The organism is Pseudomonas sp. lyk4-R2A-8, assembly GCF_030209095.1.
GTDB lineage: Bacteria > Pseudomonadota > Gammaproteobacteria > Pseudomonadales > Pseudomonadaceae > Aquipseudomonas > Aquipseudomonas quebecensis.
Genome location: NZ_JARVSS010000017.1, coordinates 1 through 57671, shown reverse-complemented (window position 1 = coordinate 57671; position 57671 = coordinate 1). Strand labels below are relative to the sequence as shown.

Below are 57671 nucleotides of genomic sequence, written 5' to 3'. Positions count from 1 at the left end.
CCGGCGGTTCCAACGTTCAGTTCGGTATCTGCCCGAACACCGGCCGTATGGTCGTGATCGAAATGAACCCGCGTGTATCCCGTTCCTCGGCACTGGCGTCGAAGGCCACCGGCTTCCCTATCGCCAAGGTCGCGGCCAAGCTGGCGGTGGGCTACACCCTGGATGAACTGTCGAACGACATCACCGGCGGCAAAACCCCGGCGTCCTTCGAGCCTTCCATCGACTACGTCGTGACCAAGCTGCCGCGCTTTGCCTTTGAGAAGTTCGCCAAGGCGGATGCGCGCCTGACCACCCAGATGAAGTCGGTGGGTGAAGTGATGGCCATCGGCCGGACGTTCCAGGAATCTCTGCAGAAAGCCTTGCGAGGCCTGGAAGTCGGCGTTTGCGGTCTGGACGAGAAACTCGACCTGAGCAATCCGGAAAGCATGAGCGTGCTCAAGCGCGAACTGACCGTGCCGGGTGCCGAGCGTATCTGGTACGTGGCGGACGCGTTCCGTGCCGGCATGACTGTCGAAGACATCTTTGGCATGAACATGATCGATCCGTGGTTCCTGGTACAGATCGAAGATTTGATCAAGGAAGAAGAGAAGGTCAAGACCCTGGGCCTGGCCAGCATCGACCGCGACATGATGTTCCGCCTCAAGCGCAAGGGCTTCTCCGACCAGCGTCTGGCCAAGTTGCTGGGTGTGACCGAGAAGAACCTGCGTACTCATCGCCACAAGTTGGAAATCTTTCCGGTCTACAAGCGCGTCGACACCTGCGCGGCGGAGTTTTCCACCGACACCGCGTACCTGTACTCCACCTATGAGGAAGAGTGCGAAGCGGCGCCGTCGGGTCGCGACAAGATCATGATCCTGGGCGGCGGGCCAAACCGTATCGGCCAGGGTATCGAGTTTGACTACTGCTGCGTACACGCCGCCCTCGCTCTGCGCGAGGACGGGTACGAAACCATCATGGTCAACTGCAACCCGGAAACCGTTTCCACCGACTACGACACCTCCGATCGCCTGTATTTCGAGCCGGTGACCCTGGAAGACGTGCTGGAAATCGTGCGCGTCGAGAAGCCTAAAGGTGTGATCGTTCAGTACGGCGGCCAAACCCCGCTGAAACTGGCGCGCGCCCTCGAAGCGGCGGGTGTACCGATTATCGGCACCAGCCCGGACGCTATCGACCGTGCCGAAGACCGTGAGCGCTTCCAGCAAATGGTTGAGCGCCTGAACCTGCGTCAGCCGCCGAACGCCACTGTGCGCAGCGAAGATGAAGCGATTCGCGCAGCCAGCAAGATCGGCTACCCGCTGGTGGTGCGTCCGTCTTATGTGCTGGGCGGCCGTGCGATGGAAATCGTCTACGAAGAAGAAGAACTCAAGCGTTACCTGCGCGACGCGGTGAAAGTCTCCAATGACAGCCCGGTGCTGCTGGACCACTTCCTTAACTGCGCCATCGAGATGGACGTGGATGCGGTCTGCGACGGCACCGACGTGGTAATCGGCGCAATCATGCAGCATATCGAGCAGGCCGGCGTTCACTCCGGTGACTCCGCATGCTCGCTGCCGCCTTACTCGCTGCCGGCCCACATCCAGGACGAGATGCGCGAGCAGGTCAAGAAAATGGCCCTCGAACTGGGTGTGGTCGGCCTGATGAACGTGCAGTTGGCTTTGCAGGGCGAAGACATCTACGTCATCGAAGTCAACCCGCGCGCGTCGCGTACCGTGCCATTCGTTTCCAAGTGCATCGGCGTGTCGCTGGCCATGATCGCTGCGCGTGTGATGGCTGGTAAGACCCTGAAGGAAATCGGCTTCACCAAGGAAATCATCCCGAACTTCTACAGTGTGAAAGAGGCGGTGTTCCCGTTCGCCAAATTCCCTGGCGTGGACCCGATCCTGGGCCCGGAAATGAAGTCCACTGGTGAAGTGATGGGCGTGGGCGATACCTTCGGTGAGGCTTTTGCCAAGGCGCAGATGGGCGCCAGCGAAGTGCTGCCGACCGGCGGTACGGCGTTCATCAGCGTGCGCGATGACGACAAGCCACTGGTTGCAGGTGTGGCCCGTGATCTGATCAACTTGGGTTTCGAAGTCGTGGCCACCGCCGGGACCGCCAAGCTGATCGAGGCTGCCGGCCTGAAAGTGCGTCGCGTGAACAAGGTAACGGAAGGTCGTCCGCACGTGGTCGACATGATCAAGAATGACGAAGTCACTTTGATCATCAACACCACCGAAGGTCGTCAATCGATCGCGGATTCCTACTCCATTCGTCGTAACGCCTTGCAGCACAAGATTTACTGCACCACCACCATTGCTGCTGGCGAAGCTATCTGCGAAGCGCTCAAGTTCGGTCCGGAAAAGACCGTGCGTCGCTTGCAGGATCTACACGCAGGATTGAAGGCATGAGCATTACCAAATACCCAATGACCGTCCAGGGTGCCAAGGCCCTGGAAGAGGAGCACGCCCACCTGACCAAGGTCGTACGTCCAAAGCTGAGCCAGGACATCGGTACGGCCCGCGAGCTGGGTGACTTGAAGGAAAACGCCGAATACCATGCTGCTCGCGAGCAGCAAGGTATGGTCGAGGCGCGGATCCGCGATATCGAAGGCCGCATGCAGAATGCTGTGATCATCGATGTGACCACTATTGCGCACACCGGCAAGGTGATTTTCGGTACGACCGTTGAAATTGCCAACGTCGAGACTGATGAGAGCGTGACTTACCACATCGTGGGTGAGGATGAAGCTGACATCAAGCAAGGCAAGATCTCTGTCGGCTCGCCGATCGCACGCGCCTTGATCGCCAAGGAAGAAGGCGACGTGGTCGCCGTGAAAACACCAAGCGGTGTGATCGAGTACGAGATTGTTGAAGTTCGTCACGTCTGAAAGACGGCGCCCGCTCCAGGCGGGCGCAATGCTCTGGCAGCTCACCCAGATGCTCTGGGTGGGTGGCTTGTGGCTGTTGCACCTTGGCGTTTTGCCGGCGTTGGGCCTGATTGGGCTGGCGCCGTTGCTGATCGATGAGCTCGATGGATTACTGAGTGCGTTGCTGGTGGGTTTTGCGGCGGCGTGCGTGATACTTCAAGTGTTGGTGCTGGTAAGGACCGAGGGCTTGGAGAGTCTGTGGCGGGATATTCGTGGGCAATTACTGTTGATGGCGCTGTATGGCTGTTCGATGTATTTCGTCGTGCATGTCTGGCTGCCGCAAGCGTTGCGCTGGCAACTATTCAGCTATCTTGTGCTAGGGTTCTCAGGCCTCGTGCTGGTGATACAGCCGGCACCGGGTTGGAGTGGCAGGGCGCGCGAAGCACGCCCTTGACCCTTGCTATCATTTGAAGCGGTGAACATTCGACAGTTGCTTGTTGACGCTGAAGTTCTTGCGATACAGCAGCGCCATCTTGCCGATAACCTGAACCAGGTCCGCTTTGCCCACCTTGCACAGTTCTGCAATGGCGGCCAGGCGTGCTTCGCGGTCAAGGATATTAACCTTGATCTTAATCAGCTCGTGATCGTTGAGTGCGCGTTCGAATTCGGCTAACACACCCTCAGTCAAACCGTTGTCTGCCACAATCAGAACTGGTTTCAGATGGTGGCCAATGGATTTGTATTGTTTCTTCTGCTCTTGAGTGAGCGGCATAATCTGACCCCTGCGTCTGATCTTGTAAAAAGCGGCGGCCAGTTTACCCGAGCGAGTCCGGGACCGCCCAGTTAATCACGACCCGTTTTATTTTCGAGGTGCCCAGTGGCCCGTTCCAAAACCAGCCTTAAGTGGCTACAAGAGCATTTCAACGACCCTTACGTCAAAAAGGCGCAGAAGGACGGCTACCGCTCCCGGGCCAGCTACAAGCTGCTGGAGTTGCAGGACAAGGACAAACTATTCCGCCCCGGCATGAGTGTGATCGACCTCGGAGCGGCGCCTGGCGGCTGGTCACAGGTTGCCAGTCGTCTGATTGGTGGGCAGGGGCGGTTGATCGCTTCCGACATTCTGGAGATGGACAGCATTCCGGATGTAACCTTTGTACATGGGGATTTCACTCAGGATGCGGTACTGGCCGAGATTCTTGAAGCCGTGGGAAATTCGCAGGTAGACCTTGTGATTTCCGACATGGCCCCCAATATGAGTGGATTACCGGCTGTTGATATGCCGCGCGCCATGTTCCTGTGCGAATTGGCGCTGGATCTGGCGGGCCGGGTATTGCGTCCGGGGGGGGATTTCCTGGTCAAGGTCTTCCAGGGGGAAGGTTTCGACGAGTATCACAAGAACATCCGTAAGCTATTCGACAAGGTTCAGATGCGCAAACCGGACTCTTCCCGGGATCGGTCCCGCGAGCAATACCTGTTGGCGCGTGGGTTCCGTGGCATTGAAGGCGCTGCCAGCGATGAGCGTCTTTAAAGGTTTGAAGGGAGTCGATAGGTTTTTTTATATCGCTTTCGTCATGAAGCTTTACGAATATTGTGTAGTCAAAGTTTCACAAAGGGTTACAGACGGCGCCTGCCAGAGTTGTAGGTAATGTAGTAAGTTAGGCCGGTGAATATCATGCGAAGCGCGCGCCAGCAGCGGAGCTTGCTTCAGAGGGTAGTTAATTGAACGATATGGCAAAGAATCTGATCCTGTGGTTGATCATCGCGGCTGTCCTTGTGACGGTGATGAACAACTTCTCCAGCCCTAACGAGCCGCAGACCCTCAACTATTCCGACTTCATCCAGCAAGTCAAGGATGGCAAGGTCGAGCGCGTAGCGGTAGATGGCTATGTGATCACCGGCAAGCGTAACGATGGCGACAGCTTCAAGACCATTCGTCCGGCAATTCAGGATAACGGTCTGATCGGCGATCTGGTCGATAACCACGTGGTGGTTGAAGGCAAGCAGCCTGAACAGCAGAGCATCTGGACCCAGCTTCTGGTGGCCAGTTTCCCTATTCTTGTGATCATTGCAGTCTTCATGTTCTTCATGCGCCAGATGCAGGGCGGCGCGGGGGGCAAGGGCGGACCGATGAGTTTCGGTAAGAGCAAGGCACGCCTGCTGTCCGAGGATCAGGTGAAAACCACGCTGGCTGATGTTGCCGGCTGCGATGAGGCCAAAGAAGAAGTCGGTGAGCTGGTCGAATTCCTGCGCGATCCGGGCAAATTCCAGCGTCTTGGCGGTCGTATTCCGCGCGGCGTGCTGATGGTCGGCCCTCCGGGTACGGGTAAAACCTTGCTGGCCAAGGCAATTGCCGGTGAAGCCAAGGTGCCGTTTTTTACAATTTCCGGTTCTGACTTCGTCGAGATGTTCGTTGGTGTCGGTGCCAGCCGTGTTCGCGATATGTTCGAGCAGGCCAAGAAACATGCGCCGTGCATTATCTTCATCGATGAAATCGACGCTGTTGGTCGTCATCGTGGTGCTGGCATGGGCGGTGGTCATGATGAACGCGAACAGACGCTCAACCAGCTGCTGGTAGAGATGGACGGCTTCGAGATGAATGACGGCATCATCGTCATCGCCGCGACCAACCGTCCTGACGTGCTTGACCCGGCCTTGCTGCGTCCAGGCCGTTTTGACCGCCAGGTGGTGGTTGGCTTGCCTGATATTCGCGGGCGCGAACAGATTCTGAAAGTGCACATGCGTAAAGTGCCGATGGGTGACGATGTGGCTCCGGCCGTGATTGCCCGTGGTACTCCTGGTTTCTCCGGTGCTGACCTTGCCAACCTGGTGAACGAGGCATCGCTGTTTGCCGCGCGTACCGGCAAGCGCATTGTAGAAATGAAAGAGTTCGAGCTGGCTAAAGACAAGATCATGATGGGCGCCGAGCGCAAGTCCATGGTCATGTCCGAAAAAGAGAAGCAGAACACTGCCTATCACGAAGCCGGTCACGCGATCGTGGGGCGCGTCGTGCCTGAGCACGACCCGGTGTACAAGGTTTCGATCATTCCGCGAGGTCGCGCACTTGGCGTGACCATGTTCCTGCCAGAAGAGGATCGCTACAGCCTCTCCAAGCGTGCGCTGATCAGCCAGATCTGCTCGCTTTATGGTGGACGGATTGCCGAAGAGATGACCTTGGGCTTTGACGGTGTGACCACCGGCGCTTCCAACGACATTATGCGAGCCAGTCAGATAGCGCGAAACATGGTGACCAAGTGGGGCTTGTCTGAAAAACTCGGTCCTTTGATGTATGCCGAGGAAGATGGCGAGGTGTTCCTGGGTCGTGGTGGTGGCGGTCAAAGTGCCAGTTTTTCGGGTGAGACTGCCAAGCTGATCGATTCCGAGGTTCGCAGCATCATTGACCAGTGCTACGGTACGGCCAAGCAGATCCTGACCGATAACCGCGACAAGCTGGATGCCATGGCCGATGCGCTGATGAAATACGAAACCATTGATGCCGATCAGATCGACGACATCATGGCAGGTCGTCCGCCGCGCGAACCTCGCGACTGGGAAGGCGGTTCAGGCACCTCGGGCACTCCGCCCGTGGTTCAGAATGAACGCCCTGAAACCCCGATCGGCGGTCCTGCAGCCGAACACTAAGGTTTGAAATGACTTCTGTGTTGCCCTCCACCCGGTTGCCTTGCGGCAGCCGGGTTCTTGATTTGGCCCATACACACGTCATGGGTATCCTCAATGTAACCCCCGATTCCTTTTCTGATGGCGGCCGATTCAGTCAGCAGGACGCTGCGTTGCGTCATGCCGAGGCGATGGTGGCGGCTGGCGCGACGTTGATCGATGTCGGTGGTGAGTCGACTCGGCCTGGTGCCCGTGTGGTTTCTCCTCTTGAGGAGTTGGAGCGGGTCGCTCCGGTTGTCGAGCGTATTGCCCGGGAGTTGGACGTCATCATCTCCGTTGATACTTCGACCCCCGCAGTGATGCGCGAAACTGCTCGTTTGGGGGCTGGCTTGATCAATGATGTGCGGTCACTGCGGCGCGATGGCGCGTTGGACGCAGCTGCCGCTACCGGGTTGCCGGTGTGCCTCATGCACATGTTGGGCGAGCCCGGCACTATGCAGGACAACCCGCATTACGACGATTTGGTGGGAGAGGTAACAGGCTTTCTCGCTGAGCGGATTGCCCAATGTGCTGCCGTGGGTATTGCGCCGGAGCAGATCATCCTTGATCCGGGTTTTGGATTCGCCAAAACCCTGCAACATAATTTAAGCCTGTTCAAGCACCTGGAGTCCTTGCATGCCCTTGGTCGGCCCCTGTTGGTAGGGGTGTCGCGCAAGAGCATGATAGGGCTGGCGTTGAATCGTCCGGTGGGTGAGCGTCTGTATGGCGGACTTGCACTGGCGGCACTCGCCTTGACCAAAGGCGCGCGAATTCTGCGCGTGCACGATGTCGCCGAGACAGTGGACGTGGTGCGTATGATTGCCGCTGTAGAATCAGCCGAATAAGAATGATGGAGCACTTATGACTAAAAAATATTTTGGCACCGACGGAATCCGTGGTCGGGTCGGCGAGTTCCCGATTACCCCTGACTTTATGCTCAAGTTGGGATGGGCGGCGGGCATGGCGTTCCGCAGCATGGGCGCGTGTCGCATCCTGGTGGGCAAGGACACTCGAATTTCGGGGTATATGTTCGAGTCTGCGCTGGAGGCCGGGTTGTCTGCGGCTGGGGCCGATGTGATGCTGTTGGGGCCAATGCCCACGCCCGCCATCGCCTACCTGACGCGTACCTTCCATGCCGAGGCGGGCATTGTTATCAGTGCTTCGCACAACCCTCATGATGACAACGGTATCAAGTTTTTCTCGGGTCAAGGTACCAAGCTGCCCGATGAGATTGAGCTGATGATCGAGGAGTTGCTGGATGCGCCGATGACAGTGGTCGAATCCAGCAAGTTGGGCAAGGTCTCGCGTATTAATGACGCGTCCGGCCGTTACATTGAATTCTGCAAGAGCAGCGTGCCAAGCAGCACCAATTTCGCCGGGTTGAAGATCGTTGTCGATTGCGCCCACGGTGCAACCTACAAGGTGGCGCCGAGCGTGTTCAAGGAGTTGGGTGCACAGGTTACTGTGTTGTCGGCCCAGCCTAACGGCTTGAACATCAACGACAACTGCGGCTCTACCCATATGGAGCAGTTGCAGGCCGCAGTATTGGCCGAGCATGCAGACCTGGGTATCGCTTTCGATGGCGACGGCGACCGTGTTTTGATGGTGGATCACACAGGTACCATCGTGGATGGCGATGACTTGTTGTTCATTATTGCTCGCGACCTGCATGAGCGTAACAAGTTGCAAGGGGGTGTGGTCGGCACCTTGATGAGCAATCTCGGGCTCGAGCTCGCCCTGGCAGATCTGGGCATTCCCTTTATTCGCGCCAATGTCGGTGATCGTTATGTCATCGCAGAGCTGCTCGAGCGTAATTGGCAGATAGGTGGTGAGAACTCGGGCCATATCGTGTGCTTCCAGCACACCACGACCGGTGATGCGATTATCGCCGCGCTGCAGGTGCTGCTGGCCTTGCGTCGTCGCGAGGAAAGCCTGGCTCAGGCGCGGCAGGCGTTGCGTAAGTGTCCGCAAGTGCTGCTGAACGTGCGGTTCGGTGGAGGCGAAAACCCGATTGAGCACCCTGCGGTCAAGGACGCTTGTGAGCGCGTAACCCTGGCGATGGAAGGGCGTGGGCGGGTATTGCTGCGCAAGTCGGGCACGGAGCCTCTGGTGCGTGTCATGGTCGAGGGTGAAGATGAAACACAGGTTCGCGGCCACGCTGAAGACCTGGCAAAACTGGTAACTGAAGTTTGCGCCTGAATTCGGCTTGCCAGTGATGAAAGGGTTGGGTAACATCTGCGCCCACTTTGACCGACGAGGTACAGCATGCGTCGCACTATGGTAGCTGGTAACTGGAAGATGCACGGTACCCGCGCCAGTGTCGCTGAGCTGATCAATGGCCTTCGTCACTTGGCATTGCCTGGCGGTGTCGATGTTGCGGTTTTCCCGCCTTGCCTGCATATCGCCCAAGTGGTTGATGGCTTGAAGGGTAAGTCGATCCAGGTCGGCGCGCAGAATTCTGCGGTGGAAGCCATGCAAGGTGCGTTGACCGGCGAAATTGCGCCGAGTCAGCTGGTCGATGCGGGATGTTCCTTTGTGCTTGTCGGGCACTCCGAGCGCCGTCAGATGATGGGTGAGCGCGATGGGATGCTCAATCGCAAGTTCGCAGCGGCACAGGCATGCGGTCTGATCCCAGTGTTGTGCATAGGGGAAACCCTGGAGCAGCGCGAATCGGGCAAGACTCTTGAGGTTGTCTCGCGTCAGCTGGGCAGCATCATCGAAGAGTTGGGTGTTGGTGCGTTTGCAAAAGCGGTCATCGCATACGAGCCGGTCTGGGCCATTGGCACCGGGCTGACTGCTACACCGCAACAGGCGCAGGATGTGCACGCAGCCATCCGCGCGCAGTTGGCGGCAGAGAATTCTGAAGTCGCACAAGGTGTGCGTCTTCTATACGGCGGCAGCGTGAAGGCGGCCAATGCGGTCGAACTGTTCGGCATGCCGGATATCGATGGGGGGCTCATTGGTGGAGCTTCCCTGAATGCAGATGAGTTCGGTGCGATCTGTCGCGCCGCGGGAAACTGAAAAAATGCTGGAAACAGTCGTGGTCGTTTTTCATCTGTTGGCTGCACTGGGCGTAGTTGCCCTGGTTTTGCTGCAACAGGGTAAAGGTGCGGATGCTGGTGCGTCTTTCGGTGCAGGTGCTTCAAATACTGTATTCGGAAGCCAAGGTTCCTCTACCTTTCTTAGTAAGTTTACTGCTATACTTGCCGCCGGTTTCTTCATAACCAGCTTGGGGTTAGGTTACTTTGCTAAAGAGAAAGCTCATGTGCTGACTCAAGTAGGTTTGCCAGATCCAGCAGTGTTGGAAGTACCAAAAGCAAAACCGGCTTCTGATGATGTTCCGGTGCTTCAAGAGCAAAAGTCGGCTACTCCAGCGACTGACGTACCTCCAGCTCAAGAGCAGAAGTAAGAAGAGTTGTAAACGTTGTATTGCCGAGGTGGTGGAATTGGGTAGACACGCAACCTTGAGGTGGTTGTGCCCATAGGGTGTAGGGGTTCGAGTCCCCTTCTCGGTACCAATTATCAGGAGAGCCCGCTGTTGCGGGCTTTCTTGTAGGTGGAAGGTTACATTGACCCTGCAAGGGATCGGTCGTATACTTCCGCCCCAGCTTTGTCGCGGGGTGGAGCAGTCTGGTAGCTCGTCGGGCTCATAACCCGAAGGTCGTCGGTTCAAATCCGGCCCCCGCAACCAGTTTTAGCGGAGCCCCTTTTAAGGGGCTTTTTGTTAGCTGGACACTTTCAACGCCGCTGTTCGACGGCGTTTCAAGGATGGGCGTTTCGCCCATTTTTTTATTTTGCACAGCATGCACATACATGCACGAGGGGGTTCAGGTGTCGAGCAAGCTAGAAGAGTTGCAGGCCTTGCTGGCCCCGGTGGTCGTGGCCCTAGGCTATGAATGCTGGGGTATTGAGTTTTCGGCTCAAGGTCGCCACTCAATGTTGCGCGTTTATATCGATAAAGAGGGCGGTGTGCTGGTGGACGATTGTGCCATTGTCAGCCGTCAGATCAGTGGTGTGTTGGATGTTGAAGATCCGATCTCCGTTGAATACACCCTCGAAGTTTCCTCGCCAGGCATGGAACGCCCACTGTTCACTCTTGAGCAGTTTGCTAAATATGCCGGTGAACAAGTGAAGATCAAGCTGCGATCTCCCTTTGAAGGGCGACGCAACTTTCAGGGCCTTCTGCGCGGTGTAGAAGAACAGGATGTCGTGGTGCAGGTAGAAGACCATGAATTCCTGTTGCCGATCGATATGGTCGACAAGGCCAACATTATTCCCAGTTTTGACTGAGACGCGGATCCCGCGGATCCAATGGCTTGCGAAAGGCGAGGCGTACGATGAGCAAAGAAGTACTGCTGGTTGTTGAGTCGGTATCCAATGAAAAGGGCGTACCGGCAAGCGTGATTTTTGAAGCGTTGGAGCTGGCCCTGGCCACTGCTACCAAAAAACGTTTTGAGGACGAAGTTGATCTGCGTGTGGAAATCAATCGCCACACCGGTGCCTATGAGACTTTCCGTCGCTGGACAGTCGTCGAAGAGGCCGATCTTGACGATCCGGCTATCGAAACCTGGCCGAGCAAGGTTGCTGAAACGCATCCTGGTGCCAAGGTTGGCGATGTGGTCGAAGAAAAAATCGAATCGATCGAATTCGGCCGTATTGCTGCACAGACCGCCAAGCAGGTCATCGTGCAGAAGGTCCGCGAAGCTGAGCGCGCTCAAGTCGTCGACGCCTATCGCGAACGCCTGGGTGAAATCATCTCCGGCACCGTTAAGAAAGTCACCCGCGACAATGTGATCGTCGATCTGGGCAATAACGCCGAAGCGTTGCTGGCTCGTGAAGACATCATCTCTCGCGAAACCTTCCGTGTGGGCGTGCGCTTGCGTGCGCTGCTCAAGGAAATCCGCACCGAGAACCGCGGCCCTCAGTTGATCCTGTCGCGTACCGCTCCGGAAATGCTGATTGAGCTGTTCCGTATCGAAGTGCCGGAAATTGCCGAAGGCCTGATCGAAGTCATGGCGGCGTCCCGCGACCCGGGTTCGCGCGCCAAGATTGCGGTCCGCTCCAAAGACAAACGCATCGACCCGCAAGGTGCCTGCATTGGTATGCGCGGTTCGCGCGTCCAGGCGGTGTCTGGCGAATTGGGCGGTGAGCGCGTGGACATTGTCCTGTGGGACGATAACCCGGCGCAGTTCGTGATCAACGCCATGTCGCCGGCTGAAGTGGCGGCAATTATCGTTGACGAAGATGCCCATGCGATGGACATCGCCGTTGGCGCAGACAATCTGGCTCAGGCCATTGGTCGTGGTGGTCAGAACGTGCGTCTGGCCAGCCAACTGACCGGTTGGACCCTGAACGTGATGACCGAATCGGACATCCAGGCTAAGCAGCAAGCTGAAACCGGTGACATCCTGCGCAACTTCATCGAAGAGTTGGAAGTCGATGAAGAGCTGGCACAGGTGCTGGTAGATGAAGGCTTCACCAGCCTGGAAGAGATTGCCTACGTACCGTTGGAAGAAATGCTCAACATCGACGGCTTTGACGAAGATATCGTCAACGAGCTTCGCGCTCGGGCCAAGGATCGCTTGTTGACTAAAGCCATCGCTACTGAGGAAAAGCTGGCAGACGCCCATCCGGCCGAAGACCTGCTCTCGCTTGAGGGTATGGACAAGGATTTGGCGATGGAACTGGCGGTGCGCGGCGTAATTACCCGCGAAGACCTGGCCGAGCAGTCTATTGACGATCTGCTCGACATCGACGGCATTGACGAAGATCGTGCCGGCAAGTTGATCATGGCCGCCCGAGCCCATTGGTTCGAGTAACTAGGCGCGGCCTGAGGAGAGAAGTGCATGACGCAAGTCACGGTGAAACAACTGGCCGATGAGGTCAAAACACCGGTAGAGCGCCTGTTGCAGCAGATGCGTGAGGCAGGTCTGCCGCACACCGCCGCCGATGAAGGTGTGAGCGATAGTGAGAAGCAGTCTTTGCTGACTCACTTGAAGAGCAGCCACAAGGCGAAAGTGGAAGAACCGCGCAAGATTACATTGCAGCGCAAAACCACCAGCACCCTGCGTGTTGCGGGTAGCAAGAGCATCAGCGTTGAAGTACGCAAGAAGAAAGTCTTCGTACAGCGCAGCCCGGAAGAAATCGAAGCCGAGCGTAAACGCGAACTGGAAGAACGTCGCGCAGTAGAAAATGCTGCTCGTCAGAAGGCTGAAGAAGAAGCCAAGCGTCGCGCCGAAGAAGAAGCGCGTCGCCAGCCTGCTGCTGCGCAACCTGCTAACACTGAAGCGGTTGCCGCTCCTGTTGAAGCTGTGCGTGAGGCCGCTCCGGTGGCTGCAGCACCTGCTCCGGCAGCAGATGCCCGCAAGCGCGACGAGCCTCGTCGTCCGGACAAACCACGTGCCGACGATAACAATCGTCGCGGTGGTGGCGGTGATGGCGAGCGCAAAAACGCTCCGCATCGTGCTTCGGTCAAAGAGAAAGCGCCTGCTCCACGCGTTGCCCCACGTACAACCGACGAAGAAAGCGATGGCTTCCGTCGCGGTGGTCGCGGCAAGGCCAAGCTGAAGAAACGCAACGCCCACGGTTTCCAGAGCCCAACCGGCCCTGTCGTGCGTGAAGTGAAGATCGGCGAGACCATCACTGTGGGCGATCTGGCCCAGCAGATGTCGGTCAAGGCTGCTGAAATCATCAAGTTCATGTTCAAGCTGGGCACTCCGGCTACCATCAACCAGGTACTGGACCAGGAAACTGCTCAACTGGTTGCTGAAGAGCTGGGCCACAAAGTGACCCTGGTCAGCGACACCGCCCTGGAAGATTCCCTGGCCGAGTCCCTGAAGTTTGAAGGTGAAGCGGTTTCCCGTGCACCGGTTGTGACCGTAATGGGCCACGTTGACCACGGTAAAACCTCCCTGCTCGACTACATCCGTCGTGCCAAGGTGGCTGCTGGCGAAGCCGGTGGTATTACCCAGCACATCGGCGCTTACCACGTTGAAACCGACCGTGGCATGGTGACGTTCCTCGACACCCCTGGTCACGCCGCGTTTACCGCGATGCGTGCCCGTGGTGCCAAGGCGACCGACATCGTGATCCTGGTGGTTGCAGCGGACGACGGCGTAATGCCACAAACCATCGAAGCCGTTCAGCATGCCAAGGCAGCTGGCGTTCCGCTGGTAGTCGCCGTGAACAAAATCGACAAGCCGGGCGCCGATCTCGACCGCATCCGTAGCGAACTGTCGGTTCACGGCGTGACGTCGGAAGAGTGGGGTGGCGACACTCCATTCGTACCGGTGTCCGCAAAAATGGGTACTGGCGTTGACGAACTGCTTGAAGCCGTTCTGCTGCAAGCCGAAGTCCTGGAACTGACCGCTACCCCATCGGCTCCTGGCCGTGGTGTTGTGGTTGAATCCCGCCTCGACAAAGGCCGTGGCCCGGTTGCGACCGTGCTGGTTCAAGACGGTACCCTGCGCCAAGGCGACATGGTACTGGTCGGTTCGAACTACGGCCGTGTACGTGCCATGCTCGACGAGAACGGTAAGCCAATCAAGGAAGCCGGTCCGGCCATCCCCGTCGAGATTCTCGGCCTGGACGGTACCCCGGACGCTGGCGACGAGATGAGCGTGGTTGCCGACGAGAAGAAAGCCCGTGAAGTGGCTCTGTTCCGTCAAGGCAAGTTCCGTGAGGTCAAGTTGGCCCGTGCTCACGCCGGCAAGCTTGAAAACATCTTCGAGAACATGGGCCAGGAAGAGAAGAAGACGCTTAACATCGTCCTCAAATCTGACGTACGTGGTTCCCTCGAAGCGTTGAACGGCGCCTTGAACGGCCTGGGTAACGACGAAGTGCAAGTGCGTGTTGTCGGTGGCGGTGTCGGTGGTATCACCGAATCCGACGCCAACCTGGCACTGGCTTCCAACGCTGTACTGTTTGGCTTCAACGTGCGTGCCGATGCCGGCGCTCGCAAGATTGTCGAGCAGGAAGGCCTGGACATGCGTTACTACAACGTCATCTACGACATCATCGAAGACGTCAAGAAAGCCCTTACCGGCATGCTTGGCAGTGACGTTCGGGAGAATATCCTGGGTATCGCCGAGGTGCGTGACGTGTTCCGCTCGCCGAAATTCGGTGCGGTTGCCGGCTGCATGGTTGTCGAAGGCACTGTGTACCGTAACCGTCCTATCCGTGTACTGCGTGAAGACATCGTTATCTTCGAAGGCGAGCTGGAATCCCTGCGCCGCTTCAAGGATGACGCGTCTGAAGTACGTGCCGGCATGGAGTGCGGTATCGCGGTCAAGAGCTACAACGACGTCAAGGTTGGCGACAAGATCGAAGTCTTCGAGAAGGTTCAGGTTGCTCGCAGCCTCTGACTCGCGCACTTCCGGAGCCACGCGGCGCGCGGGCATGCAAATGCCCCGCGCAGCGTACGGACTCTAAACGCAACGCCCGGTCTGGCTTTTGTCAGGCCGGGCGTTTGCCGCTTTCAGACCCCACGGGTTTCACCGTGTGGCAGTAACAGGTAACAAGACATGGCAAAAGAATACAGCCGTACCCAGCGTATCGGCGATCAGATGCAGCGCGAGCTGGCTCAACTGATCCGTCGCGAAGTCAAAGATCCGCGCGTTGGCCTGGTCACCATCACCGCTGTGGAAGTGAGTCGCGACGTGGGTCACGCGAAGATCTTCATCACCGTGATGGGGCAGGACAACAGCGAAGAAATCGCGCAAAGCATCAAGGTGCTTAACGCTGCAGCAGGCTTCCTGCGCATGCAGTTGGCCCGTGAAATGAAGCTGCGCAGCGTTCCTCAGTTGCACTTCCACTACGACGAAAGCGTCGTACGCGGCGCGCACCTGTCGGCACTGATCGAGCGTGCCGTGGCTGAAGACAGCCAGCACCCGTCCACACCTGAAGACGCCAAGGAGTAAGCGGTGGCTCAGGTCAAACGTATCCGTCGCAATGTCAGCGGCATTATTCTGCTCGACAAGCCCATTGGCTTTACCTCCAATGCCGCGCTGCAGAAGGTCCGCTGGCTGCTCAACGCCGAAAAGGCCGGGCACACCGGGAGTCTCGATCCGCTGGCCACCGGTGTATTGCCGTTGTGCTTCGGCGAGGCCACCAAGTTTTCGCAGTACCTGCTCGATTCCGACAAGGGTTACGAAACCCTGATGCAGCTGGGCAAGACCACCACCACGGCCGATGCCGAAGGTGATGTTCTGCAGGTTCGCGATGTGACCGTTGGTCGTGCTGATATTGAGGCTGCTTTACCCGCTTTTCGCGGGGAAATCAGTCAGATACCGCCAATGTACTCGGCCCTCAAGCGTGATGGGCAGCCGCTTTACAAGTTGGCGCGTGCGGGTGAAGTAGTGGAGCGCGAACCGCGTTCTGTTACTATTGCGCGCTTGGAATTGCTCGCCTGTGAAGGCGACACCGCGCGCCTGGCGGTGGACTGCAGCAAAGGCACCTATATCCGTACCCTGGTGGAAGATATCGGTGAAAAGCTCGGTTGCGGCGCGTACGTTGCAGAGCTGCGGCGCACACAGGCCGGCCCTTTCAGCCTGGCACAGACCGTGACCCTGGAAGAGCTGGAAGCGGTGCATGCCGAAGGCGGCAATGAAGCGGTTGATCGCTTTTTGATGCCATCGGACAGTGGGCTGCTGGATTGGCCATTGCTGCACTTCTCGGAGCACAGCGCGTTCTACTGGCTCAACGGCCAGCCGGTACGCGCGCCGGATGCCCCGAAGTTCGGCATGGTGCGGGTACAGGATCATAACGGTCGCTTTATCGGTATCGGTGAAGTGAGCGAAGACGGGCGCATCGCGCCGCGTCGACTGATTCGGTCAGAATGACCGAACGAGTGTGGCTGTTAACAGGCATGGTCAACACTCATTTTTAGATACAGGGATTTGTCCCTGGCCTGTTGAAACCATCCTTTGGGTGGTTTCCTGAAAGAAGGATTGCCTCATGGCTCTCGACGTTCAAGAAAAAGCACAAATCGTAGCTGACTATCAGCAAGCTGTTGGTGACACTGGTTCGCCAGAAGTGCAAGTTGCACTGCTGACCCACAACATCAACAAGCTGCAAGGTCACTTCAAGGCCAACGGTAAAGACCACCACTCCCGTCGTGGTCTGATCCGCATGGTAAACCAGCGCCGTAAGCTGCTGGACTACCTGAAAGGCAAGGATCTGGGTCGTTATCAGGCTCTGATCGGTCGCCTGGGTCTGCGTCGCTAATAAGCGATTGCGCTAGAGGTTGGTTGTCTGCCGTGTGTCAGTGCGATTGCGCTGGCCCATGGCAGGCTCCCAGCCTCAAGTTTTATCTGGATACACGTTTTACCCTGGACGAGCGTCGGGCCGATTCCCGGCATTGCCCAAGAATTTCGCAAGAAGACAAGTTCCCCAAGAGCCACAAAGAAGGTAGGACACCGTGAACCCGGTTATCAAAAAATTTCAGTTCGGTCAGTCGACCGTTACCCTCGAGACAGGCCGTATCGCCCGTCAAGCCTCCGGCGCAGTGCTGGTTACCGTTGATGACGACGTCACCGTATTGGTGACCGTTGTGGGTGCCAAGACCGCTGACCCAAGCAAAGGCTTCTTTCCTCTTTCCGTTCACTACCAGGAAAAGACTTACGCTGCCGGTAAGATCCCTGGCGGTTTCTTCAAGCGTGAAGGCCGTCCTTCCGAGAAAGAAACCCTGACGTCCCGACTGATCGATCGCCCGATCCGTCCACTGTTCCCAGAAGGCTTCATGAACGAAGTGCAGGTTGTCTGCACCGTCGTTTCCACCAGCAAAAAGACCGATCCGGACATCGCTGCGATGATCGGTACCTCGGCTGCCCTGGCCATCTCCGGCATTCCTTTCGATGGCCCGATCGGTGCTGCCCGTGTTGCGTTCCACGAAAGCACCGGCTACCTGCTGAACCCGACTTACGAGCAACTGAAAGCATCGAGCCTGGACATGGTCGTTGCCGGTACCTCGGAAGCCGTACTGATGGTTGAATCGGAAGCCAAAGAGCTGACCGAAGACCAAATGCTGGGCGCTGTATTGTTTGCCCACGACGAGTTCCAGGCCGTTATCAAAGCGGTCACCGAGCTGGCTGCCGAAGCCGCCAAGCCAACCTGGACCTGGGCGCCACAGGCTGAAGCGACCGAGCTGCTGGCCGCGATCCGTTCCGAGTTCGGTGCTGCCATCTCCGACGCCTACACCATCACCGTCAAGGCCGACCGCTACGCTCGCCTGGGCGAGCTGAAGGATCAGGTTGTGGCCAAGCTGTCCGGCGAAGAAGGCCAGCCTTCCGCCAGCGACGTCAAGGCAGCTTTCGGCGAAATCGAATACCGCACCGTTCGCGAAAACATCGTTAACGGCAAGCCACGTATCGACGGTCGCGACACCCGCACCGTGCGTCCGCTGAACATTGAAGTCGGCGTCCTGCCGAAGACTCACGGTTCGGCTCTGTTCACCCGTGGTGAAACTCAGGCGCTGGTTGTTGCAACGCTGGGCACCGCCCGTGACGCGCAACTGCTGGACACGTTGGAAGGCGAGAAAAAAGACCCCTTCATGCTGCACTACAACTTCCCTCCTTTCTCGGTGGGCGAGTGTGGTCGCATGGGCGGTGCCGGTCGTCGCGAAATCGGTCACGGCCGTCTGGCTCGTCGTTCGGTTCAGGCCATGCTGCCGGCTGCTGACGTGTTCCCTTACACCATCCGCGTGGTATCGGAAATCACCGAATCCAACGGTTCCAGCTCCATGGCTTCCGTGTGCGGTGCTTCCCTGGCGCTGATGGACGCTGGCGTACCGATGAAGGCACCGGTTGCCGGTATCGCCATGGGCCTGGTTAAAGAAGGCGAGAAGTTCGCCGTCCTGACCGACATCCTGGGCGACGAAGACCACCTGGGCGACATGGACTTCAAAGTAGCCGGTACCGCCAAAGGTGTGACCGCGCTGCAGATGGACATCAAGATCAAGGGCATCACCGAAGAGATCATGGAAATCGCCCTGGGCCAAGCCCTGGAAGCGCGCCTGAACATCCTCGGCCAGATGAACCAGATCATTGGTCAGTCGCGTACCGAGCTGTCGGAAAATGCCCCGACCATGATCGCGATGAAGATCGACACCGACAAAATCCGTGACGTTATCGGTAAAGGCGGCGCGACCATTCGTGCAATCTGCGAAGAAACCAAGGCCTCGATCGATATCGAAGACGACGGTTCGATCAAGATCTTCGGTGAAACCAAGGAAGCTGCGGAAGCCGCGCGTCAGCGCGTGCTGGGTATCACTGCGGAAGCCGAGATCGGCAAGATCTACGTCGGTAAGGTTGAGCGCATCGTCGACTTCGGCGCATTCGTCAACATCCTGCCAGGCAAGGACGGTCTGGTTCACATCTCCATGCTGAGCGATGCTCGCGTTGAAAAAGTGACCGACATCCTCAAGGAAGGCCAGGAAGTGGAAGTGCTGGTACTGGACGTGGACAACCGCGGCCGTATCAAACTGTCCATCAAAGACGTGGCAGCAGCCAAAGCTTCGGGTGTTTAACCACCCTGGTTTTTAAGCTGAGAAAAGGACTCTACGGAGTCCTTTTTTATGCGCGATGGAAAATGCCTGAAAATCAGACGGTTAATGCGTATTCAAAAGCCGCAACTTGCATGCAGGAGCAGGGGGCTTCATGCAATATGCACGATTCCGAAATTAGCCATGTTTTATAACTCATTGTTTTTTAAGGATTTAATCGTCCGAACAGAATTGGCACAGTGTCTGCAATATCCCTGTTAACGCTGCAGCATCAAGGTTTACACGCTGCAGACTTTTGATAAAACAGGAGTTACTCGTATGAAGAAGTTCGCTCTCGCTACCGCAACAGCTACCGCTCTGACCCTGGCCATGGCTAACGCCGCCTTCGCCCAACCTACCCAGGCGCCAATGACCCTGGCTGCTGGCGAGATGACCAAGGCTAAAGAGTCCACTTCGGATACCTGGATCACCACCAAAGTCAAAGCTGACTTGCTGACTGAAAAAGGCATTCCAGGTTCGGACATCAAGGTTGAAACCAACAAAGGCGTGGTTTCCCTGTCTTCCGACGTAGCTATCTCGGACTCGCAGAAAGCGACTGCCGTAGCCATCACCAAGAAAATCAAAGGCGTAACCGCTGTTTCCGCTGACGGCCTGCTGGCTGGCGGCGCTGTCAAAGCCGATAACATCGACAAATCCAAAGATGCCACTTCGGACACCTGGATCACTACCAAAGTGAAGGCTGATCTGGTTACCGAAAAAGGTATTCCTGGTACCGACATCAAGGTTGAAACCAACAAAGGCGTGGTTTCCCTGTCCTCCGCTACCCCAGTGACCGAATCGCAGAAAGCCACTGCTGTTGCGATCACCAAGAAAATCAAAGGCGTTAAAGCTGTATCGGCCGACGGCCTGAAAGCTGAGTAACGCTCGACAGTTCGTCTGAACTTAGCGGCGGCGGCGCGTGAGTTAGATATCCACTCAATGCACCTCTGAGGTTCATGCGACCGACCACACGGAAGTGGTCATTACAGGCCCCGGCACTTTGTGTCGGGGCCTGTTCTATTTCAGGCAGCAATTAAACGTGGCGATCCAGCGTGCTGTAGTTAGAGAGCTTGCCCCAACCGGAGCCGGCTTCCCCCGCCGACCCTCACCGCACTCAAACCTGTCATAAAGAGGCTGAATGACGCCGTCCATCACTCAGCATCCAGATGCATCGGTGTCACCACCCGACCATCCTTCTCAGCCTGCCCCAGCTGCGCGTCAATGAAGTAAACCCGGTCGTCCTCCAATTGCCCCTTATCCACAAGGTAATCCTTGATGGTGCTGGCACGGTCTTGTCCCAACTGGCGCAGTAACACATCACTGCCACTCCAGAACTTGATCACGCCGTCCTTGAGTTTGGCCGAGCGTTCGTCTCGGCTCAGGTCTTTCCACTCCGCAGGCGGCTGCTGTTTCAAGCGGGTGCGGTAGATGCCTTCGAGCAACGGGGCTTTTTCGTTTTCCGGGACCTGCAGTAACGACGCCTGGGCCGGAACCTTGTCGCCCCGACGTTGCAGCATCTTGTAGTAGTTGTATTGGTATTCGCGCTCCAGGCGCTGTTCAGCCAGGAATGGCCCGTCGCTGCTGGCTGCGGCGGTGCCTTCGATTTCCAGGCGCAGGGCAGGGCGTTCTTTAAGCGCTGTGGCCAGTTTATTCAGCGCGCCCTCGGCGTCTTTGCTCAATTCACTGGAGCCGGGCGCGAACGATACGTTGCCCAAATCTTCTGAACCGCCGCCGGTGACCAGCCCACCAATGAATTTGAAAGGCGCCGTGGCGGCGCGAACCACCAGGTTACGCAAAGTCTGCCAAACGATCGGCATGACACTGAATTGGGGGTTATTGAGGTCGCCACTGACGGGCAGCTCGATGGAGATCTTGCCATCACTGTCCTTGAGCAGCGCGACCGCGAGACGGATCGGCAGATCCACGGCATCGGCGCTGTCGACTTTTTCGCCCAGTTGCAGCTGCTCTACCACGACTTTGTTTTCGGCCTTCAATTGTCCCTTGATGATTACGTAATGCAGGTCGAGGTTCAGGCGGCCCTTACGAATGCGGAAGCCCGCGAATTTGCCCGAATAAGGCGTGAGGGTAGTCAGCTCTACCCGTTTAAAGCTGGTGGCGATGTCCAGCGCCGCCATCGGGTCGAACGGGTTGACACTGCCTTTGATGGTTACTGGCGCATAGCGGTCCACCTTACCCTTGATATCGACGCTGGCAGGCTTGGCCTGGCGACTGTCGATGGTACCGATCTGGCCGTTGAGCTGTTGAATCGCCGTGGCGAAGTTGGGCGTGAGACTGAAGTCGGCGAAATTGGCCGAACCATCGTTGATCGCAATCTGCCCAATGCGAATGCCCAGCGGTTTGTCTTTACTCGCGGCCGGTTTGGCCGCCGACTTGGCGCCAGTGTCCGCCGGCTGCGGGATCAGCAGGTCATCGACATTGGTGGTGCGGTCATCGTTGATCATGAAACGGGCATACGGTTGCAGCAGGTTGACCTTGTCGATCGACAGGCTTTCGCCATGTTGGTAATTCACGCCTTCGAGCACCAGACGCTGCCATTTGAGAAAGTCGCGGGTCTTGAGGGTGTCGAGGGTATGCAGTTGATCGACCTGCGCTCGGCCGGTCACCTGCAGCGCCAGCGGATCGGTGCTTTTCAGATTGACGGCGAGATTACTGCCCAGCATGCCGCTGCGCAGTTCCAGACGAATGAAGGGGCTGATATAGGACTGGGCGACGCGCAGGTCGATGTCCTGGGTATTCACGTTGAGCCTGGCGCTGACCGGGTTGAGGTTAACCTCGCCACTCGCCTGGAGCTTGCCTTGTTTACCCACGCCGCTATCGATCTTCAGGTTGAAGGGGCTGCCGTTGAGGCTGTCGAAGTTCTGCATGTCGACGTTCAGCGGGCCCAGCTCCAGTGCGACCGCAGGCTTGGCCTGACGATCGGCCAGATGCACTTGGTAGTTGCGCAGTTGCACATCCTTGAGCAGCACTTGCCAGGGTTTGCTTGGCGCGGCGGGCTCAGCCTTGGGCGAGTCAGCGGTGGCAGGGGCGCTGGCCGGCTCCGCCGCCTTGGCCGGTTTGCTCGGTTGGCCGGCGAACAGTTTCTGCCAGTCGAGTTGCCCGTCGGCCTCACGCGCGGCCCAGGTTTCGAGTTTATTGCTGCGAATCTTGCCGACGACCACTTGTTGTTTGGCCAGGTCCACCGTGGTGTCGCTGACGTCCAGGCGCTCCAGGCGTACCAGTGGCCGCCCGTCCGGCGCCTTGATGGCAAACGGCGCGATACTGGCGGCGGTGTTGGTCAGGTTCAGTTCGGTTTCTTTGGCAAGACTGAATTTATAGTCGGTGCTCAGGTTGAGCACGCCATCCTCAAGCACCAGTGGCAAGGCGTCACGCACATAGGGCCACCAGGCTTTCATCTTGCCGTCGGTGACTTTCAGGGTGCCCTGAGACGTAATCGGCACCAGGCTGAAATTACCTTTCCAGTCGATATGCCCACCCTCGGGGCCGGCGGCGACCAGGGTCATGTCGGCGTTGTCTTCGGGCAGGGTACTGAGGTTCTTCAGTTCGAAGTCGAGCTTGTCGTAGAGGAATTCGATGGGCTCGCTGGGGCGCAAGTCCTCAAAGTGCACATAGCCACCGGCCAGCTTGATGCTGTCGATACGCAGCGGAAAGGGCTTGGCGTCAGGATCAGTCGGCGTTGGCTCACTGGGTGGCAGTTTGAACAACTGCGCCAGGTTCAGTTGGCCGGATTTGTCGAACAGCAATTCGGTTTTAGGCTTGTCCAGTTGCACATCGGCCAGGTGCAGGGCGCGGGACCATAAGCTGTCGAGTTGAAGATTGGCGTACAGGCGCTCGAAACCCACATGCTCCTTGCCCGGTTCTCCGATTTTCAGGCCCCAGACCGTCAGCTCAAGGCTGAACGGGTTGAGTTCGATCCGCTCGATGCGTGCCGGCACCGTGGCGTACTCGGCCAATTGTTGGTTGGCAATGCGAAGGCCAATGCCGGGGAGGATCAAAAAGCCCAGTAAGCTGTACAAGGCCAGGGCAGTCAACAAGGCGCCGGCGGCGCGGATCAATCCTTTGGGCATGGGTGACGCCATCTATGTCGAACAAGGAGTGCCTTGGAGTATGGCACGGGTTTTCGGTTCCGAAGAACCGGGCGTTTGAGACAAGTCTTACAGCTGCAAGATCAGCGTTTTCAGGGGTGGCTGGTGATCCTGGGAAGGGAAATCCGCGCCCGGAGCCATCACTTTCCAATCACGTACCGGGCGTCCGGCTTTTTCCGCGCAGCGCAGCACCTGTTCACGCCAGTCGTCCATGCTGACCTTTGCCAGGTTATTGCAGCAGATCAGCACGCCGTTGTCGGCCGTCGCAAGCAGAGCGGGCTTGAGTAGGCTCTGATAGTCGCGAAGCAGGTCGACGGTGCCGAAGGCGCTCTTGGCCCACGCGGGTGGGTCGAGCACGACCAGGTCGTACTGGCGCTGTTCCAGGCGTGGATAGCTCGGCAGTTTATGCCCGCGCCGCTGGGTGATCGGCAGGCCGGCCAATTGGCGGATCGCCGGGAAGTAATCCGACTGCACGAAATGCATGGGCGGTAGTTGAGGGTTGAGCTGGCCGTTTTCGCGTCCGACCGCCAGGTTGCCCTCGGCGAAGTCTAGGTTGCACACTTCGCTCGCGCCACCGGCGGCGGCGCTCAGGCCCACGCCGCAGGTATAGGCGAACAGGTTCAGCACGCGCTTGCCGGCAGCCTGTTCCTTGACCCAGCCGCGAGTGTTGCGCAGATCGAGAAACAGCAGTGGGTCCTGGCCGGCATGCCGACCACGCACGCGGTACTTGAGACCCCATTCATGGCCCACCAGATCTTCCAGCGCGGCGGGTTCGGCGCGGTATACCGTGTCTTCGCGATCGATCCGCGAGTTGCCGCGAGAGCGGTCGTTGTACACCAGCAGCAATTCCAGGCCCATGTGCTGATTGATCTGTCGATGCAGGTCCAGCAGGTCGGTGGTTGGCAGCGATTGATGAAAACTCTGCACCAGCAATTGCGGGCCGTAGCGATCGATGGTCAAGCCGCCCACGCCTTCCTGGCTACCGTGAAACAGTCGATAGCAGTCGGTGCCTTGAGCATGCAGTTCGTTGATCAGCGCCTGGCGGTGATCGAGGGCGGCGCGCAGCGCCTGATTCAATGAAGACATGGAGCGCGCCTTGCGTAGGGGATGTGGGCAGAAGGGCGCGCAGTTTAGCAGCTATGGCAGGCCGGCTACAGCAACCCCATCCGGCGATGGGCACGTTGCACCGAGCCGTTGCGCATCGCCCAGCGCAGCAACGGTGCACTGCGCTTGACCCCGGCGCGGATCATCCGCCGTTGCAGCGGGCTCTGATACTGGTCGAGCAAGGCGCTGGCCCAGTCCGGCAGCAGGTCGATGCCGGCCTGCATCATCAAGGCGCCCAGCGGTCTGGCCAGTGGGCTTGGCGCAGGCGCATTGAGCAGAAGGTGCAGCACCTCCCGGCTGCGCTCGTCGCACAGCAGCTGTGGGCGGATTCGCTGCAGATACTCGGACATTTGCTGCCTGGAACGCGGTACGTCCTGCGCGCCCAGGCGTTCGGCAACCAGTGCGATTTCGCTGTAGTAACGGTCCTGATCGGCGCCCGAAAGATGCGGGTTGCGGTAGCGCAGATGGGCGGCGAGAAAGTTGCTCACTTCCGCCACATGCACCCAGGTCAGCAGTGCCGGATCGCTCGCCGCGTAAGGGCGCCCGTCCGGCGCATGGCCGACCACTTGCAGGTGGATGGTGCGCACTTTTTCGATCAGCCACTCGGCATCCTTGCGTGAGCCGAAGGTAGTGCCGGAAATGAACTGCGAAGTACGGCGCAGACGTCCGAGCATGTCCTGACGGAAGTTCGAATGGTCCCACACCCCGGCGAGAGCCAGTGGGTGCAAGGCTTGCAGCATCAACGCGCTGATCCCGCCGATCAGCATGCTGCTGAAGTCGCCATGCACTTGCCAGCTGACGGAGTCTGGCCCGAACAGGCCCGGATCGCCCTTGGGGTTTTCCAGGTCCAATTGGCCTAGAGACAGGCCCGTCAGACTCATCAACTGGGTTTCGATACGGCTGCGGATAAATTCCATGACGACTTGAGGCTTCCTATCGGTTCAGGCGTTTGTCGATCAGGCCATCCACTACGCTCGGATCGGCCAGGGTTGAGGTGTCGCCGAGGCTGTCCAGTTCGTTACAGGCGATTTTGCGCAGAATTCTGCGCATGATCTTGCCGGACCGGGTTTTCGGCAGGGCCGGTGCCCATTGAATCAGCTCCGGTTTGGCGAAACTGCCGATTTCCCGGCTGACCAATTCCAACAGGTGTTGTTTCAGCGCCTCGCTGGGCTCCACACCGTTCATGGGCGTGACAAACGCATAGATACCCTGGCCCTTCACATCATGGGGGTAGCCCACCACGGCGGCTTCGGCCACTTGATCGTGCAGGACCAGTGCGCTTTCCACCTCGGCAGTGCCGATACGGTGCCCGGAGACGTTGATCACATCATCGATGCGCCCGGTGATCCAGTAATCGCCGTCCTCATCGCGTCGTGCCCCGTCACCGGTGAAGTAGTAGCCGGGATAGGGTTTGAAATAGGTGTCGACCATGCGCTGCGGATCGCCGTATACGCTGCGGATCTGCCCCGGCCAGCTGGCTTTGATTGCCAGCACACCGCTGCCTGGGCCGGTAATGACGTTGCCTTGTTCGTCCAGCAGCACCGGCTGCACGCCAAACATCGGCTGGGTAGCGCAGCCGGGTTTGATGCGCTGGGCGCTGACCAACGGGCTGAGCATGATGCCGCCGGTTTCGGTCTGCCACCAGGTATCGACAATCGGGCAGCGTTGTTCGCCCACGGCGTTGAAGTACCAGTCCCAGGCTTCCGGGTTGATCGGCTCGCCTACGCTGCCCAGCAGCCGCAGGCTGGCGCGCGAGGTGCTTTCCAAGGGGCCGTGGCCTTCACGCATCAAGGCGCGCAACGCGGTGGGCGCGGTGTAGAAGATATTGACCTGATGCTTATCGATCACTTGCCAGAAGCGTGAGCTGTCGGGGTAACTGGGCACGCCTTCGAACATCAGCGAGGTGGCACCGTTGGCCAGCGGCCCATACACGATGTAACTGTGGCCGGTGACCCAGCCGACATCGGCGGTGCACCAGAAGACTTCGCCGTCGCGGTAGTCGAGCACGTACTTGAAGGTCATTGCCGCCTGCAGCAGGTAGCCACCAGTGGTGTGCAGCACGCCTTTGGGTTTGCCGGTGCTGCCGGAGGTATACAGGATGAACAGCGGGTCTTCGGCATCCATCGGCTCGGGTGGGCAATCATCGTTGGCGGCGGCCAGGGTTTGTTGATATTTCAGGTCGCGACCATCGCTCCAGTTCACGGCCGCCCCGGTGCGTTCCACCACCAGCACGGTGCTGACATCCGGGCAACTGGCCAGGGCTTTGTCGACATTGTTTTTCAGTGCCACTGGCTTGCCGCCGCGCACGCCCTCGTCGGCGGTGATCACGGTGCGGCAATCGGCATCCAGGATGCGGTCACGCAGGGCGTCCGGCGAGAATCCACCGAACACGACCGAGTGCACCGCACCGATGCGCGTGCAGGCGAGCATGGCGTAGGCGGCCTCGGGAATCATGGGCATGTAGATGCACACCCGGTCACCTTTTTTCACGCCACGGCTTTTCAGTACGTTGGCCAGGCGGCAAACGTTCTGGTGCAGTTGGCGGTAGGTGATTGTGCTGGAGTTTGTCGGATCGTCGCCCTCCCAGATGAAGGCCGGCTGATCGGCGCGTTTTGCCAGATGGCGATCGATGCAGTTATAGCTAACGTTCAACTGGCCGCCGGCAAACCATTGGGCGGCGCCGGTGGTGATGTCTGACTGTTGGACGGTATGCCATGGGGTTATCCAGTCGAGAAAAGCGCTGGCCTGTTCGGCCCAAAAGCTATCGGGTTGCTCGATGGATTGGCGGTACAGGCGCTGATAGTCCTTTTGACTGAGTTGCGCAGCCCGGCGGACGTCATCGGCGGCGGGAAACGTGCTGATATCGAACATGAGCGGTCCTTATTCTTGTTGTCGGGACAAGGCATAAAGATGCACCCAGTGCGGGGAGGGGGCAAGGCCAACGTCCAAACGACGTTGGCCCGGCAGGCACTGCTATCAGCCGCGGTGACGGCCGCGGAAGTAGTTGATCAAGCCCTGCGTCGAAGCATCCTCGGCCGAGGTTTCTTCGGCGCCGGTCAGGCGGTTGTACACGCCTTTGCCCAGTTCTTTGCCCAGTTCCACACCCCATTGGTCGAAGGCGTTGATCCCCCAGATCACACTTTGTACGAACACCTTGTGTTCATACATGGCGACCAGAGCACCCAGGCGCCGCGGGCTGATACGCTCGACCACCAGGGTGTTGCTCGGACGGTTGCCGGGGATCACTTTGTGCGGCGCCAGCTTCTGCACGTCGTCTTCGGCGATGCCTTTGTCCCGCAACTCGGCTTCGGCTTCACTGCGGGTTTTACCCAACATCAGCGCCTGGCTCTGGGACAGGCAGTTGGCGTACAGCCACTGATGGTGGTCGGATACAGGATTGAAGCTGACGATCGGCACGATAAAGTCGGCCGGGATCAGTTGGGTCCCTTGATGCAGCAACTGGTGGTACGCATGCTGACCGTTGCAGCCCACGCCGCCCCAGATGACCGGGCCGGTGTCGGTAGCCACTGGCGTACCGTCCTGGCGCACGCTCTTGCCGTTGGATTCCATGTCCAACTGCTGCAAGTGCTTGGTGATGTTACGCAGGTAGTGGTCGTACGGCAGGATCGCATGGCTCTGCGCGCCCCAGAAGTTGCCATACCACACGCCCAGCAGGCCCAGCAGCACCGGCATGTTGGCCTCGAACGGCGCATTCTGGAAGTGCTGGTCCATGGTGTAGGCACCGGACAGTAGTTCCTTGAAGTTGGACATGCCGATGGCCAGGGCGATTGGCAAGCCAATGGCCGACCACAGCGAGTAACGACCGCCGACCCAGTCCCACATCGGGAAGATGTTTTCTTCGCGGATGCCGAAGGCCACGGCCGCCGCGTTGTTGCTCGATACGGCAATGAAGTGGCGGTACAGCTCAGCTTCCGAACCACCCTGGGCCAGGTACCAGGCGCGGGCGGCCTGGGCGTTTTTCAAGGTTTCCAGGGTGTTGAAGGATTTCGACGAGACGATAAACAGCGTGGTCTCGGCGCGCAGCTTCATGGTCAGTTCGTGGAACTCACTGCCGTCGATGTTTGCCAGGTAGTGGCAACGTACGCCTTTGTGGGCGTAGGACAGCAGGGCTTCGGAGACCAGCTCCGGGCCTAGGAACGAGCCACCGATGCCGATGTTCACCACGTCGGTGATCGGCTTTTCGGTGTAGCCACGCCACAGGCCGTCGTGGATGCGGCCGACCAGGTCGGTGATCTGGTTCAGCACCTTGTGCACGTCCGGCATGATGTTCACGCCATTGACCGACAACTTGTCGCCTACCGGGCGGCGCAGCGCGGTGTGCAGGGCAGGGCGGCCTTCGGAGGAGTTGACCGGTTCGCCGGCGTACAGCGCGTCGATGGCGTCCTTGAGGTTGACTTCCTTGGCCAGGGCTACCAGCAGGTCGCGGGTTTCGCTGGTGATCAGGTTTTTCGAGTAATCGAGGAAAAGCCCGCAGCTGCTCAAGGTGAATTGGGAAAAACGCTGGGGATCGGCATTGAATGCTTCGCGCATGCTGAAATCCTGCATGGCTTGGCGGTGTTGAGTGAGCGCTTGCCAGGCGGGCAGAGCGGTAACGTCATGAGGGGTGCGGTAGTACGCCATCGCTGCGGGTTTCCTTTTATTACGGGGACTGCCTTTAGGACACTTCAAAGCCCGGAACGTCCAGTCTTTTATCAAGGGCTGGGTGCCAGACAGCGCTAACCATAGCGCAGGGCGATTACATTAAACCTCGCGTGTGCATATGTCTTGGCTTTGTCTGCGCTGTAGCCGGTACTTTTTTATACCGGCACAGCGGATGGGGCAATGGCGGGGCGTCGGGAGGGGTCAGTCGAGGGTCAGGTGCAGGTTATCGATCAGGCGCGTCGTGCCCAGGTAGGCCGCGACCAGAATTACCACGTCACGGTCTTCGGCCGTGGCCGGGCGCAGGTGTACGCCCTGGCGCACTTCCAGGTAATCCAGGCGCAGGCCGGCAGCTTCGATGTGCTGGATCTGCTCGGCGCGCAGCCTGGCGAAATCGCGGTCTCCGGTTTTGATCGCCGCGGCCATCTGGCTGAGGCTGCGGTACAGCACTGGTGCGATGGCACGTTGTTCGTCACTCAGGTAGCCGTTGCGCGACGACAGCGCCAAACCATCGTCGGCGCGGACCGTCGGTTCACCGATGATCTGGATCGGCATATTCAGGTCGCGCACCATCGCGCGGATCACGGCCAATTGCTGGTAGTCCTTCTGACCGAACACGGCCATGTCCGGCTGGACCATGTTGAACAGCTTGCTGACCACCGTGGCTACGCCCTCGAAGTGCCCGGGGCGACTGGCGCCGCACAGGCCTTCGGACACTTGCGGGACGCTGACGCGGGTCTGGCCGGCCATGCCGTCGGGGTACATCTCTTCAACAGTGGGGGCGAACAGCAGGTTGCAACCGGCCTGCAGGAGTTTTTCCTGGTCGGCGGCCAGGGTGCGCGGGTATGTGTCCAGGTCTTCGCCGGCACCGAATTGCAGTGGGTTGACGAAGATACTGGCGACGACGAAGTCGGCCTGCTGCGCAGCCTTGGTCACTAACGTGGCGTGGCCGCTGTGCAGGTTACCCATGGTGGGCACAAAGCCGATGCGCTTGCCGGCCTTGCGCGCATGGGCCACGGCGGCGCGCAGTTCTCTTACGGTTTTTACGGTGTTCATGCAGAAAATCCGTGTTCGGCGCCCGGGAACGTCACGCCTTTGACTTCGGCGACGTAGGCGCTCAAGGCGGCGTGAATGCTGTCCTGGCCGACCATGAAGTTCTTCACGAACTTGGGTACGCGGCCGCTGATCGACAGCCCGAGCATGTCGTGCAATACCAGCACCTGGCCATCGGTGGCGGAGCCTGCGCCGATTCCAATCACAGGCACTTTGACCGCTTGGGTGATTTCCGCCGCCAGTTCGCTCGGCACGCATTCGAGCAGAATCATCGCGGCGCCGGCTTGCTCCAGCGCGATGGCATCGGCGCGCATCTGCCGCGCCTGGGCTTCCTGGCGGCCTTGCACTTTGTAACCGCCGAGCAGGTTGACCGACTGCGGGGTGAGGCCCATGTGCGCACACACTGGCACGCCGCGCTCAGCCAGCAGGCGGATCGAGTCGGCAAGCCACACGGCGCCTTCGACCTTGACCATGTGCGCACCGGCCTGCATCAGCTTGCCGGCATTCGCGAACGTTTGCTCCAGGGTGGCGTAACTCATGAACGGCAGGTCGGCGATGATGAACGCGCCGTCGTTCCCGCGCTTGACGCTGGCGGTGTGGTACGCCAGTTCATCCGTGGTGACTGGCAGTGTGCTGTCATTCCCTTGAAGAACCATGCCCAGGGAATCACCTACCAGCAACACCTCGACGCCGGCCTGGCAACTGGCGTGGGCGAAGGTGGCGTCGTAGCAGGTGAGCATGGTGATTTTTTCACCTTTGAGCTTGAGGCTCTGCAAGGTGGTCAGGGTAATGTCTGGCATGAAAAGGGTCCTCGTTCAGGCGCTTGGAAACAGCGAGTAACGCGCGTGAGTCTTCGTTTATACAGGCGCACCGTCTTGATAGCAGTGCTTATAAGGCCTGGATTGCGCCCTTTAGCGCCGGGTTGGCGGCAGCAGGACGCCTATAGTCGTGAGGAGGACACGGGAAGTCAATTGGATGTGTTACCGCATTGTTACGATGGCGGTGTTACCGCTGTTACTGACGCGATTCAGCAACGGGGAGCCGTTCCAGGCCGACAAACGGGCAGGCTTCCAGCAAGGCGCTGAGGCGTCTGCCATCCGGCAATTGCAGCTCGGCAGGCGCCAGTTCCGCCAATGGATACAACACGAACGGACGCAGGTGCAGCTGGTAATGGGGCACCTTCAGGCGCGGCTCGTCGATCAGGCGATCGCCAAATAACAGGATGTCCAGGTCGAGCGTGCGAGGGCCCCAGCGCTCGAGGCGTTCGCGACCCTGGTCATTCTCGATGGCTTGCAGTGCATCGAGCAGGTCCAGTGGCGCCAGATCGCTGTCCAAGGCCGCGACCGCGTTGGTATAGCGCGGTTGGCCGGGCAACAGGGAATCGCTTTGATAGAAAGCGGAAACGCCGGCGAGGGCAGTGCCGGGCAGGCCGGCCAGTGCTTGGACTGCCCTGTGCAGCTGCTGGTCCGGGGCAGCCAGGTTGCTGCCCATGCCGATGTAGATACGTTCCACGCTTATTCGCCTGCGGCGCCCGAAGCATCGGCGGCGCTGCGTTTGCGCTTGGCGCCGCTGCGACGCCGTTTTTTCGGTCCTTCGCCGGCGGCATCACCTTTGCTGCCCAGCTCACGGATCATCTCGCGTCGCCCGCTGTCGTTGGCGTCCTGATAGTCGGTCCACCATTCGCCCAGGCCGTCGGTCTGCTCCCCGGCACTTTCGCGCAGCAGGAGAAAGTCGTAGCCGGCGCGGAAGCGTGGGTTTTCCAGCAATAGATCGGCGCGTTTGCCGCTGCGACGCGGCAGGCGCTCCTGCATGTCCCAGATCTCGCGGATGGGCAGGGTAAAACGTTTAGGGATGGCGATGCGCTGGCACTGCTCGGTGATCAATTCGTGAGCGGCTTCCTGCATCGCCGGAATCGGCGGCATGCCGCGTTCCTGCAGGCGCAGCACGCGTTTTGGCAGGGCGGGCCACAACAGCGCGGCAAACAGGAAGGCCGGGGTCACCGGTTTGTTTTGTTTGATGCGCAGGTCCGTGTTGATCAGCGCTTCACTGATCAGCGTGTGGGTGTAAGTCGGGTTGTATTCCAACGCTTCGGCACTGGCCGGGAACAGCGGATCGAACAGCTGCAGGTCGACAAGCATTTCGAACGTGTCGGCGGCGTAGCCTGAGAGGAACAGCTTGAGGACTTCCTCGAACAGGCGTGCCGAGGGGATTTCCCGCAGCATCGGCGCCAGGTCGCGGATCGGCGCGGCGGTGTGTTTTTCGATACCGAAGTTCAGCTTGGCGGCGAAGCGCACGGCGCGCAGCATGCGTACCGGGTCTTCCTGGTAGCGCTGGGTCGGGTCGCCGATCAGGCGGATCAGGTTGTTGCGAATGTCGTGCACGCCGTTGGCGTAGTCGAGGATGCGCTCACTGACCGGGTCGTAATACAACGCGTTGATGGTGAAGTCGCGGCGCTGCGCGTCCTCTTCCAAAGTGCCATATACGTTGTCACGCAGGATGCGTCCGCTTTCGTTGCGGGAAGACTGGTTGGTGTCTTCCTCTTCATCGTTTTGCGGGTGGCCTGCGCGGAACGTGGCGACTTCGATGATTTCTCGGCCAAAGTGGATATGCACCAGCTTGAACCGGCGACCGATGATCCGCGCATTGCGAAACTCGGCACGCACTTGTTCGGGCGTGGCGCTGGTGGCCACGTCGAAATCTTTAGGCGTGATATTGAGCAGCATGTCGCGTACGCAACCGCCTACCAGGTAAGCCTGGTAGCCGGCGTTCTGCAAACGTTCGACGATATTCACCGCATAACGACTGAATTGAGCGCGCTGCAACGAATGCTGGCTGCTGTTGAGCACTTCAGGCGTGCTGCGTTTGTGTTGCGTACGACGCAAGGGAGAACGGAATGACTGGAACAACTTCTTCAGCATGGGATGCACTGTTTGAAGGAATGTTCGGCCATAACGAAGAATGACCGCATGATGGGCCGGGATTCTAGCATTTAGTCAGGGGATGGTGTAGGAACAAGCTACAGGCATTGCGCCATAGGCTCTGGAACGTCAAATCGCGGAAACTACAAGGGGAGCCGAAGCTCCCCCAGAAGTAGTTGCGTGCTCTATTTTTATTATTGGTCGGGCTTCTTGTTTTTGTTGATCGCCCTCGCCATGAAGCTTCACCTTCATGACACTCCCAATCGGGAGTCAAGAGCAAACGGATTGCTTTGGTCGCTGTGTTGCTGATCTACGATCCAACCAGTTCAGGCTCTGCCTTAGGGCAGTTTTTGTTGTTCTCGGCCTGGTTGCGGGGCAAGCCCCAAATGCAACGCCTCTCCAAAAGAATCAGTTAGCTGCGCCTCCGCCGTGTTGTTTTTGTTATGCGTGAGTCGATTCGTCTTATTTTTATTGTCTTGTACAAAGCTTGTTATTGTTTTTGTACTAAGCATATAGCAGGGTGCGTGCCAACTTTTTCAAAGCCCAGTAAAACCGGGGGTTTGAGGTGGTTTCGGCTTTTTGACGGACGAAAAAAAGCCGGGGCTTCGTTACCGTAAGCCCCGGCTTTTGTTACGCGAATTGTCTGCGGTAACAGTTTTTTCACATTCTTGGGTGTTACCTGCGTACGCGCCTCAGCTTTCGCTGGCCACGCCGGTCTTGCGCCGCGGAATGCCCAGGCGCTGACGTCGTTCCCACAGGCACTTGCGGCTTACGCCTAATTTGCGCGCCAGCTCGGTCTCGGTCATATGGTCCTGATGCTCCAGGACGAAATGCTGGAAGTAATCTTCCAGCGACAGATCTTCCGTCGGCTCATGGCTGGTGTTACTGGCCGCGCCCTGCTGTGGGGCAAGGCCGATGAACTCATCGTCTTCCAGATCACTGAGTTCAATATCGATGCCCAGCAGCTCGGCGGAGATTTCCGGGCTTTCCGACAGGATCACCGCGCGCTCCACGGCGTTTTCCAGCTCGCGCACATTACCCGGCCATGAGTAATGCCGAATAGCCTGTTCGGCATCCGGAGCAAATTTCAGGTCGGTTCGGTTGATGCGCGCACTCTGGCGTTGCAGGAAGGCACTGGCGATTTCGTTGACGTCGGCGCCGCGCTCACGCAGCGCCGGCAGTTTGAGGGCGATCACGTGCAGGCGGTAGTACAAGTCTTCACGGAACTGGCCAATCTTGGCCAGGCTCTTGAGGTCGCGGTGGGTCGCGGCGATCAGACGCACATCGACCTTCTGCGATTGCACCGAACCGACCCGGCGAATTTCGCCTTCCTGCAGCACACGCAGCAAACGCGCCTGGGCTTCCAAAGGCAGTTCGCCGATTTCGTCGAGGAACAACGTGCCGCCGTCCGCCGCTTCCACCAGGCCGGCGCGTCCAGCGCTCGCGCCGGTGAAGGCGCCTTTTTCGTGGCCGAACAGCTCGGATTCGATCAGCGATTCCGGGATCGCCGCGCAGTTCACCGAAATCATCGGTGCCTTGGCGCGCTTGGACAAGTTGTGCAGGGCTCGGGCTACCAGTTCCTTACCGGTCCCGGACTCACCCTGGATCAGTACATTGGAGTCAGTAGGCGCGACTTTGCGGATCTTGCTGTACAGGTCCTGCATCGGCGGGCATGAGCCGATAATGCCGATCTCGCCATTGCTGTTGTCCACACCGGGCTTTTCGGCACCGTTGGTGGCTTTGCCGGCGGGGCGTTGTTCGGCCTGCACGCTGCCGGCCGACTGCCGGTCGCGCAGGATGCGGGCCACTGCCTGAAGCATTTCGTCATGGTCGAAAGGCTTGGCGATGTAGTCCACCGCGCCCATCTTCATGGAGTCCACCGCCGAGCGCAGGCTGGCGTAGCTGGTCATGATCAGCACCGGCGTGCCCTGGCCGAGTTTTATCAACTCGGTCCCAGGCGCGCCCGGCAGGCGCAGGTCGCTGACGATCAGGTCGAACGTAGGAATGCTGAAGCGCTCCTGAGCTTCCTGTACCGAGCCGGCTTCGCTGACCTGGTACTGATTACGTTCAAGCAGGCGACGCAGGGCAGAGCGGATAATGGTTTCGTCTTCGACGATCAAAATGTGCGGCATTGATTCAATTCTCTCGACGGTCTCAGTTCACAGCGGACGTCGCTTCGACATGACGCGGCAAAGTCACCCGAATACGGGTGCCGCGTTGGCTTTCGGTGTCAGCCGGGCTGTCGATGGTGATTTGTCCATAATGCTCTTCAACGATGGAATAGACCAGTGCAAGGCCCAGACCGGTGCCTTCACCCGGATCCTTGGTGGTGAAAAAGGGTTCGAACAGTCGGTCCATGATGTTCTGTGGAATGCCGCTGCCTTCGTCTTCCACGATCAGGTCGATCGTGTGCTCGAAAGCCTCGCTCTTGACGCGTACCGCACTGTGGGGCGGTGAGGCGTCACGGGCGTTGGACAACAGGTTGATCAGTACCTGGGCCAGGCGTTGTGAGTCGCCGTCGACCCAATGATCCGGGTCGCACAGGTTGAAGAATTGGACTTCGAAATTGCGCCGGTTCAAGGCCAGCAGCCCGATGGCATCCTGTGCCACCGCGGCCAGGCACACCGCTTCGTCCTGATTCTGATGAGCGCCGGAGTGAGCAAAACTCATCAGCGACTGCACAATGCGTGAAACGCGCTTGGTCTGCTCAAGGATCTGCCCGCTGATCTCGGTGATTTCGCCGTCTTCCTCGCGTTCTTCGCGCAGGTTCTGCGCCAGGCAGGCAATGCCGGTGATCGGGTTGCCGATCTCGTGCGCGACGCCCGCTGCCAGGCGACCAATACTGGCCAGGCGCTCGGAGTGCACCAGTTTGTCTTCGAGCATCTGGGTTTCGGTCAAGTCTTCTACCAGCAATACCAGGCCGCTGTTGCCGGGGGCCAGGGGCTCATCGATGGCGGCTTTGTGCAGGTTGAGCCAGCGGGTCTGGCCGTCGAGGGCCAGGTGCTGTTTATGCAAATGCTCATCCGGCAGGTTGATAAAGCCCTGCAGCAGTTCTTTCCAGGGTTCGGCCAACGTATTCAGGCGCGAGCCCACCACGCGCTGCGCGGCGATGCCGGTCAGTTCTTCCATGGCTTTGTTCCACATCAGGATCTCCTGATCCTTGGCCAGGGAGCAGACGCCCATGGGCAATTCCTGCAGGGTCTGACGGTGGTAACGGCGCAGTGCATCGAGTTCGGCGGCCAGGCCGGTGAGGCGTGAGTGGTAATCCTCCAGGCGGCTCTCGATGAAATGGATGTCTTCGGTGACGTAGTTTTCGCCCCCGGCCTTGTAGGGCAGAAACGTTTCCACCATGTCCTGGGACACACTGGGGCCCATCAGGCCGGACAGGTTGGCCTCGATGCGGTCACGCAGGCGGCGCAGTGCGTAGGGCCGGCGCTCGTCGAAGGGCAGGTACAGATCGCGCAACGCTTGTTCGACTTCTTTTTGCGCGGCTTTGGCACCCAGGGGTTTGGCCAGTTGCGTAGCGAATTCCTGGGGCGAGGCAGCGTGCAATTCGCGGCGTTGCGGGCGGCGCACGTTGTCCACCGCACAGGCTTCGGCGGCGCTGGTTTCCTCGGGGCTGGCGTTAGTGAACAGCGAGATCAGCGTAAACATCAAGACGTTGGCGGCGAGCGAGGCAATTGCGGCCATGTGCCAGCTGGTGTCGTCGAGTACATAGATCATGTTCAGCAAGGGAATGTAGAAGCCCTGCAGGTTGCCGACCAACGGCAACAGCATGGTCACGACCCACACCAGGATCCCCGCGAGCAGCCCGGCGATGAAGCCGCGTCGGTTGGCCGTCGGCCAGTACAGCACTGACAACACTCCCGGCAGGAATTGCAAGGTGGCGACAAATGCCACGATGCCCAGGTTGGCCAGGTCTTGCCCGGCGCCGAGCATCAAATAGAAACCGTAGCCGGCCATGATGATGGCGACGATCAGTGCGCGACGCGTCCATTTCAGCCAGCGGTAGATATTGCCTTCCGCCGGCGGCTGGTACAGCGGCAGCACCAGGTGGTTGAGGGCCATGCCCGACAGCGCCAGGGTGGTGACGATGATCAAACCACTGGCCGCCGACAGACCGCCGACATAGGCCAGCAACGCCAGGGCCGGGCTGTTGGCGGCGATGCCGATGCCGAGGGTGAAGTATTCCGGGTCGGTGGTGGCGCCCAGTTTCAGACCGGCCCACAGGATCAGCGGCACCGCCAGGCTCATCAGCAGCAGGAACAGCGGCAGGCCCCAGCTGGCACTGACCAGTGCGCGGGGGTTGAGGTTCTCGGTAAAGGTCATGTGGTACATGTGCGGCATCACAATCGCCGACGCGAAGAACACCAGCAGCAACGTACGCCACGGACCTTCCTGCAAGGGCGTGTGCAGGGCGGCGAGGGCGGTCTGGTTCTGCAGCAGCCACAGCTCCAATTGCTGCGGGCCATCGAACACGCCGTACAGCGCATACAGGCCGACACCGCCGATAGCGATCAGCTTGATCACCGATTCGAAGGCAATCGCAAACACCAGGCCTTCGTGTTTTTCGCGGGTGGCGATGTGACGGGAACCGAAGAAAATCGTGAACAGGGTGATCAGCGCGCAAAAGGCCAGGGCCACGCGATGCTGTACCGGCTCATGGGTGAGGATGCTGATGGAGTCGGCCACTGCCTGGATCTGCAGGGCCAGCAAGGGCAGCACACCGATCAGCATGAACACCGTGGTCAGCGCGCCGGCCCAGGTGCTGCGAAAGCGAAACGCAAACAGGTCGGCCAGGGACGACAGTTGATACGTGCGGGTGATTTTCAATATGGGGTACAGCAGCACCGGCGCCAGCAGGAACGCGCCGGACACGCCGAGGTAGCTGGACAGAAACCCGTAGCCGTACTGATACGCCAGCCCCACCGTGCCGTAGAAGGCCCAGGCACTGGCGTAGACCCCCAGGGACAAGGTGTAGGTCAACGGATGGCGAATGATCGCCCGCGGAATCATTCCGCGCTCACTGATCCAGGCGACGCCGAACAGCGCGGCCAGGTAGGCGGCGCTGATCAGCAACATCTGGGTGAGGCTAAAGCTCATCGGCATCTTTTTGGCTCTGCAGGATGAAAGTCACGACGATCAGGATCAGCCACAGCAGATAGGGGCGATACCAGGCGCCCGTGGCGTCGATCCACCAATCCATGATGGCGGGGGAAAACAGGTAGATCCCGACGACCAGCAGCAGGACCAATCGATAGATGTACATGTTGGCCTCTGAGTAAAAAACTGCCGCGATGGTAACGGATGGCTGGCAAGCTGCAAGCGCCTTCAGCTCAAGTGCGCTTCCGCCAACGTGAGTGTGCGCGGGATGCGCGTGGCATCCCAGTGCTGGATACCCCAATCGAGCAACTCGCGCGCGCTGGCGTAGAGCAGTTCGCTGCCCGGTTGCTGCCCGAGGGCGCGCAGGGCTCTTAACAGCAACGGCGTGGCCTGGTCGGGTGTCAACGGCGGCGAGCGGTAGGACTTGCCCAATTTGTTGCCATCGGGCTGCACGATCAGCGGTACGTGCAAGTAGCGCGGTTGGCGCAGGCCCAGCAGTTCCTGCAGGTACAGCTGGCGCGGTGTGGAGTCGAGCAGGTCGGCACCGCGCACGATGTCGGTCACGCCTTGCCAGGCGTCATCCAGCACCACGGCCAATTGGTAGGCGTAGAGGCCGTCGCGCCGACGAATAACAAAGTCGCCGACCTCGCGACCCAAGTGCTGTCGGAAGTTGCCCTGCACTCGGTCAGTAAAGTGGTATTCCAGCTCGGGAACGCGCAAACGGATGGCCGCGTCGTGCAGGTCATGGCCGGCGTTACGGCACAAGCCGGGGTAGATGCCGTTATAAGGCTCCAGTTGTTTGCGCGAGCAGGTGCAAGCGTAGGCCAGTCCATAGTTGAACAGGTCGTTCAGCACTTTGGCGTAGGCATCATGCCGCTCGCTTTGTCGGACCAGTTCACCGTCCCACTCAAAGCCATAGCTTTCCAGTGCATGAAGAATCGCGTTCTGGGCGCCGGGTTCTTCGCGCGGCGGGTCCAGGTCTTCCATGCGCATCAGCCAGCGGCCATGGTTGGCGCGGGCGTCGAGGTAGGAGGCGAGGGCGGCGACCAGGGAACCAAAATGCAGATGGCCGCTGGGCGTGGGGGCGAAACGCCCGATATAGGTAGAGGCAGTCATGGGCCGGATACTACTGGAAAATCGGCAAACGCCAGAAACAAAAATGGAGCGTTAGCACGCCCCATTCGTTCAGCCCGGCAGGATTATTTGCCGACCTGTTTTTCCTTGATTTCGGCCAAGGTTTTGCAATCTACGCACAGGTCCGCGGTTGGGCGGGCTTCCAGGCGACGAATGCCGATCTCGACGCCGCAGGATTCGCACCAGCCATATTCTTCGTCTTCGATCAGTTGCAGTGTTTTGTCGATCTTCTTGATCAGCTTACGTTCGCGATCACGGGCACGCAGCTCGAGGGCGAATTCCTCTTCCTGGCTGGCACGGTCGGCCGGGTCAGGGAAGTTGGCCGCTTCGTCCTTCATATGGTCAACCGTACGGTCGACTTCCTGCATCAAGTCCTGCTTCCACTTTTGCAGGATCTTGGTGAAGTGCTGGCGCATGGGCTTGCCCATGTACTCCTCACCCTTCGTTTCGACGTAAGGTGTGAAGCCGCTGAGGCTCTGCTGCTGTTGCTTTGCTTGGGTGGACATGAATAGACCGCCTCTCACTCTTCTAATCCATTGCGCAGGATTGCAACGTCACCGACACCTGCCGGCCCTGCGGCTGCAAGCGGGCGAACTTACCAGATAGATTCAGGGTGCGCCACTCCCGGTTGTCGAAGCCCTCCGCCCAGGGGTTGCAAACTGCAGCAGCCCGCTGTGGCTGGGTATGGATCGCCTCGAATGTTGATTTTAGTCGTTTTGCTGGCGCGTGCCGGGTTCATCTCGAACGACCGAGCAGGCAATAGAGCATGTTTTACCGTGAGGGTTCGGTAGAATCCTGATTTTGTCCTCACCGTTAAGGAAGGCTAATGGCCCAGCCCTACAGTGCGCGCAGTCGCGCCATCGAACCTTTTCATGTCATGGCGTTGCTGGCGCGCGCCAACGAGCTGCAGGCGGCGGGCCATGATGTGATCCACCTGGAAATCGGCGAGCCGGATTTCACCACGGCCGAGCCGATCATTCGGGCCGGCCAGGCTGCGTTGGCCAACGGCAAAACCCGCTACACCGCCGCCCGTGGCCTGCCGGAACTGCGCGAGGCCATCAGTGGGTTCTATCAGCAACGCTACGGTTTAAGTGTCGATCCCGAGCGGATCCTGATCACGCCCGGTGGCTCGGGTGCGTTGCTGCTGGCCAGCAGTTTGCTGGTGGACCCCGGCAAGCATTGGCTGCTGGCAGACCCGGGTTATCCGTGTAACCGGCATTTTCTGCGGTTGGTGGAAGGCGCGGCGCAACTGGTACCGGTGGGCCCGGACGTGCGCTATCAACTGACGGCGGACCTGGTGGCCAAGCACTGGGACCAGGACAGCGTGGGCGCCCTCGTGGCGTCGCCGGCTAACCCGACCGGCACGATCCTGACCCGTGACGAACTGGCCGGGCTATCGAGTGCAATCAAGGCGCGCGATGGCCATTTGGTGGTGGATGAGATCTACCACGGCCTCACTTACGGCACCGACGCCGCCAGTGTGCTGGAGGTCGATGATGACGCCTTTGTCCTGAATAGTTTTTCGAAGTATTTCGGCATGACCGGTTGGCGCCTGGGGTGGCTGGTGGCGCCATCCGCTGCGGTGGGTGAACTGGAGAAGTTGGCGCAAAACCTCTACATCAGTGCGCCAAGCATGGCTCAGCATGCCGCGCTGGCGTGTTTTACCCCGCAGACGCTGAGTATCCTGGAAGAGCGCCGCGCCGAATTCGGGCGCCGTCGCGATTTCCTGCTGCCGGCATTGCGCGAGTTGGGCTTCGGTATTGCCGTCGAGCCCGAAGGCGCCTTCTATTTGTACGCTGATATCAGCGCATTCGGCGGCGATGCCTTCGCATTCTGCCGTCATTTCCTGGAAACCGAGCACGTCGCATTTACGCCCGGCCTGGATTTTGGTCGTTATCAGGCCAGCCACCACGTACGGTTTGCCTACACGCAGAACACCGAGCGCCTGCAGGAAGCAGTGCAACGCATCGCCCGTGGTCTGCGGAGTTGGCAAGGCTGATGCGTTTTTATCCTCCCCTCGAAGAAGGCCGCTTGATTCGTCGTTACAAGCGTTTTCTTACCGATATCGAAACCGTTACCGGCGAGTTACTCACGATTCACTGCCCGAACACCGGCTCGATGCTCAATTGCATGGTCGAAGGCGGGCAGGTCTGGTTCAGCCGCTCCGATGATCCCAAGCGCAAGCTGCCCGGCACCTGGGAAATCGCTGAAACGCCTCAGGGCCGCCTGGCTTGCGTGAACACGGCGCGCGCCAATCAGTTGGTGGAGGAGGCGTTGCGCGCCGGGGTCATCATCGAGCTGGATGGTTTTACCGCTCTGAAGCGCGAAGTCCCGTATGGTCAGGAGAAAAGCCGTATCGACTTCCGTTTGGACTATCCCCACGGCGCGGCCTACGTGGAAGTCAAAAGCGTCACCTTGGGGTTTGATGATTCCAGAGTGGCGGCTTTTCCCGACGCGGTGACGCAGCGCGGGGCCAAGCATCTGCGGGAGTTGGCGCACCTGGCGCGGGATGGCGTGCGGGCCGTGCAATTGTATTGCGTCAATCTGTCGGGGATCGACGCAGTGCGCCCGGCCGTGGAAATCGATGCGGCCTACGGTGCGGCATTACGCGAGGCCAAGGCCGCCGGGGTGGAAGTGCTGGCGTATGGCGTGTGCGTCACGGCGCAGGAGATTTGCGTGGAGCGCCGCCTGGACGTGTTGCTCGACTAGACATCCACCCAAAGGCCATGGGCGTCTTCGCGGCCGGGCACGGCGACCAGGCTTCTACCGGCGCACGGCCCGGCGATGCATTCACCGGTTTCGATCAGAAACAACGCGCCGTGGGTGGCACACCGTATCAAGCTAGCGCTGTCGTCGAGAAACTGGTCCGGCTGCCACTCCAGCGCGACACCGCGATGGGGGCAGCGGTTGATATAGAAGTAAGCGATGCCATCGCGGCGCACGGCCAATAACGTGCAACCGTCGATATTGAAACCGAGGCTGGTGTTGGGCGCGAGCGCGGCGGAGGAGCAGAGAAACTTCATTTCAATCCTTAAGTGCCTTGACGTTCAAATGCAAACAATTATCAAATGCCGGCTTCGCCCGTTGGCTGACGGGGTGCTACGTTCGATGCCAGTCGGGACCCGTCTGTCACCTCGGACAAGCCTCAAAAGCCCTGCCCCTGGAAGGAAACCCTGTTATGCGCCTGAGTGCCAGCGCTATTGCGCTTGTTGTCGGACTGCTGGTCAACCACGGGGCGCTGGCCTCTGAACTGCCGCAACGCTGGGTGAGTGCCGGTGGCGCGTTGTCGGAGTGGGTGGTGGCGTTGGGCGGCGAGCCGAAACTGGTCGGTGTGGACACTACCAGCCAGCATCCCGCAACGCTCAAGGCATTGCCAAGCATCGGTTACCAGCGGCAATTGTCCGCCGAGGGAGTTCTGAGCCTGCGCCCGCACTTACTTGTAGGCACAGAGGAAATGGGGCCGCCGGCGGCGCTGGCACAGATGCGCAATGCAGGTGTGCAGGTGGAGCTGTTCTCGGCGCAGCCGGATTTGCAGACGTTGAAGAGCAACCTCGGTCACTTGGGTCAGTTGCTCGGCAACGAAGCCCAGGCTGACGCGGTGTTCAGTGAGTACGAACACGCGCTGGTTCGGCACGAAGCCCTCGTTGCGACGATGCAGGCCACTCACAAGGCGCCGGGCGTGTTGTTGCTGGTCGGCAATGCCGGTGGCAAGCCGCTTGTGGCCGGTCGGGGCACGGTCGCGGATTGGGTGTTGCGGCACGCGGGTGGGCGGAATCTGGCGACGCACACCGGTTACAAACCGTTTTCTGCGGAATCGCTGGCGGGGTTGAGCCCGGATGTCCTGGTGTTCGCGGATCGCGCGCTCGGCGGTGATGCGGCGCGTGCCGCGTTGTTCAAGGAAAACCCGATTCTGGCGGCCACACCGGCGGCCAAGCGTGGGCGAGTGCTTGAGCTGGACCCGACCCTGCTGGTCGGCGGGCTGGGGCCGCGTCTGCCGCAGAGCCTGCAAGCCTTGTCGGCGGTGTTTTATCCAGACTCGACTGAATCCGCCCGATGAGCACTCTGGTAAAACCGCGCACCTTGTTTATCGGCTTGACGCTGCTGTGCGGCTTGGCGATCTGGCTGTCTTTGGCATTGGGGCCGGTGAGCCTGCCGTTGTGGGACACCCTGCGTGCGGCTTTGCGCTTGCTGGGCGTGCCGCTCGATGCCCAGGGGCTTGAGCAGGCTGAGCTGATTCTGGGGCAGATTCGTCTGCCGCGCACTCTGCTGGGCCTGGCGGTCGGAGGAGTGTTGGCGCTGTCGGGCGTGGCGATGCAAGGGCTGTTTCGCAACCCGTTGGCGGACCCCGGATTGGTCGGGGTGTCCAGCGGGGCGGCCCTGGGAGCGGCGGTCGCCATCGTCGGTGCTACGTTGCTGGGCGGTTTGCCGGAAGTGTTCGGCCCTTACCTGTTGTCGCTGTGTGCGTTTCTGGGTGGGCTGGGGGTGACTGCGCTGGTTTATCGCCTGGGGCGACGCAATGGTCAGACCCATGTAGCAACCATGCTGCTGGCGGGTATTGCTCTGACTGCGCTCGCCGGTTCGGCCGTCGGGTTGTTTACCTACCTGGCGGATGACGCGACGTTGCGTACGCTCACGTTCTGGAACCTGGGCAGCCTGAACGGTGCCAGTTATTCGCGGCTGTGGCCATTGCTGCTGGTGAGTGCCGGCGTGGCGCTATGGTTGCCGCGCCGGGCGAAGGCGTTGAATGCGCTGCTGCTTGGCGAATCCGAAGCGGGTCATTTGGGCATTGATGTTGAACGTCTCAAACGCGAGTTGGTGTTCTGCACTGCCTTGGGGGTGGGCGCGGCGGTGGCTGCGGCGGGCATGATTGGCTTTGTCGGGTTGGTGGTGCCGCACCTGGTTCGGCTGTTGGCCGGGCCCGATCATCGGGTGCTGTTACCTGCTTCGGTGTTGGCGGGCGCAAGCTTATTACTGTTTGCCGACCTGGTCGCACGGCTGGCCTTGGCACCTGCTGAGTTGCCGATTGGAATTGTGACTGCGTTTATCGGTGCGCCGTTTTTTCTCTACTTGCTGTTACGAGGACGCGCCTGATGTTGCGGGTTGAAGCCTTGCAGATCTGCCGTGATCGCAAAACCGTACTGGAGGGCGTCACCCTCGACCTGCTGCCGGGTGAAGTGCTCGGCGTACTGGGTCCCAATGGTGCTGGTAAAAGCACATTGCTGGGGGCGTTGTCGGGTGAATTGCAGGCGGATCAGGGCGCAGTGTGGCTGGATCAGAAAGCACTGGGCGCGTGGAGTGGGGCGCAGCGTGCGCAACGCCTGGCGGTGTTGCCGCAGGTGTCCACGCTGGACTTCGCTTTCCGTGTCCAGGACGTGGTCGGCATGGGGCGCCTGCCTCATCAGACGGGCAAGGCGCGTGACGACGAGATTATCAAGGCGGCGTTGCAAGCCGCCGATATCGGGCATTTAAGCGCGCGCAGTTACCTCGCCTTGTCCGGCGGTGAGCGTCAGCGTGTGCACCTGGCGCGCGTATTGGCGCAGGTATGGCCAGGTGAAGCGGGGCAGACCCTGCTGCTGGATGAGCCCACATCGATGCTCGACCCTTTGCACCAACACACCATTTTGCAAGCGGTCCGCTCCTTTTCTGATCAAGGGGCGGCGGTGCTGGTGATCCTGCATGATCTGAACCTGGCCGCACGTTACTGCGACAGGATTCTACTGCTGGCGCAAGGGCGCCCTCATGCACTGGGCACGCCGGTGCAGGTGCTGCAGCCTGAGGCCCTTAAAGCGGTGTTTGGGCTTGAAGTGCTGGTTCAGCCGCATCCGGAACGCGGGCATCCGTTGATCATCGCGCGCTGATACGGGTTTGGCAGGCAAAAAAAGACCCGGCAAGAGCCGGGTCAAATAACCGTGATTAGCCTGATGAGGAGATAATCTGAGCGCCCGAACCAAGGGCCTTTCAGTTATCGGCTGATCTCGCGACCAGTTGTGATAATCATAACGATTCTCATTTGAGAGTCAACCGTTGTTTCGGCTCGCATCAGAGCTTTTCTCAAACGCTCGTTCGAAACATGGGGGTTGGAGGGTGAAAGGTTCAGCTTTTCTGTCGTGCCGCAATTGCATCTACCTGGCGATTCAGTGCTTCCTTGCGCTCGGCAGGTATGTCATTCCAGTGCACATCCAGCAATGCCCCTTCAATCGCATATAACAGCACTTTAGACGCGCGAAATCCGCGGGTCCTGACGGCTCTGTACGCGTCGACCGCGCCCAGGCGACGCAAGTCGGATGCACTGTGGATGCCCACCGCATGCAACCACTGTGCTGAAGTCTTGCCGAGGTTTTTCAGGTGTTGCAGCTCATCGTTCATCAAGCCTCCTTGCGACGGCCGAATGGTTCGGTGGGTATCGTGACCAGGCAAGCCTGAAAAGGAGTGTAGCGCTCAGTAGGAAAAGTGCAGTTCTTTGCTCCGAAGCGGCTTAAACGCTTATAAGAATGGAGTGGTAGCCATGACCGACGCAGCCGCAAGCTCCCGGTTACGCGCTTGCATGACCGGGGCTTAGGTCGTTGGGTTCACTTGGTGCGGTAGCGCAGGCGGGTGCCGAAATTGACCGACATGAGGATTTCATCCGCGGTCAGCTCAGGCGGAAAGTAGGCGCCTGAAATCTGCGCATGCGCCAGGCTGGCGCCTTCCAGCGAGCAACCGCGCAAATCCACGCCGCGCAAATCGGCGGAGCGGAAATACGCGTCGGTGAAATCCACGCCATTGGCGTTCAGCTCGCGCAGGTCCAGCCCACGGAAGTCGCCGCCCCGCATATCGACAATGCCCTCTGTCGGGCGCTCGTGGTTGAAGCCGCGGATATCATCTTTATGCAGGAGCGAGTAGAGCGGAGTATCGAGAAGCTTGGGCTGACTCATGAAGGCGACTCCTGTTGGAATTATGACGCCATTATAGTGCCACTATTTGCAGGTCGCGCGCCTCAAGCAGCGACACGACCAAGAAATATTTCTTACAAGCCTGGCAGACGTTGGCGAATGTGCGCGACCAACGCATCCAATGTCCCGCTCTGATTGGTCTCTACGCGCTTGCTCTGCAACAGTTCTTCGGCCGTCAGCGGATCGCGGTTGGCCTGTTGTTCCTCAATAACGGCGAGGGTCGCGTCGGAAGGGTCGTTTTGTTCCGCCTGACGTTGTGCCAGCCAGCTGGCGATTACCGCGGGTGGCGCATTGCAATCCAGAATCAGAAAAGGCGCACCGGTGGCTTCGGCGACTTTGGCGGCGGCATCGCGCTGTTCGCGTTTGAGGAATGTGGCATCCAGCACCACGGGGAAACCGGCGCGCAGCACGATGGTGGCGATTTCATTCAGGCGTGCGTAGGTCTTGATGCTGGCATCGGCGGCATAGATACCGGCCTGGGGCGTGTTTTCTATCTGCTGTTGGCCGAACAGGCGCTTGCGCTCCACGTCCGAACGCAGGCGTACGGCGCCCAAGGCTTCCACCAGGCGCATGGCAACGTGGCTCTTTCCAACCGCCGACACACCGTGGGTGATCGCCAGAAAGCGCGATGGAATGGTGCTGTAGCTTTCCGCCAGATTGGCGTAGTTGCGGTACTGGCGCAGGGTGGTGGCGCGTTGCACCGGGCTGGCCTCGCTCGGCATGCTGAACAGCGCAACTTTGGCACGGACCAGGGCGCGGTAGGCTTTGTAGAAGTTCAGCAACTCAAGGCCCTGATAGTCACCGGTCAGCTCCAGGTATTGGCTGATGAAGCGGCGCGCCAGGGATTTGAGCCCGCGATCTTCCAGGTCCATGGCCAGGAAGCCGGTGTCGGCGTAAACGTCGGTGAAGCGAAACGGCTCGTTGAATTCGATGCAGTCAAAAATGACCACCTGACCATCGATCAGCGTGGCGTTGCCGAGGTGGATATCACCATGGCATTCGCGGGTGAACCCATCGAGCTTGCGTTGCGCGAGCAGTGGCTTGAGGCGCTCGAAGCTGCTTTCGGCCCAGGCTTGCAGGGCGTCGAGTTGAATCAGGTCGGCCTTATCGCTGAGGAAAGGCCGAATTTGTTCGAAGTTCTGTCGCACCGGCGCCATCACCTCGTCCGGGGTGCCGGCGGGGTGAGCTTGCGGTACGTGTGGGGCGGTGAGATGAAAGTGCGCGATCTGCCGGGCCATCTCATCGATGTGCGCACTGGTCAGTTCGCCATTGGCCTGCAAGGTGCTCAGCAGCTGGCTTTGCGGAAACTGGCGCATTTTCAGCGCGTATTCGATCACCGGGCCATCACCGCCCAATTGCGGCGATTCGGTGGTGCCGGTAATCGGCAGTACGTCCAGATATAAATCTGTTGTCAGGCGTTGGTTGAGGCGCAGTTCCTCTTTGCAAAAGTGCCCGCGATCGTCCAGGGCGGTGAAGTCCAGGAACCCGAAGTTCATCGGCTTCTTCAGTTTATAGGCATAAGGGCCGGTCAAAATGACCCAGGAGATATGGGTTTCGATGACTTGGAACGCTTCTACCGGATGCGGGTACAACGCCGGGTTTTGCAGGGCTGCGATCAGGGACTGGCTCACGGGCGATCCTTCAGAGTCTGGGGGAAATCATGGTGGGCATTATGGCCGCTGTGGGCGGTCGTGCAAACCGCTGTCCGGCTCATGTTGATCATCGATAAAGTGCGTATAATCCGCCGCCATGACTCGAACCCGATCTCCCCGTTCCCGTAAAAAAACACCCTCCCGCAGCCTGCGCCCCTGGTTGGGCTGGGCGCTCAAGCTCGGCCTTGTCGGTCTTGTCGTGCTCGCCGGCTTTGCGGTGTACCTCGACGCCGTGGTCCAGGAGAAATTCTCCGGTAAACGGTGGACCATTCCGGCCAAGGTCTACGCACGCCCGCTGGAGTTGTTCACCGGCCAGAAGCTGAGCAAGGACGACTTCCTCACCGAGCTCGACGCGCTCGGTTATCGTCGTGAACCCGTCAGCAATGGCCCCGGTGCCGCCGCCGTCAGCGGTAACACCGTCGATTTGAACACCCGTGGTTTCCAGTTCTATGAAGGTCTGGAAAAACCTCAGCCGGTACGTGTGCGCTTCTCCGGCGACTATGTAGCCGAACTGTCGTCGCTCAACGGCTCGAAGCTGCCGGTGGTTCGCCTGGAACCGCTGATGATCGGCGGCATTTACCCCAAGAATCTCGAAGATCGCATCCTGATCAAGCTGGACCAGGTGCCGCCGTACCTGCTCGAAACGCTGGTTGCGGTGGAGGATCGCGATTTTTACAGTCACTGGGGCGTCTCGCCCAAGTCGATTGCCCGCGCCATCTGGGTAAATACCTCCGGCGGCAAAATGACCCAGGGCGGCAGTACGCTTACCCAGCAATTGGTCAAGAACTTCTACCTGACCAACGAGCGCAGCCTGACCCGCAAGCTCACTGAAGCCATGATGGCGATGCTGCTTGAGCTGCACTACAGCAAGCAGGAAATTCTCGAGGCTTACCTTAATGAAGTCTTCGTCGGCCAGGACGGCCAGCGCGCGGTGCATGGTTTTGGCCTGGCCAGTCAGTTCTTTTTCGGTCAGCCGCTGTCCGAATTGAAGCTGCATCAGGTCGCACTGCTGGTCGGCATGGTCAAGGGCCCGTCCTATTACAACCCGCGTCGCAACCCGGAGCGCGCGCTGGAACGCCGTAACCTGGTGCTGGACGTGCTGGAGCAGCAGGGTGTCGCAACCGCCGAGCAGGTTGCCGCAGCCAAGAAAATGCCGCTGGGCGTGACCTCGCGTGGCAAGTTGGCGGACAGCTCCTTCCCCGGCTTTATCGACCTGGTCAAACGCCAGTTGCGTGAAGACTACCGCGACGAAGACTTGACCGAGGAAGGCCTGCGGATCTTCACCAGCTTCGATCCGATCCTGCAGATGAAGGCCGAAGCATCGGTCAACGACACCTTCAAGCGCCTGACCGGCCGCAAGGGTTCCGATGAAGTGGAAGCGGCAATGGTCGTGACCAATCCTGAGACGGGTGAAGTGCAGGCCATGATCGGCAGTCGTCAGGCCAGCTTCGCCGGATTCAATCGGGCCTTGGATGCTGTGCGTCCGATTGGCTCGCTGGTCAAGCCGGCGGTGTATTTGACGGCGTTGGAAAAACCGAACAAGTACACGCTCACCAGCTGGCTCTCGGACGATCCGCTGTCGGTCAAGGGCGCCGATGGCCAGGTCTGGACCCCCCAGAACTTTGATCGCCGTTCCCATGGCACGGTATTTCTGTACCAGGGGTTGGCGCACTCCTACAACATCTCCACGTCTCGGCTTGGCTTGGAAGTCGGGGTGCCGAGCGTGCTCAAGACGCTGGCGCGCCTGGGCATCGAGCGGGAATTCCCGGCGTTCCCATCGATCCTGCTGGGCGCCGGCGCCATGACGCCAATGGAAGTTGCAACCATGTACCAGACCCTGGCCAACGGTGGCTTCAACACGCCGATGCGCGGTATTCGCAGCGTATTGACGGCCGAGGGTGAACCGCTCAAGCGCTATCCGTTCCAGATTCAGCAGCGTTTCGACGCGGGTTCCATCTACCTGATCCAGAACGCTATGCAGCGCGTGATGCGCGAAGGTACTGGCAGTTCGGTCTATAAAGTGCTGCCTTCGAATCTGACGTTGGCGGGCAAGACGGGTACCAGTAACGATTCGCGCGACAGCTGGTTCGCAGGTTTTGGACAGGATGTGCTGGCTGTCGTGTGGTTGGGCCGTGACGATAATGGCAAGACGCCGTTCACCGGTGCCACGGGGGCGTTGCAGGTCTGGACCAGTTTCATGCGCAAGGCCGACCCGCTTCCGTTGAACATGCCGCAGCCGGACAACATTGTGCAGGCCTGGATTGATCCACACACCGGCCAGGGCTCCGATGCGAACTGTCCGGGGGCGGTGCAGATGCCGTATATTCGCGGCAGCGAACCACCACCCGGTGCCGCGTGCGGTGGCGGTGCCCCTGCTGACGCGGAATCGGTGATGGACTGGGTCAAGGGCTGGATGAATTAAGCAAAGAGGGTTTCAAGTGAACAAGTGGTGGATTCCAGCTATTACAGCGCTGGCTTTGCTCAGCGGTTGCTCCAGCGTGCAGCGCGGTTCCATTCCCGTGGTGGACTCGAGCACAGCCGTTTCCAATAGCGACCGTATCTCGGCCAATGGCGGCTTCCGCCAGACCGTGACCAAGCGTCCTGTGCAGGCCGCGGCCCAAGCGGTGCCGCAGGATTCGGGCGTGGTAGTGATGGTTCCCGGCGGCGGTGCTGCCACTGCGGCGCCGATCAGCGCTGAGCCGTGGACGCCAGGGCCAAGCACTTCCGGGCCGATCGATGCCACGCCGATTCAGACGGCGCCAGTCAATCAGGGCACCTATAACATGCCATCGTCGCCGAGCGGCATCCCGTCGTCTTCCAATGCGGGTGGCCTGTCGGCTGATGAGCAGTTGGACGGGCCGGTGCTGGCCTTGCTGACTACCGCGCAACAGCAGCAGGCAGGCGGCGATTTGAATGGCGCATCGTCGAGCCTTGAACGTGCGCAACGTGTTGCGCCGCGTGAGCCTCAGGTTCTGTATCGCTTGGCGCAGGTGCGCATGGCCCAGGGCGACGCGCCGCAGGCTGAACAGTTCGCGCGTCGCGGTCTCAGCCTGGCCAATGGTCGGCCTGACCTGCAAGCCAGCCTATGGGCTTTGATCGGTGATGCGCGCGCGGCGCAGGGTGATGCCGCCGGTGCGGCCCAGGCTCGGCAGAAAGCCAAGGTCAACCTCTGATGGATGGGCGTTTTCATGCGATTGCCGAACAGTTATTGCTGATCGAGCGGGAATTGCGTGTGCAGGGCTGGTGGGACGAGACGCCTCCCAGCCCTGAGGCGCTCAGGAGTGTCGAGCCGTTTTCGGTGGACACGCTGGACTTTCATCAATGGCTGCAGTGGGTTTTCCTGGCGCGCATGAAGCACATCCTTGAGCAGGATCTGCCTCTGCCCGGCGCATCGGGAATTCTGGAAATGGCCGAGATGGTCTACGCCGACCGGCCTGTGGAAAGCCTCGGGCTGCGCAATGCGCTGAAAAAGTTCGATCAATTGATCGTCGGCGCTCGTTAATTGCCTGACTGCCGGCTTTTTCGGCAGTCTTGCGCATATTTCTACCGCTTGACGACATTCAGGCGAGTTTTATCCCTCCTCACAGCCCTTTCTTATGCGTTCTCATGCGCTTAGTTGGAAAAAAGCGCAATTATTGCTTGACTTGAACGGCCTGAAACAGAAGAATCCAAAGTCCGCTGTATCGGGACTGCCAGAAGCAGGCCCGCTCAGCAGATCATGAGGCGCACATCCGCGCCGACCTGTTACACCCGCAACGCGTTACCTCGCGCTGGGTGGGAAAAGCCCGCAACACTTGGGACGATCCCAATACTTGCTCAGTCAGTGCTGACGTAGTCGGCGACCACCGTCGCTCATGCTCTGTTGAGAAGTAAACCTATTAAGACCCGTCGGTTTTCAACGGACGGTATTCTGGCGTTTTAGAGGTGAACAACGTGGAGCTTTTATCTGGTGGTGAGATGCTCGTCCGCTTTTTGCGTGACGAAGGCGTCGACTATATCTACGGGTACCCAGGTGGTGCTCTTCTGCATGTTTACGACGCGCTGTTCAAGGAACCGGCTGTTACCCACATCCTGGTTCGCCACGAACAAGCCGCGACCCATATGGCTGACGGCTATGCCCGTGCCACCGGTAAAGCCGGTGTGGTGCTGGTAACGTCAGGCCCAGGCGCAACCAATGCCATTACCGGCATCGCGACTGCTTATATGGACTCCATCCCAATGGTGATCATTTCCGGCCAGGTTGCCAGCACCATGGTCGGTACCGACGCATTCCAGGAAACCGATATGATCGGTATCTCCCGGCCGATCGTGAAACACAGCTTCATGATCAAGCATGCCTCGGAAATTCCGGAAGTCATGAAAAAGGCGTTCTACCTCGCGCAGTCCGGTCGTCCGGGCCCTGTGGTGGTCGATATTCCGAAAGACATGACCAACCCGGCGGAGAAATTCGAATACATTTTTCCGAAGAAAGCCAAATTGCGCTCCTACAGCCCGGCCGTCCGTGGGCACTCGGGGCAAATTCGCAAGGCAGCGGAAATGCTCCTGGCGGCCAAGCGTCCCGTGCTGTACTCGGGGGGTGGCGTGATCCTGGGCGGTGGCTCCGCGCCGCTGACCGAACTGGCCAAGCTGCTCAACCTGCCGGTAACCAATACCTTGATGGGCCTCGGTGCATTCCCGGGTTCGGATCGTCAGTTCGTCGGCATGCTCGGTATGCACGGCAGCTACACCGCCAACCTGACCATGCACCACGCGGATGTCATCCTGGCGGTTGGCGCGCGGTTCGACGACCGTGTGATCAATGGCGCGAGCAAGTTTTGCCCGAATGCCAAGATCATCCACATCGACATTGACCCTGCATCCATCTCCAAGACCATCAAGGCCGATGTGCCGATCGTGGGGCCGGTGGAAAGCGTATTGACTGAAATGGTGGCAGCGCTCAAGGACATCGGTGAAGCGCCGAACAAGGAGTTTGTCGCCAGTTGGTGGAAGCAGATCGACGAATGGCGCGGTGATCGCGGCCTGTTCCCGTACGACAAGGGCGACGGCAGCATCATCAAGCCCCAAACCGTGATCGAAACCCTCTGCGAAGTGACCAAGGGCGACGCCTTTGTGACCTCCGACGTGGGGCAGCACCAGATGTTCGCTGCGCAGTACTACAAGTTCGACAAGCCGAACCGCTGGATCAACTCCGGTGGCCTGGGCACGATGGGCTTTGGTTTCCCAGCGGCCATGGGGGTGAAGCTGAGCTTCCCGGAGGCGGACGTTGCGTGCGTCACCGGCGAAGGCAGCATCCAGATGAACATCCAGGAGCTGTCGACGTGCCTGCAGTACGGCCTTCCCGTGAAGATCGTCTGCTTGAACAACGGCGTGCTGGGCATGGTTCGTCAGTGGCAGGACATGAGCTACGGTAGCCGTCACTCCCATTCCTACATGGAATCGTTGCCGGACTTCGTCAAGTTGGTTGAAGCCTATGGCCACGTCGGCATTCGCATCACCGATCTGAAAGATCTGAAGCCTAAGATGGAAGAGGCGTTCGCCATGAAGGATCGCCTGGTGTTCATCGATATTCAGGTGGATACCAGCGAGCACGTCTACCCGATGCAGATCAAAGACGGCTCTATGCGCGACATGTGGCTGAACAAGACGGAGCGTACTTAATCATGCGGCATATTATCTCCCTGCTTCTGGAGAACGAACCCGGCGCCCTGTCGCGTGTTGTCGGCCTGTTTTCACAACGTAACTACAACATCGAAAGCCTGACCGTGGCCCCAACCGAAGATCCGACCCTGTCGCGTCTGACGTTGACCACCGTCGGCCACGATGAGGTGATCGAGCAGATCACCAAAAACCTCAACAAGCTGATCGAAGTGGTCAAGTTGGTCGACCTGTCTGAAAGCGCCCATATCGAGCGCGAGCTGATGCTGGTTAAAGTCAAGGCCACGGGCGCCCAGCGTGCCGAGATCAAGCGCACTACCGATATTTATCGCGGGCAGATCGTCGATGTGAGCGCCAGTGTTTATACCGTTCAACTGACCGGTACGAGCGACAAGCTGGACAGCTTCATCCAGTCGATCGGGACGGCCTCGATTTTGGAAACCGTCCGCAGTGGTGTCACCGGGATTGCCCGTGGCGACAAAGTACTCAGCATCTAAACCAAATTAGCGAATGGCCTTACGGCCTGGATATATAGAGGAACCTCATGAAAGTTTATTACGATAAAGATTGTGACCTGTCGATCATCCAGGGCAAGAAAGTCGCCATCATCGGCTACGGCTCCCAAGGTCACGCGCAAGCCTGCAACCTGAAAGACTCCGGCGTTGACGTGACTGTCGGCCTGCGCAAAGGCTCGGCCACCGTGGCCAAGGCTGAAGCCCACGGCCTGAAAGTGACGGACGTCGCTTCCGCCGTTGCTGCTGCCGACCTGGTCATGATCCTGACCCCGGACGAGTTCCAGTCTTCGCTGTACAAGAACGAAATCGAGCCGAACATCAAAAAAGGCGCCACCCTGGCGTTCTCCCACGGCTTCGCGATCCACTACAACCAGGTTGTGCCGCGCGCCGACCTCGACGTAATCATGATCGCGCCGAAAGCACCGGGCCATACCGTGCGTTCCGAGTTCGTCAAAGGCGGTGGTATCCCTGACTTGATCGCGATCTACCAGGACGCGTCGGGCAACGCCAAGAACGTTGCGCTGTCCTACGCCGCCGGCGTGGGTGGCGGTCGTACCGGCATCATCGAAACCACCTTCAAGGACGAGACCGAAACCGACCTGTTCGGCGAGCAAGCCGTTCTGTGCGGCGGTACCGTTGAGCTGGTTAAAGCCGGTTTCGAAACCCTGGTTGAAGCTGGCTACGCGCCGGAAATGGCCTACTTCGAATGCCTGCACGAACTGAAGCTGATCGTTGACCTCATGTACGAAGGCGGTATCGCCAACATGAACTACTCGATCTCCAACAACGCCGAATACGGCGAGTACGTGACTGGCCCGGAAGTCATCAACGCCGAGTCCCGTCAGGCCATGCGTAACGCCCTGAAACGCATTCAGGACGGCGAGTACGCCAAAATGTTCATCAGCGAAGGCGCTACCGGCTACCCTTCGATGACCGCCAAGCGTCGTAACAATGCTGCTCACGGTATCGAAGTCATCGGCGAGCAACTGCGCTCGATGATGCCGTGGATCGGTGCCAACAAGATCGTCGACAAAGCCAAGAACTAAGTCGTACGCATCAGCGAAAAACGCGGCTTAGGCCGCGTTTTTTCGTTTGGGTCGCCGGTTCTGGTATAAAGCTGCATCGTTTGCCGGCGAACACTCGCCGCACGTCTTTGTTGAATTTTTCAAACTGTTGCAAGGTAAAGTCCATGAGCGAACGTCCCGAAGAGCCAAGCCAGGCTTCTGACGCCGAAAGCCTGCTGCCGATCGATGAACATGTCGAAGAAGGGCATGACGCGGAAGGTCGCAAGGTCCGGCATCGTGGCATCTATCTTCTGCCCAACCTGTTTACGACTGCGAACCTGTTTGCTGGGTTCTACTCCATCATCAACTCCATGAGCGCGCAAAGCGCGTTGGCGGCGGGTGATGCCGTAAGCGCCAGCAAATATTTCGGCTTTGCCGCCATCGCGATTTTCGTGGCCATGGTGCTCGACGGCCTGGATGGTCGTGTGGCGCGAATGACGAATACGCAAAGCGCTTTCGGGGCCGAATACGACTCGCTGTCGGATATGGTCGCGTTTGGTGTTGCCCCGGCCTTGCTGGCATTTGCCTGGGCGTTGGGTGATATGGGCAAGGTCGGCTGGATGGTCGCCTTCATTTATGTCGCGGGTGCCGCGCTGCGTCTGGCGCGCTTCAATACTCAAGTGGGCACCGCCGACAAGCGTTATTTCATTGGATTGGCCAGCCCTGCCGCTGCGGGTGTGGTAGCGGGCATCGTCTGGGCGTTCAGTGACTACGGCATCCAGGGGTCGAAAATGTCGTTCCTGGTGGCACTGATGGTTGCCGCTGCTGGGATGCTGATGGTGAGTAACATCAAGTACAACAGCTTCAAGGAGCTGGATCTCAAGGGGCGGGTGCCTTTCGTGGCGATTCTTGTGGTGGTGTTGGTGTTCGCTGTGGTGTTCAGCGACCCGCCGCGTATTCTGCTGCTGGCGTTCCTGGCTTATGCAGCGTCGGGGCCGATTCAATATCTGCTGCGTCTGCGTCGGGACAAAACGCTGCCTTAATGTAATTTCGCCCATACTCCGCAGTCTATTGGTGCATCAGTTCTCCAACGCTGCGGAGTTGCCATGTTAATTAAATCGCCTAAAGCGTCCGATTGCCACGAATCGGATGTCACCCCCGAGTCCTTCTACCTCTCTCGCCGCAGCTTGCTCGGTGGTGCGCTTGCCGGCATTGCCACCAGCAGCTTGCCACGCTGGGCGAGCGCGGATGAAGCTGCCCGTTATGCCGACGTCGAGCCGGGCAGGGCGCCTGGCTGGTTTGCCGAGAAGCTGCCTGCTACAAAGTGGCAAGCGATAACGGTCAAGGATGAGGCCATCACGCCATTCAAAGACGCAACGCACTACAACAACTTCTACGAGTTCGGTACCGACAAGGGGGATCCGGCGAAAAACGCCGGTTCGCTCAAGACTGAGCCCTGGAGTGTTGTGATTGATGGTGAGGTTGCAAAGCCTGGGCGTTATGCCCTGGAAGATTTCATTAAGCCTTATCAATTGGAAGAGCGCATCTACCGGCTGCGGTGTGTCGAAGCGTGGTCGATGGTTATTCCATGGATAGGGTTTCCGATTGCAGCCCTGCTCAAGCAGGTCGAGCCGACTTCCAAGGCCAAGTACATCCGTTTCGAAACCCTGCAGGATCCTAAGAGCATGCCGGGTCAACGTTCCAGCTTCGCGTTGATTGATTGGCCATATGTAGAAGGTTTGCGTCTGGACGAGGCAATGAACCCTTTGGCGATTCTTGCCGTGGGCATGTATGGGCGGGAGCTGCCTAACCAGAATGGCGCACCCTTGCGTCTTGTTGTGCCTTGGAAGTATGGCTTCAAGAGTGTGAAGTCAATTGTCCGCATCAGTCTTGTCAGTGAGCAACCGAAAACCACCTGGCAAAGCATCGCTGCGGATGAGTATGGGTTTTATGCGAATGTGAATCCTACGGTCGATCATCCTCGTTGGACACAGGCCCGTGAGCGTCGGCTGCCGAGCGGCCTATTCAGTCCCAATGTGCGTGAAACGCAAATGTTCAATGGGTACTCGCAAGAGGTGGCGTCTCTTTATACGGGCCTCGATCTGCGGAAGAACTATTGATGCGTCAACTTATCTGGCGTGTTGCCGTCTTTATAGCCGTGGCGATATGGCCGTTGTATTGGCTATACCAGGCATGGAGTTCTGCACTGGGCCCCGATCCGGGCAAGGTGTTGGTTGATCGGTTGGGTCTGGGGACCTTGATCCTGCTACTGATCACTCTGGCAATGACCCCGATGCAGAAGCTCACTGGATGGTCGGGATGGATAGCGGTGCGCCGGCAGTTGGGGTTGTGGTGCTTTGCTTATGTGGTGCTGCACTTGGCGGCCTATGGTGTCTTTGTTCTGGGGCTGGATTGGTCGCAACTGGGAGTGGAGCTGCGCAAGCGCCCGTACATTATTGTCGGAGCGTTGGGTTTCCTGGGTTTGTCAGCGTTGGCAGTGACATCGAATCGCTATAGTCAGCGCCGGCTGGGTAAGCGTTGGAAGAAGCTGCATCGTCTTGTGTACGTAATTCTTGGGCTTGGCTTGTTGCATATGCTGTGGATCGTGAGGGCGGATCTTAAAGAATGGGCCGTCTACGCCTCTCTAGGTGCGGCGCTTCTGGTCTTGCGAATTCCGCCGGTTATGCGGCGTATCCCGCGGGTTATCGCGAAAAAATCATCTTTCGCGACAAAAGCATAATTAACGCTTGACGGCAGATTCCAGAAGTCTATAATTCGCCCCACTTCCGGCGCAGTCGAAAC

General features: G+C 59.2%; 50 protein-coding genes and 2 tRNA genes (1 of these 52 running past the window's edge). 33 read left to right on the top strand and 19 right to left on the bottom strand.

Translation table 11 applies throughout. From position 1 onward, the window contains the following. The 3 genes in view from carB to QRN10_RS17795 are tightly spaced (at most 28 nt apart) and all read left to right on the top strand, a layout consistent with a single transcriptional unit that may run on beyond the window. Nucleotides 1-2387, top strand: the 3' portion of a protein-coding gene (carB, locus tag QRN10_RS17805) for a carbamoyl-phosphate synthase large subunit (protein WP_010206612.1). The gene continues 835 nt to the left of window position 1, outside the view; the window shows 2387 of its 3222 coding nt (coding positions 836-3222); its start codon lies off the left edge, out of view; the stop codon is at nucleotides 2385-2387. 2 nt (nucleotides 2388-2389) lie between these two features. Continuing rightward, complete coding sequence (gene greA, locus QRN10_RS17800; RefSeq protein WP_253511916.1) at nucleotides 2390-2866, top strand: transcription elongation factor GreA; 477 nt, start codon at nucleotides 2390-2392, stop codon at nucleotides 2864-2866. Nucleotides 2867-2894: 28 nt separating this feature from the next. Then, on the top strand, nucleotides 2895-3299 hold the full coding sequence (locus QRN10_RS17795) for an MFS transporter (protein WP_181080022.1): 405 nt from the start codon (nucleotides 2895-2897) through the stop codon (nucleotides 3297-3299). A gap of 9 nt (nucleotides 3300-3308) precedes the next feature. On the opposite strand, the gene QRN10_RS17790 is transcribed toward QRN10_RS17795, so the two are convergent. After that, entirely contained in the window at nucleotides 3309-3617 is a 309-nt protein-coding gene (locus tag QRN10_RS17790; protein ID WP_010206607.1) for a YhbY family RNA-binding protein, read from the bottom strand. A gap of 105 nt (nucleotides 3618-3722) precedes the next feature. On the opposite strand from QRN10_RS17790, the gene rlmE reads away from it, so the two are divergent. The 16 genes from rlmE (at nucleotide 3723) to QRN10_RS17710 (ending at nucleotide 19919) form a co-directional block, all read left to right on the top strand. After that, entirely contained in the window at nucleotides 3723-4373 is a 651-nt protein-coding gene (rlmE, locus tag QRN10_RS17785) for a 23S rRNA (uridine(2552)-2'-O)-methyltransferase RlmE (protein WP_010206606.1), read from the top strand. 200 nt (nucleotides 4374-4573) lie between these two features. Beyond that, nucleotides 4574-6484 carry an ATP-dependent zinc metalloprotease FtsH gene (gene ftsH / locus QRN10_RS17780; RefSeq protein ID WP_181080021.1) on the top strand — a complete coding sequence of 637 codons (1911 nt, stop codon included), beginning with the start codon at nucleotides 4574-4576 and terminating at the stop codon, nucleotides 6482-6484. An 8-nt stretch (nucleotides 6485-6492) separates the two neighbouring features. Continuing rightward, a complete protein-coding gene (gene folP / locus QRN10_RS17775) occupies nucleotides 6493-7344 on the top strand; it encodes a dihydropteroate synthase (RefSeq protein WP_181080020.1) in 852 nt (283 codons plus the stop codon). Nucleotides 7345-7360: 16 nt separating this feature from the next. Beyond that, nucleotides 7361-8698, top strand: coding sequence for a phosphoglucosamine mutase (gene glmM, locus QRN10_RS17770; RefSeq protein ID WP_181080019.1), 1338 nt, complete (start codon nucleotides 7361-7363; stop codon nucleotides 8696-8698). A 66-nt stretch (nucleotides 8699-8764) separates the two neighbouring features. Further along, the gene (gene tpiA / locus QRN10_RS17765) at nucleotides 8765-9520 is read left to right on the top strand and encodes a triose-phosphate isomerase (RefSeq protein WP_181080018.1); all 756 of its coding nucleotides are present in this window, start codon (nucleotides 8765-8767) and stop codon (nucleotides 9518-9520) included. 4 nt (nucleotides 9521-9524) lie between these two features. Next, nucleotides 9525-9908, top strand: coding sequence for a preprotein translocase subunit SecG (gene secG / locus QRN10_RS17760; RefSeq protein ID WP_253509405.1), 384 nt, complete (start codon nucleotides 9525-9527; stop codon nucleotides 9906-9908). A 22-nt stretch (nucleotides 9909-9930) separates the two neighbouring features. Then, nucleotides 9931-10017, top strand: a tRNA-Leu gene (locus tag QRN10_RS17755). 96 nt (nucleotides 10018-10113) lie between these two features. Continuing rightward, nucleotides 10114-10190: transfer RNA gene (locus QRN10_RS17750), tRNA-Met, on the top strand. A gap of 140 nt (nucleotides 10191-10330) precedes the next feature. After that, entirely contained in the window at nucleotides 10331-10789 is a 459-nt protein-coding gene (gene rimP / locus QRN10_RS17745) for a ribosome maturation factor RimP (RefSeq protein ID WP_181080016.1), read from the top strand. 47 nt (nucleotides 10790-10836) lie between these two features. Continuing rightward, complete coding sequence (gene nusA, locus QRN10_RS17740) at nucleotides 10837-12318, top strand: transcription termination factor NusA (protein ID WP_181080015.1); 1482 nt, start codon at nucleotides 10837-10839, stop codon at nucleotides 12316-12318. A gap of 27 nt (nucleotides 12319-12345) precedes the next feature. Next, on the top strand, nucleotides 12346-14862 hold the full coding sequence (gene infB, locus QRN10_RS17735) for a translation initiation factor IF-2 (RefSeq protein ID WP_181080014.1): 2517 nt from the start codon (nucleotides 12346-12348) through the stop codon (nucleotides 14860-14862). A 159-nt stretch (nucleotides 14863-15021) separates the two neighbouring features. After that, the gene (gene rbfA, locus QRN10_RS17730) at nucleotides 15022-15417 is read left to right on the top strand and encodes a 30S ribosome-binding factor RbfA (protein WP_065883945.1); all 396 of its coding nucleotides are present in this window, start codon (nucleotides 15022-15024) and stop codon (nucleotides 15415-15417) included. A 3-nt stretch (nucleotides 15418-15420) separates the two neighbouring features. Beyond that, nucleotides 15421-16338 (top strand): tRNA pseudouridine(55) synthase TruB, encoded by a 918-nt coding sequence (truB, locus tag QRN10_RS17725; RefSeq protein WP_034117853.1) that lies wholly within the window; start codon nucleotides 15421-15423, stop codon nucleotides 16336-16338. Between the two features lie 115 nt (nucleotides 16339-16453). Then, nucleotides 16454-16723 (top strand): 30S ribosomal protein S15, encoded by a 270-nt coding sequence (rpsO, locus tag QRN10_RS17720; RefSeq protein WP_003176135.1) that lies wholly within the window; start codon nucleotides 16454-16456, stop codon nucleotides 16721-16723. Between the two features lie 193 nt (nucleotides 16724-16916). Continuing rightward, nucleotides 16917-19022: a polyribonucleotide nucleotidyltransferase gene (gene pnp, locus QRN10_RS17715; protein WP_181080012.1), complete on the top strand. Its 2106-nt coding sequence runs from the start codon at nucleotides 16917-16919 to the stop codon at nucleotides 19020-19022. A 294-nt stretch (nucleotides 19023-19316) separates the two neighbouring features. Further along, a complete protein-coding gene (locus tag QRN10_RS17710) occupies nucleotides 19317-19919 on the top strand; it encodes a BON domain-containing protein (protein ID WP_181080011.1) in 603 nt (200 codons plus the stop codon). Nucleotides 19920-20188: 269 nt separating this feature from the next. Here the strand turns inward: QRN10_RS17710 and QRN10_RS17705 are convergent, their stop codons facing one another. The 14 genes from QRN10_RS17705 to dksA form a co-directional block, all read right to left on the bottom strand. Then, the gene (locus QRN10_RS17705; RefSeq protein ID WP_253509401.1) at nucleotides 20189-23122 is read right to left on the bottom strand and encodes a DUF748 domain-containing protein; all 2934 of its coding nucleotides are present in this window, start codon (nucleotides 23120-23122) and stop codon (nucleotides 20189-20191) included. Between the two features lie 87 nt (nucleotides 23123-23209). Next, nucleotides 23210-24226 (bottom strand): class I SAM-dependent rRNA methyltransferase, encoded by a 1017-nt coding sequence (locus QRN10_RS17700; RefSeq protein WP_253509399.1) that lies wholly within the window; start codon nucleotides 24224-24226, stop codon nucleotides 23210-23212. 65 nt (nucleotides 24227-24291) lie between these two features. After that, nucleotides 24292-25161, bottom strand: a complete 870-nt coding sequence (locus QRN10_RS17695) for an oxygenase MpaB family protein (protein ID WP_285428800.1) — start codon at nucleotides 25159-25161, stop codon at nucleotides 24292-24294. Between the two features lie 16 nt (nucleotides 25162-25177). Beyond that, nucleotides 25178-27115, bottom strand: a complete 1938-nt coding sequence (acs, locus tag QRN10_RS17690; protein WP_285428799.1) for an acetate--CoA ligase — start codon at nucleotides 27113-27115, stop codon at nucleotides 25178-25180. Nucleotides 27116-27220: 105 nt separating this feature from the next. After that, nucleotides 27221-28885, bottom strand: coding sequence for a glucose-6-phosphate isomerase (pgi, locus tag QRN10_RS17685; RefSeq protein ID WP_181080006.1), 1665 nt, complete (start codon nucleotides 28883-28885; stop codon nucleotides 27221-27223). 222 nt (nucleotides 28886-29107) lie between these two features. Then, the gene (panC, locus tag QRN10_RS17680) at nucleotides 29108-29959 is read right to left on the bottom strand and encodes a pantoate--beta-alanine ligase (RefSeq protein ID WP_285428798.1); all 852 of its coding nucleotides are present in this window, start codon (nucleotides 29957-29959) and stop codon (nucleotides 29108-29110) included. Continuing rightward, entirely contained in the window at nucleotides 29956-30756 is an 801-nt protein-coding gene (panB, locus tag QRN10_RS17675) for a 3-methyl-2-oxobutanoate hydroxymethyltransferase (protein WP_253509391.1), read from the bottom strand. Before panB ends, panC begins: the two co-directional genes overlap by 4 nt. Nucleotides 30757-30970: 214 nt before the next feature. Next, nucleotides 30971-31468, bottom strand: a complete 498-nt coding sequence (gene folK / locus QRN10_RS17670; RefSeq protein WP_181080003.1) for a 2-amino-4-hydroxy-6-hydroxymethyldihydropteridine diphosphokinase — start codon at nucleotides 31466-31468, stop codon at nucleotides 30971-30973. A gap of 2 nt (nucleotides 31469-31470) precedes the next feature. Continuing rightward, nucleotides 31471-32874 (bottom strand): polynucleotide adenylyltransferase PcnB, encoded by a 1404-nt coding sequence (locus QRN10_RS17665; protein WP_181080002.1) that lies wholly within the window; start codon nucleotides 32872-32874, stop codon nucleotides 31471-31473. A gap of 692 nt (nucleotides 32875-33566) precedes the next feature. Then, complete coding sequence (locus QRN10_RS17660) at nucleotides 33567-35006, bottom strand: sigma-54-dependent transcriptional regulator (RefSeq protein ID WP_181080001.1); 1440 nt, start codon at nucleotides 35004-35006, stop codon at nucleotides 33567-33569. A gap of 22 nt (nucleotides 35007-35028) precedes the next feature. Then, nucleotides 35029-37983 carry a sensor histidine kinase gene (locus QRN10_RS17655; RefSeq protein ID WP_285428796.1) on the bottom strand — a complete coding sequence of 985 codons (2955 nt, stop codon included), beginning with the start codon at nucleotides 37981-37983 and terminating at the stop codon, nucleotides 35029-35031. Then, entirely contained in the window at nucleotides 37967-38143 is a 177-nt protein-coding gene (locus QRN10_RS17650) for a hypothetical protein (RefSeq protein WP_003176118.1), read from the bottom strand. Before QRN10_RS17650 ends, QRN10_RS17655 begins: the two co-directional genes overlap by 17 nt. Before the next feature lie 62 nt (nucleotides 38144-38205). Continuing rightward, nucleotides 38206-39093 (bottom strand): tRNA glutamyl-Q(34) synthetase GluQRS, encoded by an 888-nt coding sequence (gluQRS, locus tag QRN10_RS17645; RefSeq protein ID WP_285428795.1) that lies wholly within the window; start codon nucleotides 39091-39093, stop codon nucleotides 38206-38208. An 83-nt stretch (nucleotides 39094-39176) separates the two neighbouring features. Next, a complete protein-coding gene (dksA, locus tag QRN10_RS17640; RefSeq protein ID WP_034100675.1) occupies nucleotides 39177-39617 on the bottom strand; it encodes an RNA polymerase-binding protein DksA in 441 nt (146 codons plus the stop codon). A gap of 320 nt (nucleotides 39618-39937) precedes the next feature. Here dksA and QRN10_RS17635 point away from each other — a divergent pair, with 320 nt between their 5' ends. Both QRN10_RS17635 and sfsA read left to right on the top strand, forming a co-directional pair. Beyond that, nucleotides 39938-41110: a pyridoxal phosphate-dependent aminotransferase gene (locus QRN10_RS17635; protein ID WP_181079998.1), complete on the top strand. Its 1173-nt coding sequence runs from the start codon at nucleotides 39938-39940 to the stop codon at nucleotides 41108-41110. Next, nucleotides 41110-41820 (top strand): DNA/RNA nuclease SfsA, encoded by a 711-nt coding sequence (sfsA, locus tag QRN10_RS17630; protein ID WP_285428793.1) that lies wholly within the window; start codon nucleotides 41110-41112, stop codon nucleotides 41818-41820. The genes QRN10_RS17635 and sfsA overlap by 1 nt, the downstream gene beginning before the upstream one ends. Here the strand turns inward: sfsA and QRN10_RS17625 are convergent. Continuing rightward, the gene (locus QRN10_RS17625) at nucleotides 41817-42134 is read right to left on the bottom strand and encodes a Rieske (2Fe-2S) protein (RefSeq protein WP_285428792.1); all 318 of its coding nucleotides are present in this window, start codon (nucleotides 42132-42134) and stop codon (nucleotides 41817-41819) included. The two genes, sfsA and QRN10_RS17625, sit on opposite strands and share 4 nt — an antisense overlap. A gap of 155 nt (nucleotides 42135-42289) precedes the next feature. On the opposite strand from QRN10_RS17625, the gene QRN10_RS17620 reads away from it, so the two are divergent. The 3 genes from QRN10_RS17620 to QRN10_RS17610 are packed head-to-tail and all read left to right on the top strand — an operon-like array spanning nucleotide 42290 to nucleotide 44969. After that, entirely contained in the window at nucleotides 42290-43168 is an 879-nt protein-coding gene (locus QRN10_RS17620) for a heme/hemin ABC transporter substrate-binding protein (RefSeq protein WP_285428791.1), read from the top strand. Beyond that, complete coding sequence (locus QRN10_RS17615; protein ID WP_253509385.1) at nucleotides 43165-44202, top strand: FecCD family ABC transporter permease; 1038 nt, start codon at nucleotides 43165-43167, stop codon at nucleotides 44200-44202. Before QRN10_RS17620 ends, QRN10_RS17615 begins: the two co-directional genes overlap by 4 nt. 2 nt (nucleotides 44203-44204) lie before the next feature. Further along, nucleotides 44205-44969, top strand: coding sequence for a heme ABC transporter ATP-binding protein (locus QRN10_RS17610; RefSeq protein WP_502941435.1), 765 nt, complete (start codon nucleotides 44205-44207; stop codon nucleotides 44967-44969). Nucleotides 44970-45204: 235 nt separating this feature from the next. Here QRN10_RS17610 and QRN10_RS17605 read toward each other — a convergent pair whose 3' ends face one another. From QRN10_RS17605 to QRN10_RS17595, 3 genes are all read right to left on the bottom strand, one after another. Then, nucleotides 45205-45477: a TfoX/Sxy family protein gene (locus QRN10_RS17605; RefSeq protein WP_181079993.1), complete on the bottom strand. Its 273-nt coding sequence runs from the start codon at nucleotides 45475-45477 to the stop codon at nucleotides 45205-45207. Between the two features lie 203 nt (nucleotides 45478-45680). Next, a complete protein-coding gene (locus QRN10_RS17600) occupies nucleotides 45681-46025 on the bottom strand; it encodes a pentapeptide repeat-containing protein (protein WP_253509381.1) in 345 nt (114 codons plus the stop codon). Nucleotides 46026-46117: 92 nt separating this feature from the next. After that, complete coding sequence (locus QRN10_RS17595; RefSeq protein ID WP_285428789.1) at nucleotides 46118-47674, bottom strand: bifunctional aminoglycoside phosphotransferase/ATP-binding protein; 1557 nt, start codon at nucleotides 47672-47674, stop codon at nucleotides 46118-46120. 118 nt (nucleotides 47675-47792) lie between these two features. On the opposite strand from QRN10_RS17595, the gene mrcB reads away from it, so the two are divergent. The 9 genes from mrcB (at nucleotide 47793) to msrQ (ending at nucleotide 57609) form a co-directional block, all read left to right on the top strand. After that, on the top strand, nucleotides 47793-50117 hold the full coding sequence (gene mrcB, locus QRN10_RS17590) for a penicillin-binding protein 1B (protein ID WP_181079990.1): 2325 nt from the start codon (nucleotides 47793-47795) through the stop codon (nucleotides 50115-50117). Nucleotides 50118-50133: 16 nt separating this feature from the next. Next, nucleotides 50134-50868, top strand: a complete 735-nt coding sequence (locus QRN10_RS17585; protein WP_253509377.1) for a tetratricopeptide repeat protein — start codon at nucleotides 50134-50136, stop codon at nucleotides 50866-50868. Continuing rightward, nucleotides 50868-51197: a YqcC family protein gene (locus QRN10_RS17580; RefSeq protein ID WP_181079988.1), complete on the top strand. Its 330-nt coding sequence runs from the start codon at nucleotides 50868-50870 to the stop codon at nucleotides 51195-51197. Before QRN10_RS17585 ends, QRN10_RS17580 begins: the two co-directional genes overlap by 1 nt. A gap of 431 nt (nucleotides 51198-51628) precedes the next feature. Further along, nucleotides 51629-53353: an acetolactate synthase 3 large subunit gene (locus QRN10_RS17575; RefSeq protein ID WP_266246786.1), complete on the top strand. Its 1725-nt coding sequence runs from the start codon at nucleotides 51629-51631 to the stop codon at nucleotides 53351-53353. 2 nt (nucleotides 53354-53355) lie between these two features. Beyond that, complete coding sequence (ilvN, locus tag QRN10_RS17570; RefSeq protein ID WP_003176102.1) at nucleotides 53356-53847, top strand: acetolactate synthase small subunit; 492 nt, start codon at nucleotides 53356-53358, stop codon at nucleotides 53845-53847. 47 nt (nucleotides 53848-53894) lie between these two features. Next, nucleotides 53895-54911: a ketol-acid reductoisomerase gene (gene ilvC, locus QRN10_RS17565; RefSeq protein ID WP_003194132.1), complete on the top strand. Its 1017-nt coding sequence runs from the start codon at nucleotides 53895-53897 to the stop codon at nucleotides 54909-54911. A gap of 143 nt (nucleotides 54912-55054) precedes the next feature. Further along, the gene (gene pssA, locus QRN10_RS17560; protein ID WP_181079986.1) at nucleotides 55055-55912 is read left to right on the top strand and encodes a CDP-diacylglycerol--serine O-phosphatidyltransferase; all 858 of its coding nucleotides are present in this window, start codon (nucleotides 55055-55057) and stop codon (nucleotides 55910-55912) included. 63 nt (nucleotides 55913-55975) lie between these two features. Further along, nucleotides 55976-56989 carry a protein-methionine-sulfoxide reductase catalytic subunit MsrP gene (gene msrP / locus QRN10_RS17555; protein ID WP_285428788.1) on the top strand — a complete coding sequence of 338 codons (1014 nt, stop codon included), beginning with the start codon at nucleotides 55976-55978 and terminating at the stop codon, nucleotides 56987-56989. Beyond that, the gene (msrQ, locus tag QRN10_RS17550; RefSeq protein WP_181079984.1) at nucleotides 56989-57609 is read left to right on the top strand and encodes a protein-methionine-sulfoxide reductase heme-binding subunit MsrQ; all 621 of its coding nucleotides are present in this window, start codon (nucleotides 56989-56991) and stop codon (nucleotides 57607-57609) included. The genes msrP and msrQ overlap by 1 nt, the downstream gene beginning before the upstream one ends. Nucleotides 57610-57671 lie beyond the last annotated feature (62 nt).

Bases quoted from the DNA above. Each gene is read 5' to 3' on its own strand.
- QRN10_RS17705 (WP_253509401.1), bottom strand. From the start codon at position 23,122: ATGCCCAAAGGATTGATCCGCGCCGCCGGCGCCTTGTTGACTGCCCTG.
- pssA (WP_181079986.1), top strand. From the start codon at position 55,055: ATGAGCGAACGTCCCGAAGAGCCAAGCCAGGCTTCTGACGCCGAAAGC.
- sfsA (WP_285428793.1), top strand. From the start codon at position 41,110: ATGCGTTTTTATCCTCCCCTCGAAGAAGGCCGCTTGATTCGTCGTTAC.
- gluQRS (WP_285428795.1), bottom strand. From the start codon at position 39,093: ATGACTGCCTCTACCTATATCGGGCGTTTCGCCCCCACGCCCAGCGGC.
- glmM (WP_181080019.1), top strand. From the start codon at position 7,361: ATGACTAAAAAATATTTTGGCACCGACGGAATCCGTGGTCGGGTCGGC.
- QRN10_RS17600 (WP_253509381.1), bottom strand. From the start codon at position 46,025: ATGAGTCAGCCCAAGCTTCTCGATACTCCGCTCTACTCGCTCCTGCAT.
- tpiA (WP_181080018.1), top strand. From the start codon at position 8,765: ATGCGTCGCACTATGGTAGCTGGTAACTGGAAGATGCACGGTACCCGC.
- QRN10_RS17615 (WP_253509385.1), top strand. From the start codon at position 43,165: ATGAGCACTCTGGTAAAACCGCGCACCTTGTTTATCGGCTTGACGCTG.
- QRN10_RS17620 (WP_285428791.1), top strand. From the start codon at position 42,290: ATGCGCCTGAGTGCCAGCGCTATTGCGCTTGTTGTCGGACTGCTGGTC.
- pgi (WP_181080006.1), bottom strand. From the start codon at position 28,885: ATGGCGTACTACCGCACCCCTCATGACGTTACCGCTCTGCCCGCCTGG.
- folP (WP_181080020.1), top strand. From the start codon at position 6,493: ATGACTTCTGTGTTGCCCTCCACCCGGTTGCCTTGCGGCAGCCGGGTT.
- QRN10_RS17700 (WP_253509399.1), bottom strand. From the start codon at position 24,226: ATGTCTTCATTGAATCAGGCGCTGCGCGCCGCCCTCGATCACCGCCAG.
- QRN10_RS17660 (WP_181080001.1), bottom strand. From the start codon at position 35,006: ATGCCGCACATTTTGATCGTCGAAGACGAAACCATTATCCGCTCTGCC.
- QRN10_RS17635 (WP_181079998.1), top strand. From the start codon at position 39,938: ATGGCCCAGCCCTACAGTGCGCGCAGTCGCGCCATCGAACCTTTTCAT.
- QRN10_RS17655 (WP_285428796.1), bottom strand. From the start codon at position 37,983: ATGCCGATGAGCTTTAGCCTCACCCAGATGTTGCTGATCAGCGCCGCC.
- ilvN (WP_003176102.1), top strand. From the start codon at position 53,356: ATGCGGCATATTATCTCCCTGCTTCTGGAGAACGAACCCGGCGCCCTG.
- secG (WP_253509405.1), top strand. From the start codon at position 9,525: ATGCTGGAAACAGTCGTGGTCGTTTTTCATCTGTTGGCTGCACTGGGC.
- panC (WP_285428798.1), bottom strand. From the start codon at position 29,959: ATGAACACCGTAAAAACCGTAAGAGAACTGCGCGCCGCCGTGGCCCAT.
- infB (WP_181080014.1), top strand. From the start codon at position 12,346: ATGACGCAAGTCACGGTGAAACAACTGGCCGATGAGGTCAAAACACCG.
- QRN10_RS17695 (WP_285428800.1), bottom strand. From the start codon at position 25,161: ATGGAATTTATCCGCAGCCGTATCGAAACCCAGTTGATGAGTCTGACG.
- ilvC (WP_003194132.1), top strand. From the start codon at position 53,895: ATGAAAGTTTATTACGATAAAGATTGTGACCTGTCGATCATCCAGGGC.
- QRN10_RS17665 (WP_181080002.1), bottom strand. From the start codon at position 32,874: ATGCTGAAGAAGTTGTTCCAGTCATTCCGTTCTCCCTTGCGTCGTACG.
- QRN10_RS17795 (WP_181080022.1), top strand. From the start codon at position 2,895: ATGCTCTGGCAGCTCACCCAGATGCTCTGGGTGGGTGGCTTGTGGCTG.
- panB (WP_253509391.1), bottom strand. From the start codon at position 30,756: ATGCCAGACATTACCCTGACCACCTTGCAGAGCCTCAAGCTCAAAGGT.
- QRN10_RS17625 (WP_285428792.1), bottom strand. From the start codon at position 42,134: ATGAAGTTTCTCTGCTCCTCCGCCGCGCTCGCGCCCAACACCAGCCTC.
- mrcB (WP_181079990.1), top strand. From the start codon at position 47,793: ATGACTCGAACCCGATCTCCCCGTTCCCGTAAAAAAACACCCTCCCGC.
- acs (WP_285428799.1), bottom strand. From the start codon at position 27,115: ATGTTCGATATCAGCACGTTTCCCGCCGCCGATGACGTCCGCCGGGCT.
- rbfA (WP_065883945.1), top strand. From the start codon at position 15,022: ATGGCAAAAGAATACAGCCGTACCCAGCGTATCGGCGATCAGATGCAG.
- QRN10_RS17710 (WP_181080011.1), top strand. From the start codon at position 19,317: ATGAAGAAGTTCGCTCTCGCTACCGCAACAGCTACCGCTCTGACCCTG.
- QRN10_RS17605 (WP_181079993.1), bottom strand. From the start codon at position 45,477: ATGAACGATGAGCTGCAACACCTGAAAAACCTCGGCAAGACTTCAGCA.
- dksA (WP_034100675.1), bottom strand. From the start codon at position 39,617: ATGTCCACCCAAGCAAAGCAACAGCAGCAGAGCCTCAGCGGCTTCACA.
- QRN10_RS17580 (WP_181079988.1), top strand. From the start codon at position 50,868: ATGGATGGGCGTTTTCATGCGATTGCCGAACAGTTATTGCTGATCGAG.
- QRN10_RS17790 (WP_010206607.1), bottom strand. From the start codon at position 3,617: ATGCCGCTCACTCAAGAGCAGAAGAAACAATACAAATCCATTGGCCAC.
- rpsO (WP_003176135.1), top strand. From the start codon at position 16,454: ATGGCTCTCGACGTTCAAGAAAAAGCACAAATCGTAGCTGACTATCAG.
- msrQ (WP_181079984.1), top strand. From the start codon at position 56,989: ATGCGTCAACTTATCTGGCGTGTTGCCGTCTTTATAGCCGTGGCGATA.
- ftsH (WP_181080021.1), top strand. From the start codon at position 4,574: ATGGCAAAGAATCTGATCCTGTGGTTGATCATCGCGGCTGTCCTTGTG.
- nusA (WP_181080015.1), top strand. From the start codon at position 10,837: ATGAGCAAAGAAGTACTGCTGGTTGTTGAGTCGGTATCCAATGAAAAG.
- msrP (WP_285428788.1), top strand. From the start codon at position 55,976: ATGTTAATTAAATCGCCTAAAGCGTCCGATTGCCACGAATCGGATGTC.
- QRN10_RS17650 (WP_003176118.1), bottom strand. From the start codon at position 38,143: ATGTACATCTATCGATTGGTCCTGCTGCTGGTCGTCGGGATCTACCTG.